This is a genomic window from Curtobacterium sp. NPDC086286 (assembly GCF_044746255.1).
Classification (GTDB): Bacteria; Actinomycetota; Actinomycetes; order Actinomycetales; family Microbacteriaceae; genus Curtobacterium.
Genome location: NZ_JBIVBW010000007.1, coordinates 192,160 through 247,795, shown reverse-complemented (window position 1 = coordinate 247,795; position 55,636 = coordinate 192,160). Strand labels below are relative to the sequence as shown.

The 55,636-nt window shown below is 70.7% G+C and carries 57 protein-coding genes, 1 tRNA gene and 2 pseudogenes (2 of these 60 running past the window's edge); 20 read left to right on the top strand and 40 right to left on the bottom strand.

Features of this window, described 5'->3' with window-relative positions; translation table 11 throughout:
- Positions 1-326: the 3' portion of a tetratricopeptide repeat protein gene (locus ACIPKM_RS14550; RefSeq protein ID WP_070416470.1), read on the top strand. Its footprint begins 160 nt before the window's first position; 326 of the gene's 486 nt are visible here — the last part of the coding sequence; its start codon lies off the left edge, out of view; its stop codon occupies positions 324-326.
- Between the two features lie 13 nt (positions 327-339).
- Here ACIPKM_RS14550 and ACIPKM_RS14545 read toward each other — a convergent pair whose 3' ends face one another.
- Both ACIPKM_RS14545 and ACIPKM_RS14540 read right to left on the bottom strand, forming a co-directional pair.
- Positions 340-1,728 carry a protein kinase gene (locus ACIPKM_RS14545; RefSeq protein WP_402736996.1) on the bottom strand — a complete coding sequence of 463 codons (1,389 nt, stop codon included), beginning with the start codon at positions 1,726-1,728 and terminating at the stop codon, positions 340-342.
- 76 nt (positions 1,729-1,804) lie between these two features.
- Entirely contained in the window at positions 1,805-3,685 is a 1,881-nt protein-coding gene (locus ACIPKM_RS14540; RefSeq protein WP_402736995.1) for a family 43 glycosylhydrolase, read from the bottom strand.
- Between the two features lie 89 nt (positions 3,686-3,774).
- On the opposite strand from ACIPKM_RS14540, the gene ACIPKM_RS14535 reads away from it, so the two are divergent.
- Positions 3,775-4,377 carry a dihydrofolate reductase family protein gene (locus ACIPKM_RS14535; RefSeq protein WP_070416472.1) on the top strand — a complete coding sequence of 201 codons (603 nt, stop codon included), beginning with the start codon at positions 3,775-3,777 and terminating at the stop codon, positions 4,375-4,377.
- Here the strand turns inward: ACIPKM_RS14535 and ACIPKM_RS14530 are convergent, their stop codons facing one another.
- The 3 genes from ACIPKM_RS14530 to ACIPKM_RS14520 all read right to left on the bottom strand — a co-directional run bounded on the left by ACIPKM_RS14530 (position 4,378) and on the right by ACIPKM_RS14520 (position 6,690).
- Complete coding sequence (locus ACIPKM_RS14530) at positions 4,378-4,860, bottom strand: hypothetical protein (RefSeq protein ID WP_402736994.1); 483 nt, start codon at positions 4,858-4,860, stop codon at positions 4,378-4,380.
- Between the two features lie 70 nt (positions 4,861-4,930).
- Positions 4,931-5,776 carry an ABC transporter permease gene (locus ACIPKM_RS14525; protein WP_402736993.1) on the bottom strand — a complete coding sequence of 282 codons (846 nt, stop codon included), beginning with the start codon at positions 5,774-5,776 and terminating at the stop codon, positions 4,931-4,933.
- Positions 5,773-6,690, bottom strand: coding sequence for an ABC transporter ATP-binding protein (locus ACIPKM_RS14520; protein ID WP_402736992.1), 918 nt, complete (start codon positions 6,688-6,690; stop codon positions 5,773-5,775). The genes ACIPKM_RS14525 and ACIPKM_RS14520 overlap by 4 nt, the downstream gene beginning before the upstream one ends.
- 155 nt (positions 6,691-6,845) lie before the next feature.
- On the opposite strand from ACIPKM_RS14520, the gene ACIPKM_RS14515 reads away from it, so the two are divergent.
- From ACIPKM_RS14515 to arr, 3 genes and pseudogenes are all read left to right on the top strand, one after another.
- Positions 6,846-7,382: an ArsR/SmtB family transcription factor gene (locus ACIPKM_RS14515; protein WP_402736991.1), complete on the top strand. Its 537-nt coding sequence runs from the start codon at positions 6,846-6,848 to the stop codon at positions 7,380-7,382.
- Positions 7,379-8,602, top strand: a complete 1,224-nt coding sequence (locus tag ACIPKM_RS14510; protein WP_402736990.1) for an MFS transporter — start codon at positions 7,379-7,381, stop codon at positions 8,600-8,602. Before ACIPKM_RS14515 ends, ACIPKM_RS14510 begins: the two co-directional genes overlap by 4 nt.
- 14 nt (positions 8,603-8,616) lie before the next feature.
- Positions 8,617-9,021: pseudogene (gene arr / locus ACIPKM_RS14505) on the top strand (NAD(+)--rifampin ADP-ribosyltransferase); the annotation flags it as partial.
- A 136-nt stretch (positions 9,022-9,157) separates the two neighbouring features.
- On the opposite strand, the gene ACIPKM_RS14500 reads toward arr, so the two are convergent.
- Complete coding sequence (locus ACIPKM_RS14500) at positions 9,158-9,982, bottom strand: helix-turn-helix domain-containing protein (RefSeq protein WP_139199537.1); 825 nt, start codon at positions 9,980-9,982, stop codon at positions 9,158-9,160.
- Positions 9,983-10,107: 125 nt separating this feature from the next.
- Between ACIPKM_RS14500 and melA the strand changes: the two genes are divergently transcribed.
- The 4 genes from melA to ACIPKM_RS14480 all read left to right on the top strand — a co-directional run bounded on the left by melA (position 10,108) and on the right by ACIPKM_RS14480 (position 14,785).
- Entirely contained in the window at positions 10,108-11,532 is a 1,425-nt protein-coding gene (gene melA, locus ACIPKM_RS14495; RefSeq protein WP_071295461.1) for an alpha-galactosidase, read from the top strand.
- Between the two features lie 127 nt (positions 11,533-11,659).
- The gene (locus tag ACIPKM_RS14490; RefSeq protein ID WP_071295460.1) at positions 11,660-12,964 is read left to right on the top strand and encodes a sugar ABC transporter substrate-binding protein; all 1,305 of its coding nucleotides are present in this window, start codon (positions 11,660-11,662) and stop codon (positions 12,962-12,964) included.
- Positions 12,948-13,907 (top strand): sugar ABC transporter permease, encoded by a 960-nt coding sequence (locus tag ACIPKM_RS14485; protein WP_309779123.1) that lies wholly within the window; start codon positions 12,948-12,950, stop codon positions 13,905-13,907. The genes ACIPKM_RS14490 and ACIPKM_RS14485 overlap by 17 nt, the downstream gene beginning before the upstream one ends.
- Positions 13,907-14,785, top strand: coding sequence for a carbohydrate ABC transporter permease (locus ACIPKM_RS14480; protein WP_254791875.1), 879 nt, complete (start codon positions 13,907-13,909; stop codon positions 14,783-14,785). Before ACIPKM_RS14485 ends, ACIPKM_RS14480 begins: the two co-directional genes overlap by 1 nt.
- Before the next feature lie 140 nt (positions 14,786-14,925).
- Here the strand turns inward: ACIPKM_RS14480 and ACIPKM_RS14475 are convergent, their stop codons facing one another.
- Positions 14,926-15,558 (bottom strand): TetR/AcrR family transcriptional regulator, encoded by a 633-nt coding sequence (locus ACIPKM_RS14475; RefSeq protein ID WP_071303651.1) that lies wholly within the window; start codon positions 15,556-15,558, stop codon positions 14,926-14,928.
- 49 nt (positions 15,559-15,607) lie between these two features.
- Between ACIPKM_RS14475 and ACIPKM_RS14470 the strand changes: the two genes are divergently transcribed.
- Positions 15,608-16,564 carry a zinc-binding dehydrogenase gene (locus ACIPKM_RS14470; protein ID WP_402736989.1) on the top strand — a complete coding sequence of 319 codons (957 nt, stop codon included), beginning with the start codon at positions 15,608-15,610 and terminating at the stop codon, positions 16,562-16,564.
- 70 nt (positions 16,565-16,634) lie between these two features.
- Here ACIPKM_RS14470 and ACIPKM_RS14465 read toward each other — a convergent pair whose 3' ends face one another.
- On the bottom strand, positions 16,635-16,847 hold the full coding sequence (locus ACIPKM_RS14465) for a cold-shock protein (RefSeq protein ID WP_070419121.1): 213 nt from the start codon (positions 16,845-16,847) through the stop codon (positions 16,635-16,637).
- Positions 16,848-16,861: 14 nt separating this feature from the next.
- Positions 16,862-17,971, bottom strand: coding sequence for an acyl-CoA desaturase (locus ACIPKM_RS14460; protein WP_070416482.1), 1,110 nt, complete (start codon positions 17,969-17,971; stop codon positions 16,862-16,864).
- Positions 17,972-18,138: 167 nt separating this feature from the next.
- Between ACIPKM_RS14460 and ACIPKM_RS14455 the strand changes: the two genes are divergently transcribed.
- Positions 18,139-19,173, top strand: coding sequence for an LLM class flavin-dependent oxidoreductase (locus tag ACIPKM_RS14455; RefSeq protein ID WP_402736988.1), 1,035 nt, complete (start codon positions 18,139-18,141; stop codon positions 19,171-19,173).
- A gap of 252 nt (positions 19,174-19,425) precedes the next feature.
- Here ACIPKM_RS14455 and ACIPKM_RS14450 read toward each other — a convergent pair whose 3' ends face one another.
- Positions 19,426-19,968, bottom strand: coding sequence for a hypothetical protein (locus ACIPKM_RS14450; RefSeq protein WP_402737018.1), 543 nt, complete (start codon positions 19,966-19,968; stop codon positions 19,426-19,428).
- Between ACIPKM_RS14450 and ACIPKM_RS14445 the strand changes: the two genes are divergently transcribed.
- Entirely contained in the window at positions 19,922-20,188 is a 267-nt protein-coding gene (locus ACIPKM_RS14445; RefSeq protein WP_402736987.1) for a DUF4411 family protein, read from the top strand. The genes ACIPKM_RS14450 and ACIPKM_RS14445 overlap by 47 nt on opposite strands.
- Before the next feature lie 162 nt (positions 20,189-20,350).
- Here ACIPKM_RS14445 and ACIPKM_RS14440 read toward each other — a convergent pair whose 3' ends face one another.
- The 3 genes from ACIPKM_RS14440 to ACIPKM_RS14430 all read right to left on the bottom strand — a co-directional run bounded on the left by ACIPKM_RS14440 (position 20,351) and on the right by ACIPKM_RS14430 (position 23,791).
- The gene (locus ACIPKM_RS14440; protein ID WP_402736986.1) at positions 20,351-21,460 is read right to left on the bottom strand and encodes a hypothetical protein; all 1,110 of its coding nucleotides are present in this window, start codon (positions 21,458-21,460) and stop codon (positions 20,351-20,353) included.
- 58 nt (positions 21,461-21,518) lie between these two features.
- Positions 21,519-22,451, bottom strand: coding sequence for a hypothetical protein (locus ACIPKM_RS14435; protein WP_402736985.1), 933 nt, complete (start codon positions 22,449-22,451; stop codon positions 21,519-21,521).
- 359 nt (positions 22,452-22,810) lie between these two features.
- Complete coding sequence (locus ACIPKM_RS14430; protein ID WP_402736984.1) at positions 22,811-23,791, bottom strand: hypothetical protein; 981 nt, start codon at positions 23,789-23,791, stop codon at positions 22,811-22,813.
- 281 nt (positions 23,792-24,072) lie between these two features.
- Here ACIPKM_RS14430 and ACIPKM_RS14425 point away from each other — a divergent pair, with 281 nt between their 5' ends.
- Both ACIPKM_RS14425 and ACIPKM_RS14420 read left to right on the top strand, forming a co-directional pair.
- Positions 24,073-24,378, top strand: a complete 306-nt coding sequence (locus ACIPKM_RS14425) for a hypothetical protein (RefSeq protein WP_402736983.1) — start codon at positions 24,073-24,075, stop codon at positions 24,376-24,378.
- Positions 24,379-24,461: 83 nt separating this feature from the next.
- A complete protein-coding gene (locus tag ACIPKM_RS14420; protein WP_402736982.1) occupies positions 24,462-24,968 on the top strand; it encodes a hypothetical protein in 507 nt (168 codons plus the stop codon).
- A gap of 77 nt (positions 24,969-25,045) precedes the next feature.
- Here the strand turns inward: ACIPKM_RS14420 and ACIPKM_RS14415 are convergent.
- From ACIPKM_RS14415 to ACIPKM_RS14385, 7 genes and pseudogenes are all read right to left on the bottom strand, one after another.
- Positions 25,046-25,435, bottom strand: a pseudogene (locus ACIPKM_RS14415) (GIY-YIG nuclease family protein); the annotation flags it as partial.
- Positions 25,436-25,674: 239 nt separating this feature from the next.
- Positions 25,675-26,241: a hypothetical protein gene (locus tag ACIPKM_RS14410; RefSeq protein ID WP_402736981.1), complete on the bottom strand. Its 567-nt coding sequence runs from the start codon at positions 26,239-26,241 to the stop codon at positions 25,675-25,677.
- A gap of 324 nt (positions 26,242-26,565) precedes the next feature.
- Positions 26,566-26,784 (bottom strand): hypothetical protein, encoded by a 219-nt coding sequence (locus ACIPKM_RS14405; protein WP_402736980.1) that lies wholly within the window; start codon positions 26,782-26,784, stop codon positions 26,566-26,568.
- 18 nt (positions 26,785-26,802) lie between these two features.
- Positions 26,803-26,943, bottom strand: coding sequence for a hypothetical protein (locus ACIPKM_RS14400; RefSeq protein WP_402736979.1), 141 nt, complete (start codon positions 26,941-26,943; stop codon positions 26,803-26,805).
- A 70-nt stretch (positions 26,944-27,013) separates the two neighbouring features.
- A complete protein-coding gene (locus tag ACIPKM_RS14395; RefSeq protein ID WP_402736978.1) occupies positions 27,014-28,294 on the bottom strand; it encodes a PIN domain-containing protein in 1,281 nt (426 codons plus the stop codon).
- 46 nt (positions 28,295-28,340) lie between these two features.
- Positions 28,341-29,333 (bottom strand): GIY-YIG nuclease family protein, encoded by a 993-nt coding sequence (locus ACIPKM_RS14390; RefSeq protein WP_402736977.1) that lies wholly within the window; start codon positions 29,331-29,333, stop codon positions 28,341-28,343.
- A 337-nt stretch (positions 29,334-29,670) separates the two neighbouring features.
- Positions 29,671-29,744 (bottom strand) — tRNA-Pro (locus tag ACIPKM_RS14385).
- Positions 29,745-29,932: 188 nt separating this feature from the next.
- Between ACIPKM_RS14385 and ACIPKM_RS14380 the strand changes: the two genes are divergently transcribed.
- The gene (locus tag ACIPKM_RS14380; RefSeq protein WP_402736976.1) at positions 29,933-31,432 is read left to right on the top strand and encodes a hypothetical protein; all 1,500 of its coding nucleotides are present in this window, start codon (positions 29,933-29,935) and stop codon (positions 31,430-31,432) included.
- 77 nt (positions 31,433-31,509) lie between these two features.
- The gene (locus ACIPKM_RS14375) at positions 31,510-33,648 is read left to right on the top strand and encodes a RecQ family ATP-dependent DNA helicase (protein WP_402736975.1); all 2,139 of its coding nucleotides are present in this window, start codon (positions 31,510-31,512) and stop codon (positions 33,646-33,648) included.
- 8 nt (positions 33,649-33,656) lie between these two features.
- Here ACIPKM_RS14375 and ACIPKM_RS14370 read toward each other — a convergent pair whose 3' ends face one another.
- Complete coding sequence (locus ACIPKM_RS14370; RefSeq protein WP_402736974.1) at positions 33,657-34,001, bottom strand: hypothetical protein; 345 nt, start codon at positions 33,999-34,001, stop codon at positions 33,657-33,659.
- A 108-nt stretch (positions 34,002-34,109) separates the two neighbouring features.
- A complete protein-coding gene (locus ACIPKM_RS14365; RefSeq protein WP_402736973.1) occupies positions 34,110-34,979 on the bottom strand; it encodes an oxidoreductase in 870 nt (289 codons plus the stop codon).
- A 102-nt stretch (positions 34,980-35,081) separates the two neighbouring features.
- Here ACIPKM_RS14365 and ACIPKM_RS14360 point away from each other — a divergent pair, with 102 nt between their 5' ends.
- Positions 35,082-36,020, top strand: coding sequence for a helix-turn-helix domain-containing protein (locus tag ACIPKM_RS14360; protein WP_402736972.1), 939 nt, complete (start codon positions 35,082-35,084; stop codon positions 36,018-36,020).
- Positions 36,021-36,147: 127 nt separating this feature from the next.
- On the opposite strand, the gene ACIPKM_RS14355 is transcribed toward ACIPKM_RS14360, so the two are convergent.
- The 6 genes from ACIPKM_RS14355 to ACIPKM_RS14330 all read right to left on the bottom strand — a co-directional run bounded on the left by ACIPKM_RS14355 (position 36,148) and on the right by ACIPKM_RS14330 (position 41,876).
- Complete coding sequence (locus ACIPKM_RS14355; protein ID WP_402736971.1) at positions 36,148-36,687, bottom strand: hypothetical protein; 540 nt, start codon at positions 36,685-36,687, stop codon at positions 36,148-36,150.
- A 175-nt stretch (positions 36,688-36,862) separates the two neighbouring features.
- Positions 36,863-37,516 (bottom strand): hypothetical protein, encoded by a 654-nt coding sequence (locus ACIPKM_RS14350; RefSeq protein WP_402736970.1) that lies wholly within the window; start codon positions 37,514-37,516, stop codon positions 36,863-36,865.
- A gap of 20 nt (positions 37,517-37,536) precedes the next feature.
- Entirely contained in the window at positions 37,537-39,057 is a 1,521-nt protein-coding gene (gene der / locus ACIPKM_RS14345; RefSeq protein ID WP_229086682.1) for a ribosome biogenesis GTPase Der, read from the bottom strand.
- 68 nt (positions 39,058-39,125) lie between these two features.
- Positions 39,126-39,809 carry a (d)CMP kinase gene (gene cmk, locus ACIPKM_RS14340; protein ID WP_402737016.1) on the bottom strand — a complete coding sequence of 228 codons (684 nt, stop codon included), beginning with the start codon at positions 39,807-39,809 and terminating at the stop codon, positions 39,126-39,128.
- Between the two features lie 167 nt (positions 39,810-39,976).
- Positions 39,977-41,101, bottom strand: coding sequence for a prephenate dehydrogenase (locus ACIPKM_RS14335; protein WP_402736969.1), 1,125 nt, complete (start codon positions 41,099-41,101; stop codon positions 39,977-39,979).
- A gap of 19 nt (positions 41,102-41,120) precedes the next feature.
- The gene (locus ACIPKM_RS14330; RefSeq protein WP_070419123.1) at positions 41,121-41,876 is read right to left on the bottom strand and encodes a pseudouridine synthase; all 756 of its coding nucleotides are present in this window, start codon (positions 41,874-41,876) and stop codon (positions 41,121-41,123) included.
- Between the two features lie 234 nt (positions 41,877-42,110).
- Here ACIPKM_RS14330 and ACIPKM_RS14325 point away from each other — a divergent pair, with 234 nt between their 5' ends.
- On the top strand, positions 42,111-43,037 hold the full coding sequence (locus ACIPKM_RS14325) for a hypothetical protein (protein WP_402736968.1): 927 nt from the start codon (positions 42,111-42,113) through the stop codon (positions 43,035-43,037).
- Positions 43,038-43,122: 85 nt separating this feature from the next.
- Here the strand turns inward: ACIPKM_RS14325 and scpB are convergent, their stop codons facing one another.
- The 9 genes from scpB to ACIPKM_RS14280 form a co-directional block, all read right to left on the bottom strand.
- The gene (gene scpB, locus ACIPKM_RS14320; protein ID WP_402737015.1) at positions 43,123-43,758 is read right to left on the bottom strand and encodes an SMC-Scp complex subunit ScpB; all 636 of its coding nucleotides are present in this window, start codon (positions 43,756-43,758) and stop codon (positions 43,123-43,125) included.
- 43 nt (positions 43,759-43,801) lie between these two features.
- Positions 43,802-44,809, bottom strand: a complete 1,008-nt coding sequence (locus tag ACIPKM_RS14315; protein WP_083403321.1) for a ScpA family protein — start codon at positions 44,807-44,809, stop codon at positions 43,802-43,804.
- Positions 44,793-45,671 carry a ParA family protein gene (locus ACIPKM_RS14310; RefSeq protein WP_070416496.1) on the bottom strand — a complete coding sequence of 293 codons (879 nt, stop codon included), beginning with the start codon at positions 45,669-45,671 and terminating at the stop codon, positions 44,793-44,795. The genes ACIPKM_RS14315 and ACIPKM_RS14310 overlap by 17 nt, the downstream gene beginning before the upstream one ends.
- A gap of 89 nt (positions 45,672-45,760) precedes the next feature.
- Positions 45,761-46,597, bottom strand: a complete 837-nt coding sequence (locus ACIPKM_RS14305) for an SseB family protein (protein WP_402736967.1) — start codon at positions 46,595-46,597, stop codon at positions 45,761-45,763.
- 4 nt (positions 46,598-46,601) lie between these two features.
- On the bottom strand, positions 46,602-47,348 hold the full coding sequence (gene priA, locus ACIPKM_RS14300; protein ID WP_309888101.1) for a bifunctional 1-(5-phosphoribosyl)-5-((5-phosphoribosylamino)methylideneamino)imidazole-4-carboxamide isomerase/phosphoribosylanthranilate isomerase PriA: 747 nt from the start codon (positions 47,346-47,348) through the stop codon (positions 46,602-46,604).
- Between the two features lie 63 nt (positions 47,349-47,411).
- A complete protein-coding gene (gene hisH, locus ACIPKM_RS14295; RefSeq protein ID WP_070416498.1) occupies positions 47,412-48,053 on the bottom strand; it encodes an imidazole glycerol phosphate synthase subunit HisH in 642 nt (213 codons plus the stop codon).
- Positions 48,050-48,652: an imidazoleglycerol-phosphate dehydratase HisB gene (gene hisB / locus ACIPKM_RS14290; RefSeq protein WP_336697882.1), complete on the bottom strand. Its 603-nt coding sequence runs from the start codon at positions 48,650-48,652 to the stop codon at positions 48,050-48,052. The genes hisH and hisB overlap by 4 nt, the downstream gene beginning before the upstream one ends.
- Positions 48,649-49,773 carry a histidinol-phosphate transaminase gene (locus ACIPKM_RS14285; RefSeq protein WP_070416500.1) on the bottom strand — a complete coding sequence of 375 codons (1,125 nt, stop codon included), beginning with the start codon at positions 49,771-49,773 and terminating at the stop codon, positions 48,649-48,651. The genes hisB and ACIPKM_RS14285 overlap by 4 nt, the downstream gene beginning before the upstream one ends.
- Before the next feature lie 52 nt (positions 49,774-49,825).
- Positions 49,826-50,191: a LysM peptidoglycan-binding domain-containing protein gene (locus ACIPKM_RS14280; protein ID WP_336697878.1), complete on the bottom strand. Its 366-nt coding sequence runs from the start codon at positions 50,189-50,191 to the stop codon at positions 49,826-49,828.
- A gap of 237 nt (positions 50,192-50,428) precedes the next feature.
- On the opposite strand from ACIPKM_RS14280, the gene lexA reads away from it, so the two are divergent.
- A complete protein-coding gene (gene lexA, locus ACIPKM_RS14275) occupies positions 50,429-51,073 on the top strand; it encodes a transcriptional repressor LexA (RefSeq protein ID WP_070416502.1) in 645 nt (214 codons plus the stop codon).
- A gap of 199 nt (positions 51,074-51,272) precedes the next feature.
- Here lexA and hflX read toward each other — a convergent pair whose 3' ends face one another.
- Positions 51,273-52,811, bottom strand: coding sequence for a GTPase HflX (hflX, locus tag ACIPKM_RS14270; RefSeq protein ID WP_402736966.1), 1,539 nt, complete (start codon positions 52,809-52,811; stop codon positions 51,273-51,275).
- Between the two features lie 61 nt (positions 52,812-52,872).
- Here hflX and ACIPKM_RS14265 point away from each other — a divergent pair, with 61 nt between their 5' ends.
- Positions 52,873-53,487, top strand: a complete 615-nt coding sequence (locus tag ACIPKM_RS14265) for a class I SAM-dependent methyltransferase (protein ID WP_402736965.1) — start codon at positions 52,873-52,875, stop codon at positions 53,485-53,487.
- A 361-nt stretch (positions 53,488-53,848) separates the two neighbouring features.
- On the opposite strand, the gene dapF is transcribed toward ACIPKM_RS14265, so the two are convergent.
- Complete coding sequence (gene dapF / locus ACIPKM_RS14260) at positions 53,849-54,739, bottom strand: diaminopimelate epimerase (RefSeq protein WP_336697874.1); 891 nt, start codon at positions 54,737-54,739, stop codon at positions 53,849-53,851.
- Positions 54,736-55,636: the 3' portion of a tRNA (adenosine(37)-N6)-dimethylallyltransferase MiaA gene (miaA, locus tag ACIPKM_RS14255; protein WP_402736964.1), read on the bottom strand. The gene runs 50 nt beyond the window's last position; the window shows 901 of its 951 coding nt (coding positions 51-951); its start codon lies off the right edge, out of view — the gene reads right to left on this strand; the stop codon is at positions 54,736-54,738. The genes dapF and miaA overlap by 4 nt, the downstream gene beginning before the upstream one ends.

Here is a 55,636-nt window from a genome sequence, read left to right as displayed (position 1 = left end):
ACGAAGCCGAGGCCGACGTCCACTACACGGCCGCGACGGCAGCCGGGCTCGACACCGTGGACCCGACGAGGGCGGCGCAGATGGTCGTCCAGCACGCCTCGACGCTCCGCAACCTCGGCCGGGTCGACGAGGCGATCACGATGCTCCGCGACGCCCCCGAGCACCCGGCGACCGGCGCAGCGCCGAAGGTGTTCCTCGCACTCGCGCTGCACAGTGCCGGCCGCCACGACGAGGCGCTCCGGGTCGCGATCGAGGCGGTGGAGCCGACGCTCCCCCGGTACCACCGGTCGGTCCGGGCCTACGCGGCAGCCCTCACCGACGCCTGATCGCGACCACTCGTCAGGGTGCCAGCGGCAGCGCGTCGCTCGTCGTGCGGAGCGACTCCTGACGGATCTCGAGCTGGGTGACGGCGAGCGCGGCGAGGTCGTGCAGGTTCGCGAGGTCCGCCCCGGACGTCTGGCGCGGCTTCGTGTCGAGCACCGCGAGCGTGCCGATCGGGGTGCCGTCGTGCTTCACCAGCGGGACGCTGACGTAGAACCGGATGCCGAGCGGGCCGGTGACGAGCGGGCTGTGCTGCATCTCGGGGTGCGTCTGGCCGTCCGGGATCACGACGGGCACCGGCACCGGGGCGAACCCGTTGCGGAAGTTGATGTGGCGCGCCGCGTCGTCGACACCGGGAGCGATGTACGACTGCGACCAGGCACGGTCCTCGTCGAGCACCTCGACCAGGGCGATCGGGGCGTCGAACAGCCGCGCGGCCATCGCCGTCGTGCGCTGCAGCGCCTGTTCGGGCAGGCTGTCGAGCGTCGCTGGGCGGGCACGGTCGGCGTGCGCAGCAGCCTCGGCCACGGGCGGCGCCTCGACGACGTGGTCGGCGGCGGTGGTCTCCGCGATGACGACGTCGCGCAGCATGGTCACGAGATCGGCACCGGCCGGGCGCGCTGCCGGGTCCTGCGCGGTCATCGCCCGGAGCAGGACCTTCCAGTGCTCGGGCAGCGGCTCGGGCAGCACCGGGTCGCGGGACAACCGCGCGACCGCGGACTCGACGAGCGACCCCGGGAACTCCCGACGGCGGGTGAAGCACTGCAGCAGCACGAGCCCGAGCGAGTAGACGTCGCTCGGCGGACCGACCTCGCCGCCCCGCGCCTGCTCGGGGCTGAGGTAGGCGGCGGTCCCGGTGGTCACGCCGTCGGCCGTCAGCCGCTCGACACCGGCGGCGAGCGCGATGCCGAAGTCGGTCAGCCGGGCGCGTGCACGGTCGGAGTCGTTGCCGTAGTCGACGAGCAGGATGTTCGACGGCTTGATGTCGCGGTGCACGACACCGTGGCTGTGGATGTAGTGCAGCGCCTCAGCCATGTCGTACCCGATCTCGGCGATGTGGCGGGAGGCGAGCGGGCCGACGGAGAGCCGGTCCTCGAGGTCCTGCCCGGCGACCAGCGCCATCACGAGGTACCGCTGGCGGGTGCCGTCGTGGCCGGTGACGACGCCGGTGTCGAGCAGGCTCACGAGGTTGTGGTGCTCGAGGGACGCCAGGACGCCGAGCTCGGCCTCCTGCCGGGCGACGTCGACGGTGCCGGCGTGGAACACCTTCACGGCGACGGGCCGGTGGAGGCTCTCGTCGACCCCGCGGTACACGACGGACATGCCGCCCTGGCCGATGGCGTGTTCGAGCCGGTACCGCCCGTCGAGCAGTGGGGCCGTGGACGCGGTGTCCTCGGTCGGACTCATCTGACCCTCGTTCTCGGTTCCGGCAGGCAACGATGCATCTTCGCATCCCGGCGGGGATCGTGTTCGGTCGGCGCGCTCAGTGGCCCGTCGCCACCGTGCTCACCCGCAGGTCGTCGAAGGTGCTCGTGAAGCCCGCACCGCCGAGCGAGATCAGCCCGATCCGCGGCTCCGCCCCGAGGTCCGCCGTCCACGTCCCACCGCGCACGAAGTGCCGTCCGTCGACGCTGGTGTACGCGGTGTAGCGGTGCTCCCCGGCCACGAACCGGTGCACGATCCGCAGCGTGGTGGTGTCCCCGACCGGCCCGACGACCATGTTCCCGTAGGTCGGGGCACCGGCCGGTTGCCCGGAGACCTGCTTGCCGAACTCCGTCTGCCGGGTGTCGAAGATCGAGTTCGAGGTCAGGCGCACGTAGTCGCTGTCGCTCCCGTACACGATGAGCCCGCCCTGCACGTAGTTCACGCCGTCGCCGGTCGCCGGGGTGTCGACCGCGACGGTGGTCTCGGCCACCCAGTCGCCCCGGGGAACCGGTTCGGACAGGACCGAGGCGAGCGGTGTCTGCGGCGGGTGGATGTCGGCGTCCTGCGTCCGCCACCGGAAGGCGCCCCCGGCGACCGTCCACGCGGAGGCATCGGGCTCACGGGTCCAGCGGAGCGCCGGCGGCAGGGTCGTCCCGTCGAAGTCGGTGGACAGCGCACGGATCGTCCGACCGGGCACGTCGACCGGTGCGGCGGTGGCGCGGTACGTCGGCCGTTGACCGAGCTGCGCCACCGGCCCCGGTTGCACGCCGTCCGAGGGGCCGGCTCCACCGCGGACCACGGGCCAGCCGTGCACCCAGTCGAGCGGGTCGATGAGCACGGGCCGCTTCGTGTAGGTGCCCTGGCCCGCGTAGTACGGGTCGTCCCGGTCGACGGCGTGGTAGACGATCCAGTCCTGTCCGGCGAGGTCGGTGACGACCGTGTTGTGCCCGGTGCCGACCCAGCGGTTGCCGTTCTGGGCGAGCAGGGGCGTGCCGCCCACCCGGGTGCTCGTGATCCGCACGCCGTCCTGGTCGGTGAACGGGCCGAGCGGGCTGCGCGACCGGGCGACGAACACGCCGTACCCGGTCAGGGCGCCGTTGCAGCAGTTCGTGGCGGACCCCATGAAGTACCACCAGCCGTCGTGCCGCATCAGGTACGTGCCCTCGTAGCGGTTGTCGATCGCGATCTGCCGCTCGGTCGAGGGGATCGACCGCAGGCCGTCGGTGCTCAGCCGGCGGACGTTCACCCCGCCGAAGTAGCTGCCGAAGTACAGGTACGTGCTGCCGTGGTCGGTGATGACCTCGGGGTCGAACTCCCACCGCTGCCCGGTGCCGTTCGGTGCCGCCTGCGGTGCCACCACGGGTCCGCCGGAGTCCGTCCACGGTCCGGTCGGGCCCGCGCTCGTCGCGACACCGACGGCCGATCCGCCGCCGGTCGGCGCCGTGCCGCTGGGGGTGTCCGACGCCGCGTAGTAGAGGTACCAGGTGCCCGGGCGCCCGTGCGTCCCGGCCCGGTACACGACGTCCGGCGCCCAGATGCCGTTCGCGTCGCCCACCCAGGCCGGCTTCGTGGGGAAGGCGTCGTCGACGTACGTCCAGTGCGTCAGGTCGGTGGACCGGTACGTCGGGACCCCGTGCTGCACGAGCGACCCGTCCGGGTTCTGCTCCGTCGCCGTGAGGGCATCAGTCGTGCAGTAGAGGTACCAGTTCCGGTCGCGTCCCACCCCGCGCACGACGGTCGGGTCGGCGCAGCTCGCCGCGGTCTGGCCGTCCGGCAGGGCGAGCGTCATCGGGTTCTGGTGGGTCGGCGCGGCACCGCCCCGTGCGGACGTGGTCTCCGCGGCGACGGCGGGCGCACCACCGGTACCGACCTGGAGGAACGTGGTCGCGAGTCCCGCGACCGTCGCGATCGCGAGGACTGCTCTGAGTGACCGGCGCACGATGGACCTGCTCTCGTCGTCGAGGAGCGTGCGGACGAGCGCGAGCGTACGCTCACGCCCACCGGCCCGTCCGACGAAGGAGTCGCGAGATGCCCGCACGGTTCGTGTACTGGATCAACGCCTCGCTCGACGGCTTCGTCGAGACCGAGGCCGGTGAGCACAGCGGCGTCGAGGGACCGGAGTGGATCCGGATCGACGAGACCGTGCACCGCGAGTTCAACCGCCGCGCGCGGGCGATGACGCTGTCCGTCGAGGGCCGCATCGTCCACGACATGATGGACCCGTTCTGGCCCGACGCCCGCACCGACGAGTCCCTGCCCGCCTACATGCGCGAGTACGGCGAGATCTGGACCGAGCAGCCGAAGGTCCTGGTCTCCCGGTCGCGGACGGCGGCGGACCACAACACGCGGATCATCGGCCGCGACGAGGACGCGATCGACGAGCTCGCCCGCATCCGCGCCGAGTCCGACGGCGACGTCGGTGTCGGCGGTCCGAGCATCGCGACACAGCTGCTCGACGCCGGACTCCTCGACGAGCTGATGGTCTTCACGCACCCCGCCGTCCTCGGCCGTGGGCGTCCGCTGTTCGACCCGCCGCCGTCGGGTGCGCGACCGCCGTTGGTCCTCGACCTGCTCGAGCAGCAGCGGTGGGACAACGGGGTGACGCTGCACCGGTACGACCTCCGGCGCTGATCAGCCGGAGGATGGTGCCGTCCCGACGATGACCAGCCGCCACGCGCTCGACCGGTCGCTGTCGAAGCCGTTGAACGCGACGGAGTCGACGTCCGTGCTCGCGAGCCGCGTCAGACGGATCGGGTTCGGGCTGTCCCGGCAGGCCACGGGGTCGACGGTGAAGTCGCCGGATCCGCCCCGGGACTCGATGCGGACGATCCCCCGCATGTGCCCGTTGCCGAAGCACGAGAACTCGAGGTGGTCGATCGCCTTCGCGGCCGGGAACCGCAGCGTGACGCCGGTCCCGACCTCGGACGGGTCCTCGTCGCCGGGTTGGATGTCCGCGGTCAGCACGCCGAGGACGTCCGGGTCGGTCTCGGTCGCCGCCTCCTGTGCGCTCCGCCAGTCGGCGAGCGCCTCCTCGTCGACCGTCGGCGTCGCCGTGCAGCCGGCCAGCAGGAGCAGGACGGCGAGCGGCGGGACGAGGAGGTGGGGACGGTGCACGGTGCGAGCCTACGGAACTGGAGGCGCGGCGCCAGCTGGCACCGCGCCTCCAGTCCGGGGGATGGTGGCGTCAGACGTCGCGTCGGCGTGCGACCACGAGTGCGAGTGCGCCCACCACGGACACCTCGGCCGCGAGCACGCCGAAGCCGCCCCAGCCGTTCAGGACGATGCCCTCCTGCGGCGCGGCGTCGCCGGCCGAGTAGGTGAACAGCTGCATCCCGGCCTGGTCGGGCAGGAACTTCGTGACGTCGAGGAGCCACTGCGCCTGCAGCACGCTCGCGATGAGCGACAGCACGATCGGGACGACCAGCAGGAGCCCGAGCGTGATCGCGATCCCGCCGGCGCTCGACCGGACGAGGAGTCCGATGCCGTACGCGAGCAGGGCGAGGAGCGTGACGTACACCGAGGCGCCGAGCAGCGGCATGAACACCGACGGGTCGGCGAGGTCGGCGTGCACGCCCTTGCCCGCCTGCAGGGCTGCCGAGGCGAACACCCCGATCCAGATCGACACCGCGCTGACGACGAAGGTGGTGACCGCGAGGACCGAAGCCTTCGCGAGGATCACACCCGTCCGACGGGGGTCGGCGGTGAAGGTCGAGCGGACCTGGCCGGTGCCGTACTCCCCCGTGATGATGAGCACGCCGAGCACCGCGACGACGAGTGCCGTCAGGGAGACGCTCGCGGTGTTGATCGTGACGAGGGTGCCGTTCGCGGAGTCCTGGGCGACGGGCGTGCCGACGTCGAGGGCGTTGCCGATGAGCACGGCCATCGCGATCGTGACCACGACGAGGATCGCCAGGCACCAGATCGTGGAGCGGATGCTGCGGAGCTTGATCCACTCGCTGCGGACGAGCCGGCCGAAGCCGAGCCCGATCGTGGGCGGCAGATTCGTGGGCGGCAGGGTCGTGGCGGTCATCGGGTGCCCTCCGATCGGTACTCGACGTCGTCGCGGGTGAGCGCCATGTAGGCCTCTTCCAGGCTGGCGCCCACCGGAGTGAGCTCGTGCAGCGGGACGCCGACCTGTGCGGCGATGTTCCCGACCGTGGTGGCGTCCGGGCCGACCACCATGAAGGTGCCGTCCTCGCGCGGGGTGACGGACGCGTTCGGGCCGATCGCCTGGAACAGCTGGTCGGGAGCCGGCGTCCGGACGACGACGCGGCTGCCGCCGGTGCCACCGCCCGCGGCGACGAACTCCTGGATGGGGGCGTCGGCGAGGACCCGGCCGCGGCCGAGGACGACGACGCGGTCGGCCGTCTGCGCCATCTCGCTCATGAGGTGGCTGGACAGGAACACGGTGCGACCGTCGGCGGCCATGCGCCGGGCGAGCTGCCGCACCCAGAGCACGCCGTCCGGGTCGAGGCCGTTGACCGGCTCGTCGAGGATGAGGGTCTTCGGGTCGCCGAGCAGTGCCGCGGCGATGCCGAGTCGCTGCCCCATGCCGAGCGAGAACCCGCCGACGCGCTTCTTCGCGACGGAGTCGAGGCCGGTCATGTCGATGACCTCGTGCACGCGGGACTTCGGGATCCCGTGGGTCGCCGCGAGCGAGAGGAGGTGGTTGTAGGCGCTGCGGCCCTGGTGGACGGCCTTGGCCTCGAGCAGCGCCCCGACCTGCCGGAGCGGGTCGCGGAAGGTCGTGTACGGCTGCCCGTTCACGATCGCCCGCCCGGCCGTGGGGCGGTCGAGCCCCATGATCATGCGCATCGTGGTGGACTTCCCGGCGCCGTTCGGCCCGAGGAAGCCGGTCACGCTGCCCGGCCGCACGACGAACGAGACGTCGTCGACGGCGGTCTTCGGACCGTACTGTTTGGTGAGGTGCTCGACTTCGATCACGGCGGCCACGCTACGGGGACCTGGGAGTCGGCCGCGTCCACCCTGAGGGGGAGATGGGGTGGACCGCTCGGGGGACCCCGTCGCGACCTCGGCTCGGCGCCCGACCCCCAAAGACCCGTTTGACGGTCACCTCGTGTCCGACCACGATGGCCCTCGTGTCCACCATCGAGAGCCTCCGCGCGACCGCGCACCCCGTCCGTCTGCGACTGCTGTCGCTCGTCACGGGTGCGGCGATGAGCGCTGCCGAGGCCGGGCGCGAGCTCGGCGTCTCCCAGGCCGCGGCGAGCTACCACCTGCGGGTGCTCGAACGCGCTGGACTCGTGCGGGTCGTCGAGACGGTGCGGCTCCGGGGCGGCGACGCGAAGCGGTACCGGCACGAGTCGTCGGCACGGCGGTTCCGCCTCGACGACGGCGACGAGGGTGCTGCTCCGGAGGTCCTCCCCGCGGACGACCAGCGTGTCTACGTCGAGGCCCTGGTCCAGGAGCTCCTCCGGCGCACTGACGACCGCACGACCGGTCCGTCGACCTCGACCGACGCCGAGCTCTGGGTCGGACCGGAGACGTGGCGCCGCGTGGTGCAGCACGTCGGCGACGCGGCCGCGCTCCTGCACGCCGCGGCCCGACCACCGCGGACCCCGGGAACGGTGCCGGTCTCGATGACGGTCTCGATGTTCCCGCTGCGGCGACCGTGAGGACGCCGAGGGGCACCGGGCCGCTGCGGCACGCCCCGTTCCGGTGGCTCGTCACCGCCCGGACGGCGAGCATCGTCGGGAACGCGGTCGCACCCATCGCCCTCGCCTTCGCGGTCCTCGACCTGACCGGCTCCCCCGTCGACCTCGGCCTCGTGGTGGCGGCGCGATCGGTGGCGAACGTCGCCGTCCTGCTCTTCGGCGGCGTGCTGGCCGACCGACTGCCCCGTGACGTGCTGCTCGTGGTCACGTCGCTCGCGGCCGCAGCCACCCAGGCGACGATCGCCGCGCTCGTCCTGACCGGCAGCGCCACCGTCCCGCTGCTCGTCCTGTTGAGCATCCTGAACGGCGCGGTCGCCGCGGTGAGCCTGCCGACGACCGCGGCCATGGTGCCCGAGACCGTCCCGGCGACGGAACTCCGCCCCGCCAACGCGGTGATCCGGCTCGCGCTGAACGGCGGCACCATCGTCGGGGCGTCGGCGGGTGCGGCGGTCGTCGCCGTCGTCGGTGCCGGCTGGGGGCTGGCGATCGACGCGGCGGGGTTCGCGCTCGCCGCGCTGCTCTTCACACGGATCCGGCTGCCGAGACGCGTGCGGGACGTCGACGCCGAGCCGACGTCCGTGCTCGCCGACCTCCGGGACGGCTGGGCGGAGTTCACCCGGCGCCGGTGGGTCTGGACCGTGGTGGCGCAGTTCACCGTCCTGAACGCCGCTTTCGTCGGTGCGACGACCGTGCTCGGCCCGGTGGTGGCCGACGGGTCCTTCGGTCGGGCTGCCTGGGGGCTCGTGGTGTCCGCGCAGACCGTCGGGCTCGCGCTCGGCGCGGTCGTGGCACTGCGGTGGCGGCCCCGGCGAGCGCTCGGCATCGGCGTCGCGACGATGGCGGTGACCGCGCTGCCCGCAGCGGCGCTCGGACTCGTGCCGACCCTCCCCGTGCTCCTCGTCGCGTTCCTGCTCGGCGGCACCGCCCTCGAACTGTTCTCCATCGCCTGGGACCACGCGCTGCAGACGAACGTGCCGCGGGAGCTGCTCTCGCGGGTGTACTCGTACGACATGGTCGGGTCGTTCGTCGCCGTGCCGCTCGGCGAGGCGCTCGTCGGACCCCTCGCGGGGGTGGTCGGCACCCCGGCGACGCTCGTCGGGTGCGCGGTCGTGATCGTGTTGGCCACCGCCGTCGCCGCGTCGACCCGGAGCGTCCGGCGCGTCGAGGTCGCCACGGCCTGACGTGCCGCCGCAGCCTGCGCCGGCGCTACCCTGACGCCGTGAGCGATGCACTGGCCGACGGGCCCTTCTTCCACGGGACCAGGGCGGACCTGCACGTCGGCGACCTGCTGACCGCCGGGTTCCGCTCGAACTACCGGCCCGAGGTCCTGATGAACCACGTGTACTTCACCGCGCTCCGGGACGGCGCCGGGCTCGCGGCCGAGCTCGCAGCGGGCGACGGACTCCCCCGGGTGTACGAGGTCGAGCCGACCGGCGCCTTCGAGGACGACCCGAACGTGACGGACAAGAAGTTCCCGGGCAACCCGACGCGCTCCTACCGCAGCACGGCGCCGCTCCGGATCACCGGCGAGGTGACGGACTGGCCGCGGTTGACGCCGGAGGCACTGCAGGCGTGGCGCGATCGACTGGCGGCGCTGCGCGCGGACGAGCGGGGCGAGATCATCAACTGGCCGCCGCGCCCTCGGATCGGGATTCCGCGCTGCGCGACAGTTCACGGGAGCGCGACCGCGTGAGGTGTCGGGCAGCGCGAAAACCCGCGCCCGCGCGAGCCCGGCGTCAGCGCGACCGCGCCCGGTACTCCCCCGGGGGCCCGCCGCACGCCCGGGTGAAGTGCGCGTAGAAGCTCGACTGCGACCCGAACCCCGCTGCGTGCGCGATCTCCGACGTCGTCATCGAGGTCGTCGCGAGCAACCGCTGTGCCTCGGCCACCCGGCACCGGGTGAGGTACTCGAGGATGGTCGTCCCGACGTCCTGCCGGAACACCGACATCGCGTAGTGCGGGTGCAGGTGCGCCGCCGCGGCGACGTCGGCCACCTCGATCGGCTCACGGAACCGGTCGACCACGAACCGCACCATGTCGATCACCCGGTGCATGGCGTCCGCGGTGCCGTGCCCGCCGCCCGGGCGGAGGTCGACGGCGTCCCGGTGGTGCCGCAGCAGCCGTCGGACGAGCGCCTGGGCCTCGAGGTTCGCGATGGTCTCGGCGCCCTCGTCCGCGAAGTCCCGCTGCCACGAGCCGAGCATCGACTCGACGTCACGTCCGGCGGCCTCGGTCGGCACGACGACCGGCCGGTTGAGCAGCATCGCGCCGAGGTCGTGGTCGGGCAGCCCCCACGCGAGCACCTCGCCGAGCGGGATGTGCACCCACCGGAACTCCCCCGTCCCCGTCCCGTCGCCGACGAGCTGGTGCGGGGTCCAGCCCCAGAAGAGCGCGATCTCGCCGGCGTGCACGCTGACCGGGGCACCGCCGAAGCGGTAGTCGAGGTGCCCGTCGAGCACGAGGTTGATCTCGAGGTCGTCGTGCCGGTGGGACGACGGCATGAGCGGCGCCGGGCCACGGTGGCTCCAGTACGCCGCTTCCATCGTCTCCACGTCGAGCACACCGCGAGCCTACGACAGCGACACCCGGGCCCGACAGCGACCCGAGCGCGCCCATCCGAGGATCCTGGAACCCCGCCGTCCGAAGCCGGAGGCCCGCACCCGCCCCCGCTTCCTACCGTCGTTGCATGACCAAGATCACCATCATCGGCGCCGGCGGCTTCGTCTTCCCGTTCCGCCTCATCGGCGACCTCGTCTCCTTCCCCGCACTGCAGGGCGCGACGCTGCACCTCATGGACCTCGACGCGGGCAGGGTCGCCCGCACCGCGAGCGCTGCCCGCGAGCTCGTCGCCCACCACGGCCTCGGCACCGAGGTCCTCGAGACCACCGACCGCCGCGAGGCCCTCGCCGGCGCGGACGTCGTCATCATCACGTTCCAGGTCGGCGGCGTGGAGTCGTACAGGTGGGACGTGGAGATCCCCCGGAAGTACGGCATCGACCAGGCCGTCGGCGACACCGTGGGACCCGGCGGCGTGTTCCGCTTCCTGCGCTCCGTGCGCGCCTACGAGGACATCGCCCGCGACGCGCTGGAGCTCTGCCCGGACGCGCAGTTCATCAACTACGCGAACCCGATGGCGATGGCCACGGCGTTCCTCAACGCGAAGGGCCTGCGCACGGTCGGCCTCTGCCACAGCGTGCAGGGCACCACGCGCATGCTCGCCCGGACCCTCGACGTGCCGTACGACGAGGTCGAGTACGTCAGCGCCGGCATCAACCACCAGGCCTGGATCCTCGAGTTCAAACGGCGGAACGGCGAGGACCTGTACCCGCGCCTCCGCGAGGTGATGACCGCGAAGCACCGGCGCGGCGTCGCGGCGGCCGACCTGCACGACGACGACGGCGACCACAGCGAGGCGGCTGCGGCCGCGAGCAACTACGAGGGCGGCAACGAGCAGGTCCGCACGCAGCTGATGCGGTCGTTCGGGTACTTCGAGACCGAGTCGAGCCACCACGCGAGCGAGTACGTGCCGTACTTCCGCAAGGACCCGGAGACGGTGCTCGAGTACATCCCGGAGCGCTGGGACTACTACGAGATCTGCCTCGCCCACGACGAGCAGGGCGACGTCGACCAGCAGCTCGAGAAGCTCAAGGCCGACCTCTCCCCGTCGGTCGAGTACGGCGCGAGCATCGTCAACGCGATCGTCACCGGCGTCCCCGCGGTGGTCTACGGCAACGTCCCGAACCGCACCGGCGTGATCGCCAACCTGCCGTCGGACGCCTGCGTCGAGGTCGCCTGCCTGGCCGACGGCAACGGGGTCACCCCGATCTCGTTCGGCGAACTCCCCCCGCAGCTCGCGGCGATCAACCGGACGAACACGAACGTGCAGACGCTGGCCGTCCGCGCGGCGCTGACCGGCAGCGTCGAGCACGTCCACCACGCGGTCGCGCTCGACCCCCTCACCGCGGCGCACCTCACGCTCGACCGGATCGCCGAGATGACCGACGAGCTGCTGCACGCGCACGCCGCGCTGCTCCCGGAGTCGCTGCGTCCGGCGACCGCGGCACCGGCCGAGCAGGGTGCCGTCCAGGAGGCGCGACCCGCCCTCGTCTGACCGCCCCGTCCGCCGACGAGGCCGGGTCCACCGCGCGACCCGGCCCCGTCACGGACGCACCCGGACCCCGGGACGTGCACCGCGCCTCCTGGACCACCACGGCACCACGACCTCGAAGGAGAGGACCATGCCGACCCGACCACCCACCCAGCTGGCCCGACGCGGGTTCCTCGCGTTGGCCGGCATCTCGATGGCCGGCGCACTCGCCGCCTGCGCCGGCCAGGGCACCGCTGCCCACGGCGGCACGAAGCACATCCGCCTCTCGACCTGGAACATCCCGACCGACATCACGAGCTACCAGCAGATCGCCGACGAGTTCGTCGCGGCGCACCCCGGCACCAGCGTCGCCGTCGAGGTCACCACTGGCCAGTTCCACCAGTGGTTCATCACCCGGCTCGCCGCGGACCTCGCGCCCGACGTCATCCGGATCACCCCGCAGCAGATCGGCCGGTACGCCGCGAACGGCAGCCTCGTCGACATCTCCGGCTCGATCCCGAAGGACTACCAGCAGGACTACAGCACGCCGTTCTGGGCGATCGGTGCCCGGGACGACGGTGTGTACGGCGTCTTCCAGCACACCGACAACTTCATCACCTACTACAACCGCGAGGTCATGGACCGGATCGGGGTCACCCCGCCGGAGAGCCTCGCGGACGCGTGGACGTGGGACGAGTTCCTCGACGTCGCGAAGGAGGTCAAGCAGGTCACCGGCAAGTACGCGTTCGGGTACGGCTGGTCCGCGCCGGAGACCGCCTACCGGTGGCTGCCGTTCGTCTACCAGAACGGGGGTGCGTTCCTCGGCGAGGACGGTGCCACCCCCTCGATGGACACCCCCGAGGCGATCGACGCCCTGGCGTTCGGACGCAAGTGGTACGCCGACGGCCTCGCCACCACCGGCAACCTGTCGAAGAGCGGCGGCGGGGACGTCTCCCGCAACCTGTTCCTGACCGGGCAGATCGGCATGATGCTCAACAACCCGGAGTCGATCGTGCAGCTCGACACCGACATGCGGGACAACTGGGGCACGGCGCCGATGATCCGGAACGTCGGTGAGGCGAGTGACCTCGGCGGCAACGCCCTCGCCGTCACGAAGTCGAGCAAGCACCCCGAGCTCGCGGCCGAGCTCGTCGCGATGATCACCTCGCGGCCGAAGATGCAGCAGTTCTGCCACGACGGCAACTGGCTGCCGGCCCGCGAGTCCCTCGACGCGGCGGACATCGGGTACGCCGCGAACTCGGACACCATGCAGCGGTTCATCGACCAGGGGTCGACCATCCCGCTGTCGATGGTGAAGGCCGAGAGCGGGCAGTACTTCTCGTCGCTCAACGCGGTGTTCGCCGACTACCTCGACCTGTGCCTGCTCGGGCAGCTCAGCCCGAAGGAGGCCTCGAGCCAGATGATGGAGGCGATGCGCAGTGTCACTGCGAACTGAGACCGCGCCGGTCCGGACCACGGCGTCGACCGCCCCGCCGACCGGTGGGCTCCCCGCCGGTGGTGCCGCACGACGACGCCAGGGCCGGTTCGTCCCCTGGGTGTTCGTCGGCCCCGCGGCACTGCTGTTCCTCGGCTTCTCGCTCATCCCGATCGTGACCGCGATCGCCCTGAGCTTCCAGGACTCGAGCACCTCGCTCGGCGACGGCACCTGGGTCGGCGGGAAGAACTTCGTCGACATGGGCTCCGACCCGCTCATCGGGACGGCGCTGCGGAACACGCTCGTCTTCACGATCGGGACCGTCCCGACCGCGATGGCGATCGGCCTCGCCCTGGCGGTGGCGCTCAACCGACCGCTGCCCGGGCGTTCGGTGTTCCGTGCGCTCTTCTTCGTGCCGATGGTCGCCGCCGGCGTCGTGGTCGGCGTCATCATGTCGTGGATCTTCAACGGCGACTACGGCGTCGTGAACAACCTGCTCGAGGCGCTCGGTCTCGGCCGCGTGCCCTGGCTGACCGCGCCGGGCTGGGCGATGGCGACCCTCGTGATCGTCGTCGTGTGGACCCGGATCGGGTTCTGCATGGTGATCTACCTCGGCGCGCTGCAGTCCGTGCCCGCCGAGCTCAAGGAGGCAGCCGCGATCGACGGCGCCTCGCGGTGGGTGCGGTTCCGGACGATCACGTGGCCGCTCCTGCGACCGACGACGTCGATCCTGCTCATCCTCAACGTGGTGTTCTCGCTGCAGGCGTTCGACGTCATCTACGTTATGACCGGCGGCGGCCCCGGCTTCTCCACCACGGTGCTCATCCAGTACGTGTTCCGGTCGGCGTTCATCGATGCCCGGATGGGCTACGCCGCGGCGCTCGGACTGGTGCTCGTCGCGATCCTGCTCGTGTTCACGCTGCTCCGGCAGCGGGCCAACAAGAAGGCAGAGGAGGCCATCTGATGGCACTGTCCGTTGCGGGCTCGACCCGCGCCTCCCGTCCGACCGCCGCGCGGCGGAAGCCGCGCCCGGGCCGCTGGGTGCTCGTCGCCGCACTCACCGCGTTGGCGATCCTGATGGTCTTCCCGCTGTACTGGATGGTCGTCTCCGCTCTCACCCCTGGCGGCCAGTCGCAGAGCGGCACGTTCTCGCTCTTCCCGACCCGGCCCACCTTCGAGAACTACACTCAGGTGTTCAGCACGCAGCCGGTCTGGCGGTGGCTCGGGAACTCCGCGCTCATCACCAGTGTCGGCACCGCGCTGAGCGTCGTCGTCTCGCTGATGGCCGGGTACGCCCTGGCGAAGTTCCGGTTCGTCGGGCGGGGGCTGCTCTACTCGGCGTTCCTCGTCACGATCATGATCCCGATCCAGGTCACCCTCGTGCCGAGCTTCCTCGTCGTCGCGAAGATCGGGCTCGTCGACTCCCCCTGGGCGGTCATCCTGCCGACGGTGTTCGACGTGGTCGGGATCTTCATCGCCCGGCAGTTCATGCTCGGGGTGCCGGACGCCCTGATGGAGGCCGCGCGGCTCGACGGCGCCGGCGAGTTCCAGACCTTCTTCCGGGTCGTGCTGCCGACCTGCGGTCCTCTCGTCGGGGTGCTCGTGATCCTCGGCTTCATGACGCGGTGGAACGACTTCCTCTGGCCGCTCGTCGTGCTGCAGGGCAACGAGAACCTCACCGTGCCGGTCGCGCTGTCGACGCTGACGAACAACCCGGCGTTCAGTTCGCCGTGGGGTGCCGTGATGGCGATCGCGACGGTGACGGTGCTGCCGCTGCTCGTGGTGTTCCTGGCGTTCCAGCGGCAGTTCGTGCAGGGCATCGCCTCGACGGGGATCAAGTAGGCCGCGGGCGCGCGAGCGTACCTGGTCGGGACGGGCGTACCTGGTCAGGGCGGGCGTACCTGGTCGATCCTTTCGACCAGGAACGCCCGTTTCGACGGACCAGCGCACCCGCAATGGGAAGGAACGACCGGGCAGCACGGTCAGACTGCGGCGCGGAGCACGGCCCCCACGACGCGCGCGGGCTCCGGCAGCCGCTCGTTCGTGGCCGACGCCCGGAAGGAGTCGAGTGCGAGCGCGGCGAACCGCCGCGCGGCACCGAGTCGCTCGGCCGGGTCGTCCCCGCCCAGCCCCCGCGCCGCGAGCAGCACGAGGAGCAGGTCGTCGACGACGAAGTCCGGCCGCAACCGTCCCGCCGCCTTGGCTCGCAACGCCAGGCCCGCCATCGCGTGCAGGAGCTCGGCGCGGTGCCGGGCGAGCCGGTCGGACACCTGGCCCGCGGCGACGAGCGCATCGACGAAGCCCTGGTTGCGGGCGTTCAACTCGACGGTCCGTTCGACGACGGAACGCAGGCCCAGCCAGGGGTCCGGGAGCGCGGCACCCTCGAGGACGATGCTCCGGCAGAGCTCGAGCTCGTCCTCGAACGCGGCGTCGACGAGGTCCTGCCGGGTCGGGAACCGCCGGTAGAGCGTCGCCGGCCCGACCCCCGCGTGCCGGGCGATGTCCCGCATCGTCACGTCGAGGCCGCGCGCGCCGAACAGCTCGCGCGCGGCCTGCAGCACGCGGTCGCGGTTCTCGCGTGCGTCGGATCGGAGGTGAGACGTCTCGTCGGTCATCGCTCCCACTTTAGTCAAGTGGACGTGGGCGTCCGTTAGCGTCGCGAGCATGCACGCAGTCACCATCCAGTCCTTCGGTCCGCCGGACGGCCTCGTCCCCACCGAGCTCCCCGAACCCGTCGCCGCACCCGGCCAGGTCCTCGTCGACGTCGAGGCGATCGGCGTCGGCGGCGTGGACGCCGTCATCCGGCGCGGGACGATCGCGCGCCCCGGACTCGAGCCCGGGTACGTCCCGGGCAGCGAGGTCGCCGGGCGCGTCGTCGCCGTCGGGGACCAGCGGGACGTCGACTGGCTCGGCCGCCGGGTCTGGGCGTTCACGGGCGTCGGTGGCGCGTACGCCGAGCGTGTCGTCGCCGGGACCGGGGACCTCACACCGCTCGAGGACGGGTTCGACGCCGTGGACGCCGTCGCCCTGGGGTCGGCCGCCCCGGTCGCCCGGTTCGCGCTGGCGCACGCGCACCTCGCCCCGGGCGAACGGGTGTTGGTACGCGGAGCCGCCGGCAGCATCGGGATCGCCGCCGTCGAGCTCGCCGCACAGGCCGGTGCCGCGGCGGTCGCGGTGACGACGGGTTCGGCCGAGCGAGGCGACCGGCTGCGCGGGTTCGGCGCCACCCACGTGCTCGACCGGCAGGGCGCGGGCGACGGGCCGGACTCCTACGACGTGGTCATCGACGTCGTCGGCGGCCCCGCGATGCCCGCGTTCATCGACCGTCTGGCACCGAACGGTCGGCTCGTCCTCGTCGGCGCCGTGGCCGGCATGCCGCCGGCGGACTTCGGCGCGCACCTGCTCCGCGGCTTCCAGCAGTCGCGGTCGGTCGCGACGTTCAGTCTCGACTCCGTGCCGCGCGACGCCCTGGCGTCGGAGCGGATGGAGCTGTTCCGCGCGTCCGCCGCGGGGACCCTGTCCCCGGTCGTCGACGCGGTGCTGCCGCTCGCAGACGCTGCGGAAGCGCACCGCCGCATGGACGACGGCGAGGTCTTCGGACGGATCGTCCTGACGCCCTGATCCCGGTCATGGACAGACGGGAGGCGCGGTGCCAGCTGGCACCGCGCCTCCCGTCCGTCACCTGGTGACGTCAGCCGCGGATCACGGAGATCTCGTCGGCCTGCGGACCCTTCTTGCCGGGGCCGACCACGTAGCGGACGTGGTCGGTGTCCTCGAGCGAGCGCAGGCCCGTCGACGCGACGATGCTGGAGAAGTGGGCGAACAGGTCGTCCGACCCGTCGTCCGGGGTGATGAAGCCGAACCCCTTGTTGTTGTCGAACCACTTGACGGTTCCGGTGGGCATCAGAGCCACCCCTCTCAGTGGATGCGCAGTTGCGCGACCATCGGGCAGGCGAACGGGTCACGAGCGGCGAGCCCGACCCGGTTGAGGTACCGGACGACGATGCCGTACGAGCGCAGCAAGGTGGTCTCGGTGTAGGGCACGTCGAGCGTGTCGCAGTGGTCGCGGACGAGCAGGCGGGCCTGCTTCAGCGCCGGACGCGGCATCGACGGGAACAGGTGGTGCTCCACCTGGTAGTTCAGGCCACCCATGAGGAACGAGACCCACCAGCCACCGCGGATGTTGCGGGAGGTGCGGACCTGGCGCGAGAAGAAGTCGACCTTGGCGTCGTGCGCGATGGTCGGCATGCCCTTGTGGTTCGGGGCGAACGAGGCGCCCATCATCACACCGAAGACGGCGAGCTGGACCCCGAGGAACGCGCAGGCCATGCCGAAGGGCAGGAACCAGAACACGATCGTCAGGTAGATGCCGAAGCGGGCGACGAGCAGGCCGGCCTCGAGCCAGCGGTGCTTCACGTCGGCCTTCGTGCCGTTGCCCGTGACGATGCTCATCACGGCGTAGCGGTGCAGGTTCAGGCCCTCGAGCGTGAGGAGGGGGAAGAACAGCCAGCCCTGGAAGCGCATGAACGTCGTCATGAGCGGGCCCTTCACCGACGCGGCGTCCTCTGGCAGGAAGCGGATGCCGTCCGGCGCGATGTCCGGGTCCTTGCCGACGGTGTTCGGGTTGCCGTGGTGGCGGGTGTGCTTGTTCATCCACCACGAGTAGCTGAGGCCGACCATGAACGTGCCGAGCCAGCGGCCGGCGTGGTCGTTCCACTTCTGCGAGGCGAAGACCTGGCGGTGCGCGGCCTCGTGCGAGAGGAACGCGAACTGCGTGAAGAGGACGCCGAGGGCTCCGGCGACGATGAGCTGGAACCACGAGTCGCCGAGGAACGCGAACGCGACCCAGGCGAGGGCGAGGGTGCCGATGAGGGTTCCGAACAGGGACCAGTAGAAACCGGTGCGGCGGCGCAGGAGGCCGTTGTCCTTCACCTGCGCCAGCAGCGCGGAGTAGGTCGAGGTGCCCTTGCGGGGACCTGTTGCGGGACGGGTGCGGGTGTAACCCGGTGCGAGCGGAGTGGTGGTCATGAGGACCGCCTTCCGGTACGGATCGGTCCTTCAACCAATGCGAGTGAGTTCACGCGTTTGCGCTTGGCGCGACACTAGGGGCGGAACATGCGTGTTCGCCTGGGAGTCCGGTTTGCGTCGGTCCGTCTGCCACGATCTTCCGTCGGTCCGTCTGCCACGATCGACGCATGCCTCTCGACGGACGCCCCCTCGAACGCCTCGGCTTCCTCACCATCGGGTCGTTCGACCCGGCACGGCCCCGACTCGGTCACGAGGAGACGCTCCGGGTCATCGAGCGCGCCGAGGCCCTGGGCTTCGACAGCGCGTGGCTGCGGCACCGGCACGTGCAGCACGGCATCTCCTCCCCCGTCGCGCTGATGGCAGCCGCCTCGCAGCGGACCTCCCGGATCGCGCTCGGGACCGCCGTCACACCGATCGGCGCCGAGAACCCGTTCCGGCTCGCCGAGGACCTGGCGACGGTCGACGTGCTCCTCGGCGGCCGTCTCAACCCCGGTTTCTCCTCCGGCACCCCGATGCACTACGACCTCTACCGGGACGCGCTGTACCCGGACACCGCCGAGCAGGAGGACTTCGGCGACGCCCGACTCCTGCGCTTCCGTGACCTCGTCCGGGGCGACCCGGTCGTCGAGGTCGCCGAGCAGCGCGGCATCGAGGAGTTCGCCACGACCGTGCAGCCGCAGAGCCCGGGCCTCGCCGACCGCCTCTGGTACGGCACGGGCAGTACGCGGTCAGCGGTGTGGGCGGCGCAGAACGGCTTCCACCTGCTCACCTCGAGCGTGACGCGGAGCGAGATCGGCACGGACTTCGCGACGAACCAGCGCGCGCAGATCGAGGCGTACCTGGAGGCGCACCCGTCGCCGGCGACCGCCCGTGTCTCGCAGGGTCTCGTCGCGATCCCCACCGACACCGCGACACCGGAACAGGAGGCCCGGTACCGCGCCTACGTCGAGGGTCGGGCGGGTCGCGTCGGGGTGCCGATGGGGCCGGGGAAGCTGCTCTTCGCCGCCGACCTGGTCGGGACGTCGGCCGAGATCGCTGATCGGCTGCGTGCGGACGCCGGGTACCAGGTGGCCACGGAGGTCGCCTTCGCTCTGCCGTTCTCGTTCGAGGCGGAGGACTACGCGCAGATCATCACGGACATGGCGGAGCGGCTCGGGCCGGCGCTCGGGTGGGCGCCGGGGGCGGCCGCCGCGGGACGCTGACGCCAGCGAGTGCGGGCGAAGCTTGTTCCGCTCGGAGAACACGAGGGCCCCGGCGGAACGAGCGTTCCGTCGGGGCTTTCCGGTCGGGCTGACAGGATTTGAACCTGCGACCCCTTGAAACGCGGGGGCTAGTCCGATTTACCAGTCTCGATCTGAGATTCCCCTGATCAGAGAACCATACCGACGCGACTACGTTCCCGCGTGAACCTGCCACGTCCTTCGTGATCCGGGAGCTTGCGGTTACTTCTGCGGTTACTTACCTGCTGCCGGGAGGACGCGGGAGCTGGCGCGCAAGACGCTCGCGGCGGCAACTACGCGCGAGGTGTCCGATACCGCCGTGGATAACTGACGGTTGATCTCGCGGGTGTGCCCGAGCAGTCGAATGCGTACGTCCTCGTCCATCACGTCCGCGAGAAGCGAGTTCAGCGTCGCGCGCCAGATGTGACCGCGCTCGACGGCGAGCACCGGAACGCGGCACATGATCGCGATCTCCTCGTACAGAGCGGCGAGCTTCCGGTCACGACCTCGCGGCTCCCACTGCTTGCTCGCATCGCTCGGCGACGGAAAGAGTGGAGCATCAGGGCTTCTTGAAGCGAGAATCCGCACAGCGACTCGGTCACTGACGCGAGGGTCGAGAACCGGCACCGGGCGCCCTTTACGCGTCTTGACGTCTTCCGCCGGCAATTCGAAGACGACACTCTTGCCCTCGATCTTGCAGTCGCCGATCGGGCGCAGGCAGAGTTCGCTGGTGAAGCTCGGAGAGCTCGCGGCATGGGCCAATGGTGGCCAGTTCACACAAGCTGCGGTCGTCGAGTTCCTGGACGTGGCTGACTACTATCTGGTCGCCCATGCCGCTGCTCATGGCCACACCGTTGTCACGCACGAGACTTACCAGGCGAACGCGCGCAGGCGGGTCTTGATCCCGAACGCATGCCAGGCTCTCGGCGTGCCCGACTGCACGACCTTCGAGATACTGCGTTCCCGATCAGTTCGGTTGGGGCTCGACGCCGCGTAGCGGCTCGCCACGTAGCGGCTCGCCACGTCTCGACAGTCGATCGGTTATCGAGACGCTTGCCCGAGCACGACCGTCTGGCGGTTCCTCCGATTTTCCCGAGGGTCGAACCTATCGTCCGGGCGCGTCCTGCCGTGTCGTCGTTGGGGCCGGGGCGGTATACCTTCACCCCGTTGAGGGCGTCATTGGAAGCTCCTCGAGCACCTTGATGAGATCCGCAACCCCGCGGGGGATGACTGTCCCCAACCATTCGTCGATGTGTCGAAGCCGGAGGGCGTTGCGTGCAGCTGCATCCGTGAAGACCACATCGCAGAACGGGACGGCGAGGGCGAGCGACCCGATGTCGTAGATGTCATTCTCGCTCCAACGCTTCTGCGGGTCGTGGTGGTAATGCGCCAGCATCGACACCGTCACAGCGCTGCTCGGCATGCTCATCACGAAGCGACGTATCGTCTCGGGCGAACCTGCTATCGCTTCGATCGTCAGACCGCGGACGCTGAGCTCGCTAAGCAGCACGGCGATCAGCTCAAGCTGTAGATGTCGGAAAATTAGGAAGTCGCGGATGCGGCCCTGACTGCGGAACGGAGCAAGCCGCTCGGACCAAGCCGCTTCGAACTCCGCGTTGTCCCGAACCATCTGCCGTGGCACCTCGGGTCTATACCCGTTTGCGCGCAGAGCTTCGACCTCGTGGTCGGCTGGCCCGGCGAGGAACATCCGTTCCGCTTCTCTCTCCGCTGCCGCCAGGGCAGCGGCCTGGGAAGGAACGGCAACGAACTCGTTGGTGACATCCTCCCCGTCAGCATCGGTGATCCTGAGCCCTCCGACGGCCCCCACGATGTTCAGGGCACTTCCGCCGACTATGTCGGTCGGTTCGAACTGTGTCCCGCTCGAGCCCGTCGTCACGTCCAGAGCTGCGACGATCTCCGCGCGGAGGACATCCACCGGTCCTGGGAGGTACGACGGCCCGCTGAGCTCCTGCATGAGCGCGGCGAGGTCATTTCGTTGGCGAGGATGGGCGATCTTGCTTACTTCGCGGTACAACGCTCCGGTTAACACCACCTTGACACGTCCGTCTGCAAGGGCTTCCCCCAGCACAGTCAGGAGCTCGACGTACGGCGGATCTCCGCGACCCGATTTTGCTCGGGCGAGCAGAATCCAGTGGTTGAGGTCGAGGAAGAGAAGCGCCGGAGGACGCTGCCAGTCACGGAACCCTGCCGGCTTCACGGGCGTGGGTAGCCCGTACTCCCGGTCCGTTTCGTCTTGCCAGTGCCGCACGATGTGGTCCTCCTCGGATTCACGTTGTGTCTGGTCGCCTACCGCGCTCCGGGAGTGGTCAGTTGAAGGCGCCTTGAATTACGAGATCGGTGAGGGTCTTGATCAGCGTCCCAGCGGCGGACTTCACCCCTTCGACACCGAGCGTTTCGGCAACTTGTCGCAGGCGGCTGGCCCGCTTGACCACCTCGCCGGTGTCTGCCTGGGGGTCGGCGACCACGTCCTGCACCTCTTCTACGGCTGTCTGCAGCGCCATTTTCTCGTCGTCTCGAAGCGCCGACGCTGCCTCCAGCACGGCCGAGAGCAGCGGGGTGATCTCTTCGAGGTTCACGCCCGCGGAGGCCTCCGCACCGGCCCCGACAGCGGTCGGACCGGCCGGGGCAACGATCGTTGTGTTATAGATGTCGCCGATCCGGTCGTGGACCGCAGCGTCGACGGTGGACTTGCTGGGCAGTTCGGTCAAGGGCGTCGAAGCAGTCAGGTCGGCGACCATGTCGACGAGAGTGTTACGGACTTGCGCGACGACCCCGCTGAGCGCAGCTCCCGGCACGATGTACTTCAGATCGACGATCTGTTGAAAGACGTGCAACTCCTTGTTCCAAAGAGATTTCGCGAACGCGAGCCGGGGGTGTGTCAGAGGCAGGCTCGTCCGCGACGACATCTGCTGCAGTTCTTCGATGGGTTGCACGAAGGAGATGAACTCCGGCACGTACTCGCGTGCGGACGCAGGGACCTCGAATCGACTAACCGTCTGTCCAGTTGCCCATGTGTTGCCGCTCATGGAGTCCATCACCAACGGCGGGCTGAAGAGCTTGCGATACGCAGGCACATCGTCGTCGGAAGAGTAGCCGTTCAGCTCAGCGCGAGCCCACTCGCGCAGTCGCTGCGATCCGGTCTCTGCGCCAAGGACGAGGCACTTGCGCAGGAGCCCGGCGACGGGCTCGCTCTCGTCGAGCATACGGTCGCGAAGAGAATGCAGGAGCGAGTCAGCCACGAGCCGATCCTATGGTGAAGGACCGACAGTCCCGGCGAATCTCATCAGCGGGAGCTACTACGTCGCTACGTCGCTCGCAACCTCTCGTGCGGCACGAAGGCGCGTGCACAGGGTCACGTTCGGCAGCGGCCCCGAGGTTGCAAGCACTATTGGCTATCGTAGTGCTTTTCCTCATCAGCGCCCTCGAACTCACGTCGGTCACACGATGATTGGCGGCGGCTGCCCGTTCAAAGCGTACGGGGAAGCAAACGCCCCGAAGTGGCAGTTTTGAGCGTGGGGCGTCTCGTGAGTACCCTAATCGCCAGAACCCAAACAAAGGGTTGTCTCACTCTGTCGCAGAGTGCCACAGGAGACGCGTGTTACCCATCGCGCGCGGCCTCCCGCCTAATCTCGGCCTGTCGCGCCAGGCCGTTCCGGCGGTCGAGTCGCCGCCTCTCGGCTCGCTCCTCGCGTCTTGCTTCCTGTCTCCGCGCCTTCTCCGCCGCACGGTGCTCCCTAGCCTCTTTTTGCGCTTTGCGCTCCGCCTCCTCCTGCACCCAGAAGCGCACGAACTTGCTCGTCGCCTCATCCAACGGGTTCTTGAGGCCCCACGACGCCGCTAGCAGCGCGGCTTCGACGCGCTCTTCGATCAGGAGCAGAAGCCTCCGGGCTGCGACCGGGCTGAGTTCGGCGACAACCGGCACGAAGACGTCCTGCTTGAAGCCTGATGCGGGGCTGTAGTCGGAGTAGCGACCGAACGCGTATGGCGCTTCTGTGAAGCCAAGAGCGTCTTCCTCGGGAGTGAGCTCGGCGGGTCCGAGGTGGGGGTGCAGGGCCGCAGCAAGTTTCTCAGCCTCTTCCTTCCGGTGAGGCCGTCCGTAGCCGTGAGCATAGAGATCGCGCAGCTGCGTGATGGGCGCCATCGCGCCGTCTGCGATGCTCACCGGTCTGGCGAGGCAAGTCTGGTAGAAGAGATTCGCCATCTTGCGAGACCAGGAGTGATTGCCTCTGTAGACCAGCGGCTCAGCGTCAACGAAGAGCGCCATGGGTATCGACGCGAAAACTATCTCAGACAGAGCCACACCCCGGCTCACAAGCATCAAGCCCGTATGCGCATGGATCTCGAGCGGGTTGGCCCCGAAGGCCTTCTCAGCCTCCCAGTAGACATCACCCATGTCGTGAAACTCCGGATCTAAGCGCGCTTCGACGTCCTCAATCACCGCATCGAAGCGCTTGTCTATCTCCGGACCGACAACCTGCAAGTACTGCTGAATCGAGGCAAAGTCTCGTCTCGCGTCGTGAGCGATTAGTCGCAGGCTCGAGAACCACGGTCCGGCATTTGGGTCATCTTGCTCAGTCACCGCGCACCTCGTCCGGCCGCTTCTGCCGAGGTACTGGTCCGAGCCCTTCCCTACGAGCACTGCGACCGTCGGCGTTCGTCTCTCGCACGAGAAGACGTTAGAGCACATTGCTCTCGTCGCGAACCGAGCGCCTCGTCGGACCCGGCACCTGTAGCCGATCCCAGGCAAGAGACGAGACGGGGTCGTCCCCGGGACGGCGTCGCCGGCCGACGCTTCGCGGGAAGTGCGCCTGGGGGCGGAGGGCTCTGCCAGGATCGACGCGACGACCACGGAGGGCTGACATGGCAGGTAAGACGAGCGTGCGGTGCTACATCGACGCGTACGAGGGCAACGGCGGTCGCCAAGGCCTTCGACTCAGGGAGAAGTCGACAGGCCGCAAGGTCTCCTTTGGCGAGGTCGAGCCGGACCAGGCGGATGCGTTCGTCCAGTTCCTCGCCGCAGGGTTCCAGAACGCCTCGGCGATGCCCGACGTGCTAGAGAAGGACGGGGACCGGGACGCCGTAGAGGTCGCGGGCAACGTGGACTTCGACAGCCCCGAGGAGCTGCGCTTCCACTACGACGTGCAGCTGTCGTACCTGTTCATCTGAACATGCCTACTTCGACACCCACGCCGTCGCCGCTGCCCTCGTCGGTTCCTACACCTTCCCCGTCCCCCTCGGTCCTTCACGTCGTGATGGACGGGACCGCACCGGTGTGGCAGGGTCCGCTGCTCACCGGCTTGTTCGTGCTCGCCGCGGCAGGGCTCACCGCTGGTGTTGCCTTCTTCTCGCTCTGGCTCAGCGACCGTAGGAAGCTCCGGCGGGAGGATCAGCGCCAGTGGGACAGCGAGCTCAAGCAGTCCTACGTGACGATCGTGGACCAGACACGAGAGGTGTACACAGCGCTCGTGGTCCTTGAGGCGGCTTCACCTTCCGAACTCGGCGATGTGACTGTGAACGCGCTCGAGGCCGTGCAGAAAGAAGCGCTGCTCCTCGAGCTGATCGCACCGAAGGCTGTGCACGAAGTGGCGTTCGCCTTGTCGAACGTCCTGAGCGAGATCTACCAGGGAGCGTTCGAGGGGGAACGACAGGAGCCTCGGCCGGAGGAGTGGCGCGAACGCACGCTTCAGAAGATGAACGGGCTCGAGGCGCGACTTCGGGTGGAGATTCGACGCGCGCTCCGGATGCCTCCGAACTAGCAATCGGAGAAGCCCCGCAGCCCTACGGGCTGCGGGGCTTCTAGCGACGGTGAGTCAGACCAGCAATGTCGGCCTATTCAGTCGCTGACTGGCTGCCAGGCTCGTGCTTCTGCACTCATCGCCTTCCGTGCCGCCTTCAGCTGCGCGAGCTTCTTCGGGTTCTTGTCGAGGTTGACCACGGGCGTGAAGTACCGGATCAACTCAGTCTCAACGTCGGCGACTGGGGTGCGCATGCCCTCCGCTGCCGGCCAGACTGCGAGCGTGAGCCGGGAGTGCATCCACGCTGTGAGCTTCGCGTCGCCGTCGCCGTCGCCAGCGACCGAATACATGCTGAAATAGCCCGGATTCTCGAGGTTCCGTGGCACGCCGTGCAAATCGAGTTCGTCGCGCAACAGCGCCGAGAACGACCTCCGAACAGTGGACCAGCCGGTGCGCGGAGTGCTGTCTGGCTGTGCGGCGAAGTGGTCGCGCGCGAGACGAAACTCTTCTCGGCCTTACCGATGTACAGCGGGAGGTCCGGCGATGCAGACGGGTGCGCAACAGCGACGAGATCCAGGTCCTGGTGCGCCTGCTCGTCGCCGAAGATCGCGTAGAGGCCCGGTCGCGCTGCCACGTGCTTCGGCGCATCGGCGATCGCCCAGCGGGTAATGGTGCTGGTCAGCGCTGCAGCGGCATCCGCGGCGGGGCCGGAGAGCGTCACAACAGATCAGGACTCGTCGTCGTCGCTTGGCTCGCCTGGATTGCGGCGCCGGATCTTGTCTCGGAGACGCCCCGCGGCCGGTCTAACCTTCTCGTTCCACACCGGGCGGCCGTACTTGATCGCCACTACGACGCCGCCGACGACGAGCCCGACGAGGACGAGCGCGCCTGCGATCTCCCTCGACGCGCGATCGTCGCTCCGTTCGTGCTCCTGCTTCTCGTCCGCGAAGTCGTGGGGATACTCGGGCGCTTCGGCGTTCGGATCGACGTCGTCGATCGGTTCGTCCACGTCGACGCGATCCGATTCCGACTCAGCACGCTCGATTTGGCGCGTCGGGTCCACTCCGTTCCAATCGAGCACATCGCGATAGTTCGCGAGGAACCGATGCGTTTGTTCGGGATCAGCGACGTACGAGTTGTCGAATCGACTGTCTGCCCAGGAGGTCTTACCGGTCTGACGGACATGCAGCGAGCCGTCCTGGATCGTGTAGTGGCGCGTCTCGCGGAAGTTCTTGCCGTCGTAGTGCGTCGTCCGCTCGAAGCCGTCGTTCAGCTCCAACAGCTGCTGGCGCACGGTCTCCGTCAGTCTTTGGGTCACTGTGTCAGGCTCCGAAACTTCGTCTCTTGGCGGTCGATCCGATGAAAGCTCATCGTGCCATGCAAGCTGCGGCTCGGGAAGAGAGGGGGCGGCGCTTTGCCTCGAGGTCGTGACCTACGCCGCGCGACGCGGACGCTTGATCCGCTACCCGTAGGCGAGGACTGCCCCTGCAACGGCGAAGGCAACGACCCCGAGCCACCACACCTGCCAGACCGGCCACCCCGCGGTGCCGAAGTACATCAGCGATGCTCAGATGATCCCGATCCCGATCCCGATCCCGATCCCGACGCCAGCTCATGCCTAGACGGTCGTGCCGTAGGAGAGCTTGAACACCGCCGGGTGGCGCAGCATCCAGACGGTCATCGCAACGGCCAGCCCGAGGAGAACAAACGCGATCTCCCATGGAAGGGTGAAGTCCGGCCAGCCCGGACCAACCTGCTGGTAGCGATACTTGCTCAGGTCCGGCAGATCAGGCGCGGTGATCCAGCCTCGGAACGAGGCGAAGACAGCAAGGCTCATCGGCCAGAAGAGCCCGAGTCAGCCGAGCATGTTCGAGCCGTTCGTGAGCCGGCTGCACACGGAACGGTCGGCCGGCGCGAGCTTCCGGATGTACGCAGCACCCGACCTGATGTGAGCAGAGGTGCGTCGCTGACTAGCGCTCTTGCGTGACTTCCCCATGGATCCATCCTCGCAGACCCCTTCGTCTTCGTGGACGACCGACAGAGCGTTACTGATGCGGGTGGGAGTCTCAGCTCGTATTGGGGTCCAAATCCGAGCTGCCAGGGTCGGGGACGAGCTCGGTGCTTGCGGGCTCCGAGTCGATATCGAAGTCGAGCGTCACGCTCGTCGAATCGGTCGAGCGCGGCGGATTCGGGTTGTTCTCAAGCACGACAGTGACGTCGTCGTAGTGCCCGGAACCCTGTTCCGTGTCGATCGTGACCACAGCGCGAGCCCGGACCCACGTCATGGTCTCGAAGTAGTAGTCGTTCAGCACGTCGAGGATCTGTATGTCTTCGTCCGCGACGTAGTAGTCGGCCTTGAGCGTGTTGCCTTCGAGTCCGACGGACAACTCGACGCGAACGACAACGAGATCGCCGTTGACGTCGTCGATCTGAAAGTCAGAGTCGGGCTCGAACGCCACGATTCTGGCGCTCTCCATCTCCTGTGGGAAGTCGAACTGCACGAACGCCGGTGGCGAGTATCCGCCGCTCGCGTCCATCTCGTCTTCGATCGAGTTGCCGATGAGTGCCTGAATCGCATCGAACGCGACGCTCACCAGCTCCGCGCGGCGGGAGGCATCGAGGGCGTACCCGCGAAGCACCGTGGCGAGCCCCGCCTTCGAAGGGTCGTGTGCCGCTCTCGCTTCGGCCGCCTTGGCCTCGGCCTCGCTCACGGCGGCCTTCACCGCCTCGACGACGTTCTCGAGGGTGTCGACGACCTTGATGCGATCCCGCGGGATGCCGTGCTGGTCGAGATCCTCGAGAAGATGCAGATGGAGGCGGTCGCTGACGTTCTTCGGGAAGTACCCCGTGTCACGAGTGACGAAGAAGATCGTGTCGCCCGAGTCATCCGCCCCGGCGACGTCGAGCAGCGTCTCCCAGATGACCGCGTCGCGGAACCCGAACGACTTCTTCTTCCCGCCGTCCATCTCCATGAACGGCCGTCGTCGCGCCAGGTCGCGGCGCACCAGGTCCCGAGTGATGTCCTCCGGGACAGGGGCTGCGTCGATGCCCGTCTGCGCCAACAAGGCGTCGCGAACGGCGGCTACCTTGCCGAGCAGGTCGTCGAACTTCGCGACGATCTCGTCAAGGTCTACGAGGGACCTGAGCTCGCTGAGCGCACCTCTCGCCTCGTCGCGCTGCTTCGTCAGCGCCTCGCGGTGCTGACGTTCGAGCTCGTCGATGACGACCTCAGGAATCGCTACCTGACAGGAGCCGTCCCGAGCGAGATCGACCAGGCGCTGGCCCGCAGCGGACGACAACCACCGTGCCCCATGGAACGGATTCGTATCCAGGACGACGGTGAGCATGAGGCCATCATGCCGGACCAAACGCATCGATTGCCCTCGTCACGCGCTAACGCCGCGAAGGGTCCGGCCAGACCACGTTCTCGCCCATCAATCCGAGAAACGCCTCGAACTCGGCCGCCGAGATCAGACCATCGAAGGCGAAGGCATCAGCGACGAGATCGCGGAGCGACCAGAAGCGAGTCGAGCCATCATCTCGACGCCGCGCCCGTACATCCTTGTCGAGAGCGGCAAGAAGCGGCACCGGGTCCGCGCCGGAGCTGCGGGACTCGGCTACGAGGCTCTCGACCCTCCCCCATGCGGCGACGAGATCCGCCTGGGTCGACGATGTTGCGCCGGGATGATGGGCACGTGACCGAGGCACACCCAGGAGCATGAGTTCCAGCGGCCCCGCACGCCCGCCGGCCATCCGGTTCAGAGTGAACCGCTGGTCAGCGACGCGCTCCAGACGCTCCTCAATCCCGAACGGGTTTCGGCTCCTTGCCGCGAACATGCGGGTGGTGTCAAGCTGGCGGAGCTCGTCGACCGGCAGGACGGAACCATACGGATCGCCGAACACGAGTCGATCGAAGGGTTTCCTACCCGACCAATGCTGACGGATGCGCGCGCTGATGTCGTTGGCCTTGCCGACGTAGAATTGCTTATACCCGTCGAAGACCGTCACGTAGACGCCTTCGACGCCCTTCCACACCGAGAGGTCTTCGACCGACTTCAGGCTCTTCGCCTTCGCGCGCACCGCGTCGAGCGCGTGCTCGAACTCCTCGACGTCGAGCGTCTGGAAATGCGCCAGCGACAGGTCGAGGTTGCGGAGTGCGCGATCCCGATTCCAGAGGAGGAAGGCATCTGAAAGCTCCCGGTGCTCCTCATCACGATACGACCACGCGGTGCTCTCCCAGAGCGATTCCGACATTCGGTCGCGCCGCCACCGTTGCTTCGGGCTCCGACTCGGGTAGCCGTACAGCGCCCGCGTCAGGCGTGTGCCGAGGCGGCTCCGGATCAACGGCTCACCGAAGTGCGAGTCGGTCGCATGCGTCGGAGACATGAGCCCGACGCTATCGAACGCCTCGGTCCGATCGTTTGAGCCATGACCATGGGTACACGAGCTCGTCTGACTGTGTCGAGCTCGCACTCCAGATCAGATCAGGGAGCAAGAACGTGCCAACAAAGGTAGGTCCGCTTACCGACCCCCAGCCCGATGTACTCGTGCCATGCGTGCACCTGTTGTGAGTCGGCGCGGTTCGGGTCGGTCGACCGAGCCACTCGCAGTGGCGCTGCGGATACTCCTCTGGAACCCAAAAGCTTGCGGTTACTCTTGCGGTTACTTCGCCACCAGGAACGACGATGCCCTGGTAAGAAAATGCTTCTCACCAGGGCATTTGTCGGGCTGACAGGATTTGAACCTGCGACCCCTTGACCCCCAGTCAAGTGCGCTACCAAGCTGCGCCACAGCCCGCGAGCCCCGAGGGACCCACGTCGCCCGCGTCCGACCGGAGCGCGGAGCAACCCGACCAGCATAGCGGACGCCGGACCCCTCCCGCGCCACGCGGTGTCGTCCCGCGCGAGTCGTCCAGCGCGTCGCGGCTCCACACGACACCCGTCGGATTCCCAGGGTCTCCGCCGCCCGGCTCGTAGGGTGGCCCGATGCGTTCCGGTCCCACCTCCCGTGTCCTCCTCGCACTCGCAGCCGCCGGCCTGCTGCTCGGAGCCGCCGGGTGCACGGGCTCGCAGGAAGGCCCGACCCGGGCAACCCTGGCGAAGGCGACCGGGAAGACCGTGTCGGTCGCGGCCGAGTCCGACGCTGCGGAGCGCTCCGTCCGGACGAGCCGCGCACTGTTCGCGTCCGCCCCCGGCGCCGTCGTCGCGCCCGCTGACGACGCCGACGCCGTGCGGTCCGCGGCGAGCGCCGCCGAGGCGGCCCACGTCCCGGTCCTCCTCGTCGGGAAGGACGAGTCGACGGGGAAGGACGAGTCGACGGCGAAGCCGGCGGCGCACGAACTCGAGCGCCTCGGCGCCCGGTGGTACCAGGCCGAGGGCGACGTCGCGATCGACACCGACGTCCCCGAGCAGGACGCGCCGGACGGCGGGGACGCGCCGGAGCCGAGCCGCGCCTCCAGGCAGGCCACCGTCGTCGTGGCGGACGCGACCGCCGACGCCGCAGCCGTGGCGACCGCGAAGGCGGCGGGTGCCCGCGTCGTGACGATGCCGGACGGTGTGACGGACCCCGCGGCCGCGCCGGACGTCGTGACCGCACTGCACGAGCGGAGCGACCACCCGACGGTGCTGGTGGGGGCGGCGTTCGCCGACCTGCCGGACCCGGAGTGGACCGTCCGCGCCGCCGAGAACGGGTGGCAGCTGCCCGACGGCGGTCAGCGGCCGTTCGACGGCCACCGGTACGTGGCGCTCTACGGCGCGCCGGGAGCGCCCGCGCTCGGTGTCCTCGGCGAGCAGGACCCGACGGCGACGGTGCAGCGCGCGAAGTCCGTCGCGGCGTCCTACAAGGGGCTCGGCGACGTGCCGATCACGCCCGCGATGGAGGTCATCGCGACCGTCGCCGCCGGGGACGCCGGCGCGGACGGGGACTACTCGACCGAGCTGCCCGTGTCGACGCTCGAGCCCTACGTCGATGCTGCGCACGACGCCGGGATGCCCGTGATCCTCGACCTCCAGCCGGGGCGCGCGGACTTCCTGTCGCAGGCGAAGCGGTACGAGTCGCTGCTGTCGAAGCCGGGCGTGTGGCTGGCGCTCGACCCCGAGTGGCGGCTCGGGCACGACCAGGTCCCGCTGAAACAGATCGGCAGTGTGAAGGCGTCCGAGGTGAACGAGGTGTCCTCGTGGCTCGCGGACCTCGTGAAGGCGAAGGGTCTGCCGCCGAAGGCGTTCGTGCTCCACCAGTTCCGGCTGTCGATGATCCAGGACCGCGCGTCGCTCGAGCAGCACCCGGAGCTCGACATGCTCGTGCACGTCGACGGGCAGGGGTCGCAGCCGGACAAGCAGGCGACGTGGAAGGCGCTGCACGTCGGGGCGCCCGAGGGCATCCACTGGGGATGGAAGAACTTCTACGACGAGGACCAGCCGATGCTGACGCCGCAGCAGACCATGGCGGACGTGGCGCCGACACCGTCGCTGATCACGTACCAGTAGCGGATCGCCTCGGCCAGTTCTCCACAGACGGGAGGCGCGGGTCGGGTTTCGTCGGTCGGTGCTGACAGCATGGGGTCATGTCTGTTGCCCCACCACCCGCTCCGCCGTCCGCTGCGATCGCCGCGGAGGCGCAGGAGGCGCTGCACGCCCTGACCGGCCGGCCCGACGCGGTGTTCCACCCCGGGCAGCTCGAGGCGATCTCGGCGCTGGTGGAGCACCGGCAGCGCGCCCTCGTGGTGCAGCGCACCGGGTGGGGGAAGTCCGCCGTGTACTTCCTCGCGACCCTGCTGCTCCGGCGACGCGGGGGCGGCCCGACCGTGCTCGTGTCGCCGCTGCTCGCACTCATGCGCGACCAGGTCGCCGCGGCTGCCCGGGCCGGGGTGCGTGCGGTGTCGATCAACTCGGCGAACGCGCACGAGTGGGGTGAGACGCAGGCGGCGCTCGCCCGTGACGAGGTGGACGTCCTGCTCGTCTCCCCCGAGCGGCTCAACAACCCGAGGTTCCGCGACGAACAGCTGCCGACGCTCATCGCCCGCATGGGCATGCTCGTCGTCGACGAGGCGCACTGCATCTCCGACTGGGGGCACGACTTCCGGCCGGACTACCGCCGGCTGGCCGAGCTCATCCGGTCGCTCCCCCACGGCGTGCCCGTCCTCGCCACCACCGCGACGGCGAACGAGCGCGTGGTCGAGGACGTCGCCGAGCAGCTGACCGCCGGCCCCGACGACCCCGTGTTCACCATCCGCGGGTCCCTCGCGCGGGCCTCGCTGCGGCTCGGCGTGCTGTCGCTCCCCGACGCCCGACAGCGGCTCGGCTGGTTGCTCGCGCACCTCGGCGACCTGCCGGGCAGCGGCATCATCTACACGCTCACCGTCTCGGCGGCCGAGGACATCGCCCGGCTCCTGCGCGACAACGGGTACGCGGTCCGCGCCTACACCGGGCGCACCGACACCGACGAGCGCGAGCAGCTCGAGCAGCAGCTCAAGGGCAACGAGCTGAAGGCCCTCGTCGCGACGAGTGCGCTCGGCATGGGGTTCGACAAGCCGGACCTGGGCTTCGTCGTCCACGTCGGGGCGCCGTCCTCCCCCGTGGCGTACTACCAGCAGATCGGTCGTGCCGGTCGCGCCACCGACAACGCCGACGTGCTCCTGTTGCCCGGGCGCGAAGACCAAGAGATCTGGCAGTACTTCGCGAGCGCCTCGATGCCGACCGAGTCCCGGGCGTCCGCGGTGCTGAACGCCCTGTCCCGTGACTCCGCGATGTCGACCGTCGCCCTCGAGGGACTGGTCGACATCAAGCGCTCCACCCTCGAACTCCTGCTCAAGGTGCTCGACGTCGACGGTGCCGTCGAGCGCGTCGCCGGCGGGTGGGTCGCCACGGGGCAGCCGTGGGAGTACGACGCGCCCCGCTACGAGCGGGTCGCCGCTGCCCGCGCTACCGAGGCCGCGTCGATGCTCGACTACGAGTCCACGTCGCAGTGCCGCATGCAGCTCCTGCAGCAGGACCTCGACGACCCGTCCGCCGAACCGTGCGGTCGCTGCGACAACTGCACCGACGCCTGGTACCCGACGTCGGTGTCGTCGTCGGATGCCTCGGGTGCCGCCGCGGCGCTCGACAAGGTCGGGGTCGAGATCGCCCCGCGCGCCCAGTGGCCGTCGGGCATGTCGTCGCTCGGCGTCCCCGTGCGCGGCAAGATCAGCGCCGACGAGCTCGTCCAGCCCGGACGCGCCGTCGCCCGGCTCACCGACCTCGGGTGGGGTGGGCCGCTCCGTGCCCTCTTCGCACCGGGGGTCCCCGATGCCCCGATCTCGCGGGAGCTCGTCGACGGGTGCGTCCGTGCGCTCAAGGACTGGCCGTGGGAGACCCGTCCGACCGGGGTCGTCGCGATGTCGTCGCGGTCACGGCCCGAACTCGTCGGGTCGCTCGCGCAGGCACTGTCCTCGATCGGGCGGTTGCAGTTCCTCGGCACGCTCGGCCGGAACGGTGGGACGCCGCGCGGGGACGGTGCGACGAACAGCGCCTACCGCTTGTCGGGGGTGTGGGACACGTTCGTGGTCGATCCTGCGCTCGGGGCCGCGCTGCAGTCGCACGAGGGGCCGGTGCTGCTCGTGGACGACCTCGTCGACAGTCGGTGGACGATGACCGTGGCGGGCCGCGAACTGCGGCGGGCGGGGGCGTCTGCCGTGCTCCCGTTCGCGTTGGCCACGGTCGCCTGACCCCGGCGTCAGCCGCTCGGGTTGCTCAGGCCGTCGGCAACCCACTGCAGGAAGACGACGACGGCCACGTCGACCAGCAGCGTCCCGCCGGCCACGAACAACCCGGCCGCTGCGACGCCGACCGCTGCCGGACGCGGCCCGGGCACCCGGAACAGGGCCACCACCGTGGCGAGGAGCGCGGCAAGCGAGACGATCCCCGTCACCACCCACCACGGTGGGAACCCCTCGGTGAACACGCGCGCCAGGCCGACCGCGTGTGCGACGCCGGCGATCAGTGCGACGGCCCCGGGCGCAGCCAGCCACCAGCTGCTCGCGCCGCCGATCGTGCGGTCGCCGGACGAACGTGCTGTCATGTCGGACCTCCCCCGGACGCCCCGATGGGCGCCGCCCCGGCGGTCATCGTCGCACACCGGAGGCGCGGTGCGGGCCGGCACCGCGCCTCCAGTCAGCCGGAGCGCGGCTCAGGCGCCGATCGCGTCCAGCTCGGCGAGCGCGTCGGACGGCAGGGCGAAGCCCGCCGACGCGACGTTGTCGCGCAGGTGCGCGACCGACGAGGTCCCCGGGATGAGGAGCATGTTCGGCGAGCGCTGGAGCAGCCACGACAGCGCCACGGTCAGCCGCGACACTCCGAGCCGCTCCGCGACGGCGTCGAGCGCACCGGACTGCAGCGGCGAGAAGCCGCCGAGCGGGAAGTACGGCACGTAGGCGATGCCCTGCGCGGCCGTGCTGTCGACCATCGCGTCGTCCTCGCGGCGGGCGACGTTGTAGAAGTTCTGCACGCAGACGACGGGGGCGATCGACTGCGCCTCGGCGAGTTGCTCGGCGTTCACGGTCGACAGCCCGAGGTGCTTGATGAGCCCCTGCTGCCGGAGTTCGGCGAGCGCTTCGAACTGCGGCGCGAGGCTGCCCGGCTCCGGGGCGTCGAACCCGCCGACGCGGAGGTTCACCACGTCGAGCTGCTCGAGCCCGAGGTGCCGCAGGTTGTCGTGCACCTGTTCGACGAGCTCGTGCGGCTCGCGGGCGTGCGGCCACCCGCCGTCCGCATCGCGACGGGCGCCGACCTTCGTCACGATGTGCAGGCCGTCGGCGTACGGGTGGAGGGCCTCGCGGATGACCTCGTTCGTGACGTGTGGGCCGTAGAAGTCGGCCGTGTCGATGTGGGTGATCCCGAGCTCGACGACGGTGCGGAGGACGCGGATCGCCTCGTCACGGTCGGTGGGCGGCCCGAAGACGCCGGGGCCCGCGAGCTGCATGGCGCCGTACCCGACGCGGGTGAGGTCGAGGTCGTCGGCGAGGCGGAAGGAACCGCCGGGGAGTGTGGTGTCGGTCATGTCCACCACGATGCTCCCGGTCCGCCGGGACGGACAGGTCCCCGTCGACCCTGGGACCACGGGGACCAGGATCGGACCGCGCCGGGTCCGTAGCATCGAGGGGTGAGCGACAACACCCTCGGCGAGTACCTCCGGGCGAGGCGTGCGCTCGTGCGCCCGGAGGACGCCGGGCTGCGCGTCACCGGCGTCCGACGCACGCCGGGGCTGCGCCGCGAGGAGGTGGCGACGCTCGCCGGGATCAGCGCGGACTACTACCTCCGTCTCGAGCAGGGGCGTGACCGGAACCCGTCGGGGCAGGTGCTCGACGCGATCGCACGGGTGTTCGGCCTCGACGCCACGGCGACCGCGTACCTGCGGGGTCTGGCCAGCGCGTCCGGATCGAGTGCGGCTGCGCCCGACCGCGCCAGGGGATCCCGCGGAGGCCGGAGTGACCGGGTCCCGACCGGGACGCTGCAGTTGCTCGACGTCGTCGGGTTGCCCGCCTTCGTCGAGAACCGCGCGTTCGACGTGCTCGCCGCGAACCGGCTCGCGTCCGCGTTGGCGCCGGGGATGCGTGCCGGCGAGAACCGGCTGCGCACGATGTTCCTCGGCCACACCGAGCAGGGGCGCTACCCGGACTGGGAGCAGCAGATGGGCGGCATGGTGGCCGCGTTCCGGTCCTCGATCGGGACCCGTGTGGATGATCCGGCGATCACCTCGCTCGTCGGCGAACTGTCGCTCGGCAGCGACGACTTCCGTCGGCTGTGGGCGCGACACGACGTCCGGCCGCTCGCCGGGGGCACCGTGCGGATGTGGCACCCGGAGGTGGGCGAGCTCGAGCTCCGGCGGGAGAAGCTCGGCATCGGCGGGACGGACGGGCAGCTGCTCGTGCTGCACCACGCCGAACCGGGGTCGCCCTCGGCGGGGGCGTTGGCGCTGCTCGGGAGCCTGGCCGCGGGGGCTGCGGGCGGCGCGGGCGGTGCGGCGGGCGGCGCGGGCGGCGCGGGCGGCCCGGCGGGCCGACTCGGAACGACATCGTCGACGTCGTACGACCCCGACTGAGTCGCTCCCCCGCGCGTGCAACGGTGCGCGTCCGCAACGAGCGACAAGACCGGTGTCGAACGACGTCGACGATGTCGCACCGGCTCGGTACCACCCAGCGCTCTCACCGCGCGCCGCCACCGCCCCCTCAGCCCGCAGCAGGCCCCGAGCGTCGCGCCGGCTTGGGGAACGCGGCCCGCATGTGGTCGGTCGTCAGCACGTCCCCGATGCCGATCATCAGCAGCGAGAACACGATCTGCTCGATGACCATCCAGAACGGGTAGAGCCCTGGGATCGCCGCGACCACGAGCGTCACGACCGGGAAGATCCGGCTGAACAACCGCAGCCGCTGGTACGCCCAGTAGTAGCCGAGCTGCGCCCGCCACGCGAACACGTAGAGCGTCAGCGTGATGAGCAGGACGACGGTCGCACGGAACCACACCGCCCACGGGACCGTGTGCCCGGCGTGCGTCAGGAGGATCGCCACGACGATCGCCGTCAGGCCGACGACGGTCTCGGCGACGAGCAGCCACCGGATCCACCGGAAGGAGCGGACGGTCTCGGGGTGGTCGAGCATGTCCTCGCGGATGACGTAGTCCGCCTGCCGTCCGCCGGCCAGTCGGTCGAGGTGCAGACGGCACCACAGGCGGTCGGCGAGGGCACCGAGCCCGGCGTTCTGCTGCGTCACCCTCCCATGGTGCCGTATCCGGCGGCGCGAACCGGCACCGCACCACCCAGCCGTGTCCCGCGGCGCGAACCGGCACCGCACCACCCAGCCGTGTCCCGCGGCGCGAACCGGCACCGCACCACCCAGCCGTGTCCCGCGGCGGGCACCGGCACCGCGCCTCCAGACCGGCGACGCCTCAGTCGGTCGGCAGGAGCGCGGCTCCCCCGAGGACCGCACCGGAGTCGGGGTCCAGCAGGACGAGCGAGCGGACCGGGTCCGGGATGCCGCGGGGTGCCTCGAGGTCGAAGGTGATCGTCCGCACGTCGGACGGGATCGTGCCGAGGTCGTCGTCGTCCTCGTGCCCCGTCCAGAGCCCGGGCCGCGCGCCGACGACCGTGCCCTCGGAGAGCACCACCCGAACATCAGTCAGTTCCGTAGCGGAGGACGCCACCCGGAGGTCCATGATCCTGACGAGCAGGTGCTCCCCGGCGCGTGCGATCCGGACGTGTCCCGAGGCAGACCGGTCGTGTCCCGAGGCGATCCCGTCGATCGGGGCGATCGGGACGAGGTCGCCGGCCACCGGCGGGACGCGCCGCCACCACGGGTCGATGGGCGACCCGTCGACATGGTCATCCGTGGCGGGCTCGGGGACCGGGGCGCCGAGCGTGTTCGACGGGGACACGAGCGTGCCGCCCTGCAGACCCTGTTCGGCGAGCGGGGTCGTCGTCGCGACCGGATCCGCAGTGTCGATGCCACGCTCGGTCTGGATGGCGCGCCAAGCGACCAGGACCGCGACGAGGGCGAGCAGAGCGACCGCTGCGAACAGCCATCGTCGACTCGCCCTCGTCATGTCGGATCCCCTGATCGACCTCAGCGCTTGCGGCGCTCGCGCACCCGCATGTTGACGTTGATCGGCGTGCCCGAGAAGCCCCACACCTCGCGCAGTCGACGCGTGATGAAGCGTCGGTATTGCGGGTCGAGGAAGCCCGTCGTGAACAGCACGAACGTCGGCGGCTGGCTCGACGCCTGGGTCCCGAACAGGATGCGGGGCTGCTTGCCACCGCGGACCGGGTGCGGGTGCTCCTGCACGAGCTCGGCGATGAAGGCGTTGACCTTGCCCGTCGGGATGCGGGTGTCCCACGAGTCGAGCGCGGTCTCGAGGGCCGGCACGAGCTTCTCGAGGTGGCGACCGGTGCGTGCGGAGATGTTGACGCGCGGGGCCCACGCCACGTGCGCGAGGTCCTGCTCGATCTCGCGCTCGAGGTAGCGGCGGCGGTCGTCGTCGAGCAGGTCCCACTTGTTGTATGCCAGCACCAGCGCACGGCCGGACTCGAGGACGAGGTCGATGATGCGGAGGTCCTGCACGGAGATCGGCTCGGTGACGTCGAGGACGACCACGGCGACCTCGGCCTTCTCGAGCGCTGCCGTCGTGCGGAGCGAGGCGTAGAAGTCGGCCCCCTGCTGCAGGTGCACGCGCTTGCGGATGCCGGCGGTGTCGACGAAGCGCCAGACACGGCCGCCGAGCTCGATCTGCTCGTCCACCGGGTCGCGGGTCGTCCCCGACAGCTCGTTGACGACGACGCGCTCTTCGCCGGCGGCCTTGTTCAGGAGCGAGCTCTTGCCGACGTTCGGACGGCCGAGGATCGCGACGCGACGGGGTCCGCCGACCTCCTGCTTGGCGACGGCCGAGGTGTCGGGGAGCGTCGTGATGATGAGGTCGAGGAGGTCGGCGACGCCACGACCGTGCAGCGCCGACACCGGGTACGGCTGCCCCAGACCGAGGTTCCAGAGCTCGTAGGCGTCGAGGTCGCGCCGGTCGTCGTCCGACTTGTTCGCGACGACGATGACCGGACGGTCGGTGCCGCGGAGCATCTTCACGACGTGCTCGTCGGTGGCGGTGATGCCGACCGTGACGTCCACGACGAAGAGCACCGCGTCGGCGAGGTCGATCGCGACCTCGGCCTGGGCGGCGACGGAGGCGTTGATGCCCTTGGCGTCGGGCTCCCACCCGCCGGTGTCGACGAGGGTGAAGCGCTTGTCGTTCCACTCCGCCTTGTAGGCGACGCGGTCACGCGTGACACCCGGGGTGTCCTGCACGACGGCTTCGCGGCGACCGAGGATGCGGTTCACCAGCTGCGACTTGCCGACGTTCGGTCGCCCGACGATCGCGAGGACCGGGTAGGCCGGCAGGTACGTGATGCCGTCCTCGCCGAGCTGCCCGGCTTCGAGCAGGGCGACGTCCTCTTCGTCGAGCTCGTAGTCTTCGAGCCCGGCGCGGAGCGCGTTCGCCCGCTGCTCGGCCTCGGCTTCGTCGAGCCCGGCGATCCGCTCGCCGAGGGCGTCGTCGTACTCGGGGAAGTCGTCGTGTTCTGGGTTGTCCAGCTGCGCCATGTGGGTGTCCTTGCCGGCGACCCTTCGGCCGCGTGTTGTCAGTGCGTGGCCGCGCGTGGCCCTGGTGGTCAGTGCCCGGTCGCGCGGGCCAGGTCGACGACCGCTTGCACGGTCTGGTCGAAGTCGAGGTCGGTGGAGTCGAGCGTCGTGACGCCGTCGGCGGCGTTCATGAAGTCGACGACCTTCGCGTCCGCCGCGTCGCGACGAGCGAGTGCGGCGGAGGTCTCGGCGGCCGACTGGGTGGTGACCTCAGCCGAGCGCCGAGCCATTCTAACGGACTCGTCGGCCGTGAGGAGGATCCGGACTTCGGCGTCGGGCGCGACGACCGTGGTGATGTCACGCCCCTCGGTGATGATGCCCCGGCCCTCGGCCTTGCGCATCACGTTCCGGAAGAGCTGCACGAGCCGCTGCCGGACCTCGGGCAGCTTCGCGATGTGGGCGACCGCGGCGGTGACCTCGGGCGTGCGGATCGCGTCGGTGACGTCGGTGCCGTTCACCTGGACGAAGTAGGCGTCCGGGTCGGTGCCGATCTCGTAGTCGAAGGTGTCCCAGCTCGCCAGGACCCCGGCGGCGTCGTCGAGGTCGACCTGCTGCTGCAGTGCGTGCCAGGCGAGCGCGCGGTAGGCGGCACCGGTGTCCTGGTAGCCGAAGCCGAGCGCGCGCGCCGCGGCACGGGACACGCTCGACTTGCCGCTGCCCGCGGGACCGTCGACCGCGATCACGAACTTCGCGACGAAGGCGCCGTCCGGCAGTCCGGCCGGCAGGGGGTCGCGCGTCGAACCGGGCTCGCCGCCGCCCTGCCCGTCGAGACCGCCACCCGCACCGCCGGCGCCGCCGATCGGGCCGGGCTGGTCGCCGGGCGTGGGCAGCCCCGTGTCGGGTCCGTCGGGTCCACCGGTCACGCCGGAGTCGTCGTTGTTCAGGCCCATGCTGCTGCGATCCTCCATCCGCGACCCTCGAGTTCGTCGACGAGTCGCTGTTCCTGCTCGGGCACGACCGACACCTCGACGATGCCGATCTGCGCGCCCGGTGAGTGTTCGAGGCGCATGTCCTCGAGGTTGATGCCGATCTCCCCGATGAACGTGAGGAGGGCGGCGATCTGGCCCGGGGTGTCGTCGACGAGGACGACCACCTGGGCGAAGCGCTTGGTGGTGCCGTGCTTGCCCGGCAGCCGTTCGACGCCGCGGTTGCCCGCAGCGATGGTCTCGGCGAGGGCGCGGGGCGAACCGGGCGCGGTCGGGTCGTCGAGTGCGGCGAGCACCCGGTCGAGGTCGTCGCGGAGGTCCGCGAGCACCGGCCGGATGCGCGACGCGTTCGCACCGATGATCTGCACCCACAACCCCGGGTCGCTCGCGGCGATGCGGGTCACGTCGCGGACGCCGCCGCCCGCGAGGCCGAGCGAGCCGTCGGGGGCGTCCCGCAGCCGGGAGGCCATCAGCGTGGACACCAGCTGCGGTGCGTGCGAGACGTAGGCCACCGCGAGGTCGTGCGACTCCGGTTCCATCGGGACCACGGTCGCGCCGACGTCGAGCGCCAGGTCTTCCACCACGGCGGCACGCTGGTACGTGATGTCGTCGTGCCCGGCGATCACCCACGGTTGCCCGAGGAAGAGATCGGCGCGCGCGGCGGTCGGCCCGCTGCGTTCGCGGCCCGCCATGGGGTGCGAGCCGATGTAGCGCGAGATGTCGGCGCCGGCTGCCCGGAGCGAGGCGAGCGGCCCCGACTTCACGCTCGCCACGTCGGTGACGACGGCACCGGGGAAGGCAGCGAGCTCGCGCTCGACCACCGTCGCGACGACGTCCGGCGGGACGGCCACCACGACGAGTTGCGGACGGTCACCGGGAGCCGGTCGACGCCCGGCGCCGTAGTCGACGGCGAGCGCCAGGGCTGCGGGCGAGACGTCGTCGAGGACGACCTCGACACCCTTCTCACGCAGCGCCAGGCCGATGGACGCACCGAGCAGGCCCGCGCCGACGATCCGCACGGGTCCCCGGAGCCGCCGGTCGATGGCCGGTTCGGCGAGCGGGGTGGTGGCGTCGGTCACCCCGCAAGCCTACCGATCGTCAGTCCGAGGACTCTTCGCCGTCCGAGGCCTGGGGAGAACCCTTCGCCTCACGGGCGATGCGGAGGAGCGAACCGAGCTCGACCGTCGACAGCTCCCGGGTCTTGCCGATCGGCAGGGACCCGAGGTGCAGCGGCCCGAACGACCGCCGGACCAGTTCGAGGACGGGGTGGTCGACCTCGTCGAGCATGCGGCGCACGATCCGGTTGCGACCGGAGTGCAGCGTGATCTCGACGAGCGACTCCCCACGCGAGGACTCGAGCAGGCGGACCTTGTCGGCCGCGATCGGACCGTCCTCGAGCTCCACACCGTCGAGGAGCCGCTGCACCGTCGCGGGGTTCACGTTGCCGCGCACCTTCGCGATGTACGTCTTCGTCACCCCGAACGACGGGTGCGCCAGGACGTGCGCGAGGTCCCCGTCGTTCGTCAGCACGAGCAGCCCGGACGTCTCGGTGTCGAGCCGCCCGACGTTGAACAGGCGCTCCTCGTACCGGTCGACGTACTCGGACAGGTCACGCCGTCCACGCTCGTCCTGCAGGCTGGACACCATGCCGGTCGGCTTGTTGAGCAGCACGTAGCGGCGCGAGCTGTCGATCTGCACCGGGACGCCGTCCACCGCGATCTGGTCGGTCTCGGGATCGACACGCCGGCCGAGCGCGTCGACGACCTCGCCGTTGACCGTCACGCGGCCCTCGACGATCAGGTTCTCCGCGACGCGGCGAGATGCCACGCCCGCAGCGGCGATCACCTTCTGCAGGCGCTCCCCCTCTGCCTGGAGGCGCGGCGCGGCCCCGGCGGTCGCCGTCCCGTCCGCCGCGTCCCAGTCCGGGATGATCGGGCGCTCGGGCGTGCCCTCGAGCGGCTGGCCCTGCTGGTCGCGGGCACCCTCGGGCTGCGGGGTGGTGCGGCGGTCGGTGCCGCGCGGGCCGGTGTTCCGGGGCCGGTCGCCGTTGCGCGCCGTGGTGGTGCCGCCGACGTAGCGTCGGCCGTTGTGCCACACCGTGCTGGGTCGGCCGTCCGGGGCACGGCGGTCCTCGCGGGCCGGGTCGCGGCGGCGGTCGTCGTCGCGTCGGGGAGCGTCACGACGGTCGTCACGCCGATCGTCACGGCCACGGTACCCACCGGACGCGGGGCGCTCGTCACGACCCCGGTACCCGCCGCGGTCGTCGTCACGGCGGTTGAACCCGCCGCGGTCGCTACCACGGCGGTCGTCCTCGCGGCCGACGAACCGACCCCGGTCTCCCCCGCGGTCGTCGCGACCCCGGTACCCGCCGCCGGACGCCGGACGCTCGTCGCGCCCGCGGTACCCGCCGCGGTCATCGTCACGGCGCGGAGCATCACGGCGGTCGTCACGGCCCCGGTACCCACCGCCGGACGCCGGACGCTCGTCGCGCCCGCGGTAGCCACCGCGGTCATCGTCACGGCGCGGAGCATCACGGCGGTCGTCACGGCCCCGGTACCCACCGCCGGACGCCGGACGCTCGTCGCGCCCGCGGTACCCGCCGCCGCTCGACGGACGCTCGTCACGGCCGCGGTAGCCCCCGCGGTCGTCGTCACGCCGGCCGGACCCCGCACGGTCGTCACGACCCCGGTACCCGCCACCGGACGCCGGACGCTCGTCACGGCCGCGGTACCCGCCGCCAGTCGACGGACGGTCGTCACGGCCGCGGTAGCCCCCGCGGTCGTCGTCACGCCGGCCGGACCCCGCACGGTCGTCACGACCCCGGTACCCACCGCCGGAGGACGGACCGTCGTCACGACCCCGGTACCCTCCGCCAGAGGACGGACGCTCGTCACGGCCCCGGTACCCACCGGAAGCAGGACGCTCGTCACGCCCGCGGTACCCTCCGCGGTCGTCGCGACCAGCGCCCTCGGACCGGCCACCCGCACGGCCGGAGCCTGCGGTGCGGTCGCGTGACGCGCCTCCAGGACGACCCGCGCCGTCCCGACGACCCGCGCCGTCCCGGCCCGCGCCACCCCGTGGGCCGCCTCGTCGTTCTTCCTCATACGCGGCCATCGGGGATCCCTTCGTTCTGCTCGAAGCCGCCGGCACCGTCGTCCAGGAGGGGCGAGATGAGCGGCAGCTCGTCGAGCGAGTTGATGCCGAGCTGCTGCAGGAGCAGGTCGGACGTGACGTAGTTGATGGCGCCGGTCTCGGCGTCGGTGAACGACTCCTCGATGAGGCCGCGCGCGACGAGCGTGCGGACGACGCCGTCGACGTTGACGGCGCGGATCGAGGCGATCTGCGACCGGGTGATCGGCTGCTTGTACGCGACGACCGCGAGGGTCTCGAGCGCGGCCTGCGACAGGCGGGAGGGGCGTTCGGCCTCGACGAACTGCTCGACGACGTCGTCGAGGTCCTGCCGGACGTAGAAGCGCCAGCCGCCGCCGACCTCGCGGAGTTCGAACCCGCGTCGGATCGTGCCGTCGACCCCGTCGAAGTCCGCCACGAGACGCTCGATGGCCTGCCGGACGACCGGGACGGGAGCCCCCACGGCCGCGCCGAGGGACACGAGCGACTGGGGTTCGTCGGCGATCATGAGGATCGCCTCGAGCTGTCGGTCGACGGGGATCTCCGGCCGGGCGCCACGCTCGTGCGCCTCGTGGATCTCGCGCTCGATCGCGCGGGCGTCGGCCATCTCGTCGGCGCCGCCGGGTTCGGCACTGGACGTGTCGTGCACGTCATCCGTCATAGTCGGCTCCCAAGTTGGCGAGGCTCTCGTCGGACCAGTCGTCGGCGGTCCAGCGCAGCGTCAGCTCCCCGAGCGGTTCGAACTGTTCGAACGAGATGGATGCGTTCCGGTACAGCTCCAGGATCGCGAGGAAGCGAGCCACCACGATACCCGTCTCCGAGACGCCGGCGACCAGTTCGCGGAACGAGACGTCCTCGTCGGCACGCGTGCGGAGGATCGAGACGACGATCGCGGCCTGCTCCCGGATGCTGACGAGCGGGGCGTGCAGGTGGTCGAGTCCGACCGTCGGGAGCTCCCGCGGCGCGAACGCCAGGGTCGCCAGCGCGGCGAAGTCCTGCACCGACAGGGTCCAGACGAGCTCGGGGGTCCGGGCGCGGAACCGCTCCTCGAGCCGGACGCTCCGCACGTGGCGTCGGGACTCGGTCAGCCAGCGGGAGCCGAACCAGTCGGCGGCCTGCTTGAACGCCCGGTACTGCAGCAGTCGTGCGAACAGGAGGTCGCGGGCCTCGAGCAGGGCGACGTCCTCGGCGTCGACGAGCTCGCCCTGCGGCAGGAGTCCGGCGATCTTGAGGTCGAGCAGCGTGGCGGCGACGACGAGGAACTCGCTGGCCTCGTCGAGTTCGTCCTGGGACTCGGCCTGGCGCACGTACTCGATGAACTCGCCCGTCACGGCGCCGAGCGAGACCTCGGTGATGTCGAGCTCGTGCTTCGTGATGAGCGAGAGGAGCAGGTCGAACGGGCCGTCGAAGTTGCGGAGCCGGACCCGGAAGCCGGCCGCGGTCTGCGTGCCGGCGGGGGCCGGCTGTCCGGCCGGTCCGGGTGCCGGCTGTCCGGCAGGTCCGGGCGCCGGCTGCCCGGCTGGTCCGGGAGCCGGCTGCCCGGCCGGTCCGGGAGCCGGCTGCCCGGCCGGTCCGGGGGCCGGCTGTCCGGGTGCCGGCTGTCCGGCCGGTCCGGGGGCCGGCTGTCCGGCAGGTCCGGGGTCAGGCGACGGCGCCACGCTCGACGAGCTCCCTGGCGAGCTGCCGGTACGCGTGTGCGGCCGCGTGGTCCGGCGCGGTCTGCGTGATCGGCCGCGCCGAGACCGTGGCGTCCGGGAACTTCACGGTCCGGCCGATGACGGTGTCGAGCACGCGGTCGTCGAAGGTGTCCACGACGCGCTCCATGACCTCGCGCGAGTGCAGCGTCCGCGAGTCGTACATCGTCGCGAGGATCCCGTCGAGCTGCAGCGCCGGGTTGAGGCGGTCGCGCACCTTGTCGATCGTCTCGATGAGCAGCGCCACACCACGCAGGGCGAAGAACTCGCACTCGAGCGGGATGAGGACGCCGTGCGCCGCCGTCAGGGCGTTCACGGTCAGCAGCCCGAGCGACGGCTGGCAGTCGACGAGGATCACGTCGTAGTCGTTCGCGACCTTCCGGAGCACGCTCGCGAGGATCTGCTCGCGCGCCACCTCGTTCACGAGGTGCACCTCGGCCGCGGAGAGGTCGATGTTCGCGGGGATCACGTCGAGGTAGGGCGTGTTCGTCGGCTGGATGACCTGGTTCGGGTCCTTGATCGACCCCATCAGCAGGTCGTAGACGGTGGGGATGTCGTGGGTCCGCACGCCGAGGCCGGCCGACAGGGCGCCCTGCGGGTCGAAGTCCACCGCGAGGACCTTGCGCCCGTACTCCGCCAGCGCCGCGCCGAGGTTGATCGACGTCGTGGTCTTGCCGACGCCGCCCTTCTGGTTGCACAGCGCGATGATGCGAGCGGGTCCGTGGCCGTCGAGCTCCTCGGGCACCGCGAACTGCCGGACGGGCCGTCCGGTCGGACCGTAGGTGGTCTCGCCGGTTCCGGGGGTGGTCGTCGGGTTCGTGCTCACCCCGTCATCGTACCGGCGACCGGCCGCCGGGCCGGGCCGCACCGCCGGGCGGGGCCGCACCGCCGCAGGTCGGGGCCAGGAGGCGCGACTCACGCTGGGCGCAGCGCCACCCGCATGCTGTCCACGCGTTCCGCGATGACGGCGTCCGCCGTCCAGCGCTGCTGCAGGCGCCCCACGAGCTCCTGCACCTGCGTCTGGTCGAGTCCGGGGTGGAGCGCCAGCCCCACCGTCAGTTCCGCACCGGCGAACCGTCCGAGCGGGTCCCCCGGGGCCAGCTCGACCCGCGCCACCGCACGCTCCCCCACGACGGAGTCGGCGAAGGCCCGGGCCACTTCCGGGTCCTCGAAGCAGGGCGTCCACGGCAGGTCCTGCCCGATCGCCCACACCGCGGGGCGACGGAGCACGAACTCGGTCGGCGCCGTCGGGTCGAGGACCACGAGCTGGGTCGCCTCGCTCGCCGCGGCCATCGCCACGCGGCGGGAGTCCGCGGGAACCGGTCGGGCGTCCGGATCCCAGGAGCGCATCGCCTCGACGGAGGTGAAGGCGGGCATGACGCTGCGACCGTCCGGGCCGGCGACCGTCACGATGGAGAGCTCCTGCGTCTTGTCGACGAGCTTGCCGGCGTCGGTGTGCCCGATGTCTCCGGCCTCGGCGATGAGCGGGATGAGCAGCCGTGCGGTGCGGAGCGCGTCGACGACCGCCCGCTGCGACCCACCGTCCGGCAGCGCCGTGATCGCGGCGACGACGGCCGGGTCGGCCAGACCGTCGTCGTCGTCGAACGTCGTGTCGTGCTGGTCGAACGTGCGACCGGCCCAGGCGAAGCCCGCGGAGTCCGCAGCCCCACCGGGGGTGTGCGCGTCGTCCGGGTGCCCGTCGCCCGCGGGCCCGTCGGGTCCGGTGCCGCGACCGTTCGAGATGCCCGCCACGCGCCTACTCCGAGGCGATGTCGAGCGCGGCCGGGAGCGTGAACGCCCCCGAGTAGAGCGCCTTGCCGATGATCGCGCCCTCGAGTCCGTGCGGCACGAGCTCGCGCAGTGCACGGAGGTCGTCGAGCGTCGAGATCCCGCCGGAGGCCACGACGGGCTGGTCGGTACGGTCGCAGACCTCGCGGAGGAGGTCGACGTTCGGGCCCTGCAGGGTGCCGTCCTTCGTCACGTCGGTCACGACGTACCGGGCGCAGCCGGCTTCCTCGAGGCGGTCGAGGACCTCCCACAGGTCGCCGGCGTCCTCCGTCCAACCCCGGCTGGCGAGCGTCGTGCCGCGCACGTCGAGCCCGACGGCGATCTGCTCGCCGTACGTCCGGATCACGCGGGCCGCCCACTCCGGGTCCTCGAGCGCGGCGGTGCCGAGGTTCACGCGTGCGGCGCCGGTCGCGAGGGCTGCCTCGAGCGAGGCGTCGTCGCGGATGCCGCCCGAGAGCTCGACGGCGACGCCCTCGACCTCGCGGATGGCGTGCGCGATGACCTTGCGGTTGTCACCGCGGCCGAACGCTGCGTCGAGGTCGACGAGGTGGATCCACTCGGCGCCCTGGTCACGCCAGGTCCGGGCTGCCGACACCGGGTCGCCGTAGGAGGTCTCGCTGCCGGCCTCGCCCTGGGTGAGGCGCACCGCCTGGCCGTCGACGACGTCCACGGCGGGCAGCAGGACGAGGGGCGGGGTGGTGGAGAGCTCGGTCATGGTCCTGTCTTCGTTGCGGGGGTCGTCGGGCGCGTCGTCGTTCGCGACGTGTCGCCGCGGGTCTCAGAGCGACTGCACCCAGTTGCGGAGCAGCCGGATGCCCGGCTCGCCGGACTTCTCGGGGTGGAACTGGGTGGCGGTGAGCGGACCGTTCTCGACCGCGGCGACGAACCGCTGCCCGTGCTCGGCCCAGGTCAGGCGCGGTGCGCGGAACGGCCCGTACGCCTCGAGCGGAAAGTCGGTCACGCCGTACGAGTGCACGAAGTAGAAGCGCTCGTCGTGCAGGCCCTCGAACAACACCGAGTCCGCAGGAGCGTCGACCGTGTTCCACCCCATGTGGGGCAGGACGTCGGCCTGGATCTGCTCGACGGTGCCCGGCCACTGGCCGAGCCCCTCGACGTCGGCACCGCGCTCGATGCCGCGCGAGAAGAGCACCTGCATGCCGACGCAGATCCCGAGGACCGGACGGCCGCCGGCGAGACGGTGGTCGACGATCTCGCCGCCCCGGACGCCCTCGAGCTGCTCGACCACGGCTCCGAACGCCCCGACGCCGGGGACCAGCAGCCCGTCGGCCCGGAGCGCCGCCTGCTTGTCCGACGTCAGGGTGACGTCGGCGCCGGCGCGTTCGAGGGCCTTGGCGGCGGAGTGGACGTTGCCCGACCCGTAGTCGAGGACGACGACGTTCGGCTTCGCCCCGGCGGTCACAGCGTGCCCTTGGTGGACGGGATGCCGTCCACGCGAGGGTCGAGTTCGACCGCCGTGCGCATCGCCCGGGCGAACGCCTTGAACTCGGCTTCGGCGATGTGGTGCGGGTCGCGGCCCTCGAGCACGCGGACGTGCACCGTGATGCCGGCGTTGAAGGTGATCGCCTCGAACACGTGGCGGACCATCGAGCCGGTGAAGTGGCCGCCGATCCGGTGGAACTCGAAGCCCGCGGGCTCGCCGGAATGCACGAGGAACGGCCGGCCGGAGACGTCGACCACGGCCTGGGCGAGCGCTTCGTCGAGCGGCACGAGGGCGTCCCCGTACCGACCGATGCCGGCACGGTCGCCGAGGGCCTGCTTGAGCGCCTGGCCGAGGACGATGCCGGTGTCCTCGACGGTGTGGTGGACGTCGATGTGGGTGTCGCCGGTCGACCGCACGCGGAGGTCGATGAGCGAGTGCTTGCTGAACGCCGTCAGCATGTGGTCGAAGAACGGCACGCTCGTCGAGATGTCGGACGTGCCGGTGCCGTCGAGGTCGAGGTCGAGTTCGATGCTCGACTCGCTCGTGCTCCGGCTGATCGTGGCGGTGCGCGCGGTCATGCTGCAACCCTAACCGGCGGCTGATCAGCGGCGACGCGGCGCATGGCGTCGAGGAACACGGTGGTCTCCTCTTCCGTGCCGGCGCTCACCCGCAGGTGGTTCGGGATGCCGAGGTCGCGCACGATCACGTCCTGCTCGAGCAGCGCTTCGAACGCGGCGTGCGGGTCGGCGACGCCGCCGAACAGGACGAAGTTCGACCACGTCTCGTACGTGCGGTAGCCCATCGCCCGGAGTTCGGTCACCATGCGATCGCGCTGCTGCGTGATGTCGTCGACCATCGCGAGCATCGCGGGGGCGTGCCGGAGCGCCGCCACCGCTGCCGCCTGGGTCAGCGCGGAGAGGTGGTACGGCAGCCGGACGAGTCGGATCGCGTCGATGACGGCCGGGTGGGCGGCCATGTAGCCCACGCGGGCACCGGCGAACGCGAACGCCTTGCTCATCGTGCGGGACACGATGAGACGCTCCCGCCCGGGCAACAGGGTGAGTGCGCTCGGGGCGTCGGCAGGCATGAACTCGGCGTAGGCCTCGTCGACCATCACGATGCCGTCGGTCGCGGCGTAGGCGGCCTCGATCGTCTCGATCGGGAGCGGCGTACCCGTGGGGTTGTTCGGCCCGCAGAGGAACACGATGTCCGGCTGGTGCTCACGGATGGCGGCCACCACCGTCTCGGGCGCGATGCGGAACTCGTCGTCGCGCTGCGCCGGGATCCAGGTCGTGCCGGTGCCCGACGCGAGGATCGAGTGCATCGAGTAGGTCGGAGGGAACCCGAGCACGGTGCGTCCCGGCCCACCGAAGGCCTGGAGCAGCTGCTGGAGCACCTCGTTCGAGCCGTTGGCCGCCCAGATCTGCTCCGGACCGAGCGCCTGCCCCGGCGCGAGGTCGCGCTGGAGGTAGTCCGCGAGGGACTGCCGCAGCTCGGTGAACTCACGGTCGGGGTAGCGGTTCACGGTCGTCAGCGCCTGGCGGATCGACGACACGATGTCCTCGGCGACGTCGGCCGGCACCGGATGCGTGTTCTCGTTGACGTTGAGCTGCACGCGCACGTGCTTCTGCGGGGCGCCGTACGGGCTCTGCCCGCGCAGGTCGTCTCGGATCGGGAGGTCTTCGAGCGTGAATGCCACCGATCCATCGTAGGCCGCCCGAACGGCATGGTGACCGGCCGTCCGGACGGTGCTAGTGCGCGGCGGTGTACTGCGCCGGGATCGAGATCTCCTGCCCGGCCTGCAGCCCGGAGCCGTCGAGCGCGTTCAGGCTGACGACGTCCTGCACGAAGTCGCGCGGGTCGGCGTTCGGGGCGGTCTCTTCCGCCAGCTGCCAGAGCGTCTCGCCTGGCTGGATGGTCACGGTCTCGAAGTGGGCGTGCGACTCGGTGTTGCCGGCCGATGCCTGTCCGCCGTTCAGCATGGCGAGTGCCACACCGATCAGCAGCGGGATCGCGGCGAGCGTCGTCAGGACGACCCGGCCGCGACGCGTGAGGCGCAGGCGCGTACGCACGGCGGGCGCGGTGCGCTGGATGTCAGCGATGGCGATGGTGCTCATGTCGTTCTTGCCTTCCCGTTCGGGTGAACCGAAGTCCTGTACCGAACATAGTTTCGAATGACGAGCCGCACAAGTCCTGCGCGGAGATTTCTGGGGGGTTTTCTGCCGACGCGCTCGAACAGGTGTTTGTCCGGCGATGACCGGTCGGATACTGTTTCGATCGACTGGGACAAGTCAAGCGGGCACCACCGACATTCCCGCGGGCACGGCCCCGGCACCGACGAAGGGCGAGACGACGTGGCGGACGAACTGCGGGGCCAGAAGCCGCTGACGGCGAAGCAGCAGGCGATCCTCGACGCGATCCGTGCGTCGATCGCCAGCCGGGGCTACCCGCCGAGCATGCGCGAGATCGGTGACGCCGCGGGCTTGTCCTCGCTGTCGAGCGTCTCGCACCAGCTCGGCCAGCTCGAGCTCGGCGGGTGGATCCGCCGCGACCCGAACCGCCCCCGCGCGCTCGAGGTGCTCGTCGACGAGCCGACCCCCGACGTCGAGGGCCCGGACGTCGACGCGACGACGCTCGTCCCGCTCGTCGGTCGGATCGCCGCCGGTGTGCCGATCACGGCCGAGCAGCACGTCGACGAGATCGTGCCGCTCCCCCGGCAGCTCGTCGGCACTGGTGACCTCTTCATGCTCAAGGTGGTGGGCGAGTCGATGATCGACGCCGCGATCTGCGACGGCGACTGGGTGGTCGTCCGGTCGCAGCAGACGGCCGAGAACGGTGACATCGTCGCCGCCATGCTCGACGAGGAAGCGACCGTGAAGGTCTTCCGCCAGCGGGACGGCCACACGTGGCTGCTCCCCCGCAACACCGCGTTCGAGCCGATCCTCGGCGACGCGGCCACCGTGCTCGGCAAGGTCGTGGCGGTCCTCCGCTCGATCTGACGGCGCAGTCGCCGCGTGCCTCTGCGCCGGGCACAACCAAAGCCGGTTCGAACCACGCGATCACGTGGTTCGAACCGGCTTTCGTTGTGCGGCGCCGAACGGAACCGCGCAGCCGCGGTCGGTGCGGGGCGGGCGTGCGCCGCGCCTCCTGGACCGCACGCCGCGCGACCGCACGCCGCGCGTCAGCGCAGGGTGCGCCTCAGGACGCGACGGGCGCGACCACGAACGGGTCGAGCTCGGCGACCTGCCGCTGGAACACGCGCACCCGCAGGCGCGTGCCGTCCTCGACGTAGTCGACGGTCTCGACCGCGCCTGCGTCGTGCAGCGACGACACCAGGTCACCGCGGTCGTACGGGACCACCACGGTGAGCTCGACGTCGGGTTCGGGGAGACGGGCCTCGATCACGTCGAGGAGGTCCTGGATGCCCTCGCCCGTGCGCGCCGAGACGAACACCGCGTCCGGCACGAGGCCGACCAGGACGAGCCGCTGCGACTCGTCGATGAGGTCGGCCTTGTTGAAGGCGACGATTTCCGGGATCTCGCGGGCGCCGACGTCGCCGATGACCTCGCGCACGGTCGCCAGCTGGGCGGCCGGGTCGGGGTGCGAGCCGTCGACGACGTGCACGATGACGTCGGCCTCGCCGACCTCTTCGAGGGTGGAGCGGAACGCCTCGACGAGCTGGTGCGGCAGGTTGCGCACGAAGCCGACGGTGTCGACGAAGGTGAACTCGCGGCCCTTCGCGCTCTCGGTCCGGCGGACCGTGGCGTCCAGCGTCGCGAAGAGCTGGTTCTGGACGAGCACGCCGGCGCTCGTCAGTCGGTTCAGCAGCGAGGACTTGCCCGCGTTGGTGTAGCCGGCGATCGCGACGCTCGGGACGTCGTTGCGGTGTCGGTCGGCCCGCTTCGCCTCGCGCGCGGGGCGGAACCCGGCGATCTGGCGACGGAGCTTCGACATCCGGGTGTGGATGCGACGACGGTCGAGCTCGATCTTCGTCTCACCGGGACCACGCGAACCCATGCCCGCACCGCCGGACACCTGGCCACCGGCCTGGCGGGACATCGACTCACCCCACCCGCGGAGTCGCGGCAGGAGGTACTCGAGCTGGGCGAGTTCGACCTGCGCCTTGCCCTCGCGGCTCTTGGCGTGCTGGCTGAAGATGTCGAGGATCACGGCCGTCCGGTCGATCACCTTGACCTTCACCACGTCCTCGAGCGCGCGGCGCTGGGACGGGGCGAGTTCGGTGTCGGCGATGACCGTGTCGGCGCCGGTGGCCTTGACGACCATCGCGAGCTCTTCGGCCTTGCCCTTGCCGAGGTACGTGGAGGGGTCGGGGTTCGGCCGGCGCTGCAGGAGCCCGTCGAGCACCACGGCACCCGCGGTCTCGGCGAGGGCGGCGAGCTCACGCAGGGAGTTCTCGGCGTCCGAGGCGTCGCCGTGCGGGTACACGCCGATCAGGACGACCTGCTCGAGCCGGAGCTGCCGGTACTCGACCTCGGTGACGTCCTCGAGCTCGGTGGAGAGGCCGCCGACGCGGCGGAGGGCAGCCCGGTCTTCGCGGTCGTACTGGTCGCCGTCGCCCGTCCAGGCGTGGTCCTCGACCGATCGGGTCTGGATCGCCTGCGCGGGGGCGAAGATCGAGGAGCTCGCGCGGGAGTCGGCGTTGCGCAGGACCCGCTCGACGACACCAGCAGCGCTGTCGTCGGTGGTCTCTGCGTCTCGGTTCGTGGTGTCCGTCATCTTCTCCACAGGGTACCGCTCGGGGCCTCGGGACACACGGGGTTGCCGGTACGGTTCATCCATGGCGAACGATCACTACTTCTCCGCGAACCCGTCGTCGGACACCCGCGAACGCCAGATCCACGTCATCCTCGCCGGTCGCCCGCTCACGCTGACCACCGCCGCGGGGGTCTTCAGCCCGGACGGGCTCGACCGTGGCACACGGGTGCTGCTCGGCTCGGTGCCGCCGCCCGCACACGAGGGGGCGCTGCTCGACGTCGGCTGCGGCTGGGGTCCGATCGCCATCACCATGGCCCTCGACTCCCCCGCCGCCCAGGTGTGGGGCGTCGACGTGAACGAGCGGGTGCTCGGTCTCGCCCGGGCGAACGCTGCTGCTGCGGGGGCCGACAACGTCACCGTCGCACTGCCGGACGAGGTACCGGCCGACCTGCGGTTCCGGACGATCTGGTCGAACCCGCCGATCCGGGTGGGCAAGGACGAGCTGCACCAGATCCTGCTGACGTGGCTGCCCCGGCTCGAGGTCGGTGGGGACGCGTGGTTGGTCGTGTCGAAGGACCTCGGGGGCGATTCGCTGCAGCGGTGGCTGCGGGAGTCGCTCGACGCGGGGTTCCACGTGTCGCGGGCGTCGACGGACAAGGGGTTCCGGGTGCTGCGGGTGCACCGCGCGGCCGATTAGGCGGCGCGTGCGCGCGTGCCGCGTGCCGTCGCCGCGCGGGGCGCGCGGCTGCCGCCGTCGCGCGAAGCGCGCGGTCCGAGTGGAACCACGATTCCGACATCGAACCAGCGCAAACGGGCAGTTCGATGTCGGGAACGTGGTTCGACACGTCACGCGACCGTGAAGCGCGGTCAGCGCCGCGACCGGCAGCGCGGCCAGCGCGCCGCGACCGGCCAGCGCGCAGCGCGGCCAGCGCCGCGATCGGCAGCCGGCCAGCGCGACCGCCCCGCCCGTCCGCACCGCGGCAGTGGCCAGGAGGCGCGACCCACGTGACGAGCGTCGGCCCGCCGAGCCGCGCCTCCTGGCCGGAGCCCCGCCCGGGTCAGACCGTCAGGTCACCCGAGAACACGAGTTCCGCCGGCCCGGACAACGCGACGTGCTCGCCGTCCTCCGCCGCGAAGATGCGCACCGTGACGACCCCACCCGGCACGCGCACGCGCCACGTGTCCGGCGCCCCGTTGCCCGCCCAGTACCGCGTCGCGAGGGCCGCGGCGACGGCCCCGGTGCCGCACGACAGGGTCTCGCCACTGCCGCGCTCGTGGACGCGCATCGTGATCTGACCGACGCCGTCCTGCACGAGCGGGTCGCCCGGCAGCACGAACTCGACGTTCGCGCCGGCCGCGGGCACCGGATCGAGCACCGGCACGTACGTGAGGTCGACCTCGGCGAGTTCGTCCTCGGTCGCGACGGCGACCACCACGTGGGGGTTGCCGACGTCGATGCCGAGCCCGGGGCGTGCTCCGTCGAGGTTCTTCGCCCGCACGAGCACGTCGTCCGCGCCGCCGCCCTCGATCCCGAGCCCCCAGCGCCCGAGGTCGGCGGAGAAGCCGTTGGTCGTTCGCTGGATGTCGACGAGTCCCTTGCGGCTGCCGACCGTCAGGGTCTCGCCGGGGGTCAGGTCGACGAGCCCGGACTCCGTGAGGTAGCGCGCGAACACGCGGATGCCGTTCCCGCACATCTCGGCGACCGTGCCGTCGGCGTTGTGGTAGTCCATGAACCAGGTCGCCGCGGGGTCCTCGGCGACGAGCGCCTGCCCTTCCGGCAGCGCATCGGACCGGACCGCCCGGATGACGCCGTCGCCGCCGACACCGAACCGGCGGTCGGCTATGGCGCGGATCCGCTCGGGGGTCAGGTCGACCGACGCGTCGGGGTCGGCGAACAGGACGAAGTCGTTGCCGGTCCCCTGGCCCTTGGTGAAGTGCAGCTCGGTCACGGGACGATCCTACGGGCAGCCGCTGTCAGCGCAGCCCGGTCCGCGCCGGTGACGTCGAGGAGCTCCGCGTCGGCGTACCGCCGGAACCACGACACCTGCCGGCGGGCGTACTTGCGCGTCGCGATGCCCGTCGCCTCCACCGCCTGGTCGACGGTCGCGTCCCCGCGGAGCACCTCGAGCGCCTGCGAGTACCCGATCGCCGCCCGCGCGGTCCGCCCCGACTCGAGGCCCTGCTCGCGCAGCCCACGGACCTCCTCCACGAGCCCGGCGTCGAACATGCGCGCCGCGCGCTCGTGCAGCGCGGCGACGAGCTGCGCTCGTTCGCGGTGCAGGTGCAGGATCCGAGCGGGTCGCCAGGCGCGGGGCGCGGACGGGAGGCTCGGCGTGACCACCTCGGATCGGCTCGCGATCTCGAGTGCCCGGATCAACCTCCGCGGGTTGCGTGCGTCGATGGTCGCCGCGGCCGCCGGGTCCAGACCGCGGAGTCGTTCCAGCAGGATGCCCGGCCCGAGTTCCTCGTGCTCGCGCTCGAGGTGGGCACGGAGCTCGGGATCGGTGCCGGGGAACGCGAGGTCGAAGAGCACGGCCGAGACGTACAGCCCGCTGCCGCCGACGAGCAGGGCGACGTTCCCGCGGCCGTGGATGGCCTCGACCTCCGCCCGCGCATCACGCTGGTAGGCGGCGACACTGGCCTCGTCCGTGACGTCGAGCACGTCGAGCTGGTGGTGCGGGATGCCCCGGCGCTCCTCGACGCTGAGCTTCGCGGTGCCGATGTCCATGCCGCGGTAGAGCTGCATGGCGTCGGCGTTGACGATCTCGGCGGGGCGGCCTGCGGCGCGGAGGCGTTCGGCGATCGCGATGCCGAGGTCGGACTTGCCGGTGCCGGTCGCCCCGACG

What these genes read in the sequence shown, in the direction of transcription:
- ACIPKM_RS14545 (WP_402736996.1), bottom strand. Translation starts at nt 1,728, where the DNA reads ATGAGTCCGACCGAGGACACCGCGTCCACGGCCCCACTGCTCGACGGG.
- ACIPKM_RS14535 (WP_070416472.1), top strand. Translation starts at nt 3,775, where the DNA reads ATGCCCGCACGGTTCGTGTACTGGATCAACGCCTCGCTCGACGGCTTC.
- ACIPKM_RS14525 (WP_402736993.1), bottom strand. Translation starts at nt 5,776, where the DNA reads ATGACCGCCACGACCCTGCCGCCCACGAATCTGCCGCCCACGATCGGG.
- melA (WP_071295461.1), top strand. Translation starts at nt 10,108, where the DNA reads ATGACCAAGATCACCATCATCGGCGCCGGCGGCTTCGTCTTCCCGTTC.
- ACIPKM_RS14490 (WP_071295460.1), top strand. Translation starts at nt 11,660, where the DNA reads ATGCCGACCCGACCACCCACCCAGCTGGCCCGACGCGGGTTCCTCGCG.
- ACIPKM_RS14480 (WP_254791875.1), top strand. Translation starts at nt 13,907, where the DNA reads ATGGCACTGTCCGTTGCGGGCTCGACCCGCGCCTCCCGTCCGACCGCC.
- ACIPKM_RS14475 (WP_071303651.1), bottom strand. Translation starts at nt 15,558, where the DNA reads ATGACCGACGAGACGTCTCACCTCCGATCCGACGCACGCGAGAACCGC.
- ACIPKM_RS14470 (WP_402736989.1), top strand. Translation starts at nt 15,608, where the DNA reads ATGCACGCAGTCACCATCCAGTCCTTCGGTCCGCCGGACGGCCTCGTC.
- ACIPKM_RS14465 (WP_070419121.1), bottom strand. Translation starts at nt 16,847, where the DNA reads ATGCCCACCGGAACCGTCAAGTGGTTCGACAACAACAAGGGGTTCGGC.
- ACIPKM_RS14460 (WP_070416482.1), bottom strand. Translation starts at nt 17,971, where the DNA reads ATGACCACCACTCCGCTCGCACCGGGTTACACCCGCACCCGTCCCGCA.
- ACIPKM_RS14455 (WP_402736988.1), top strand. Translation starts at nt 18,139, where the DNA reads ATGCCTCTCGACGGACGCCCCCTCGAACGCCTCGGCTTCCTCACCATC.
- ACIPKM_RS14425 (WP_402736983.1), top strand. Translation starts at nt 24,073, where the DNA reads ATGGCAGGTAAGACGAGCGTGCGGTGCTACATCGACGCGTACGAGGGC.
- ACIPKM_RS14405 (WP_402736980.1), bottom strand. Translation starts at nt 26,784, where the DNA reads ATGAGCCTTGCTGTCTTCGCCTCGTTCCGAGGCTGGATCACCGCGCCT.
- ACIPKM_RS14400 (WP_402736979.1), bottom strand. Translation starts at nt 26,943, where the DNA reads ATGGGGAAGTCACGCAAGAGCGCTAGTCAGCGACGCACCTCTGCTCAC.
- ACIPKM_RS14395 (WP_402736978.1), bottom strand. Translation starts at nt 28,294, where the DNA reads ATGCTCACCGTCGTCCTGGATACGAATCCGTTCCATGGGGCACGGTGG.
- ACIPKM_RS14390 (WP_402736977.1), bottom strand. Translation starts at nt 29,333, where the DNA reads ATGTCTCCGACGCATGCGACCGACTCGCACTTCGGTGAGCCGTTGATC.
- ACIPKM_RS14380 (WP_402736976.1), top strand. Translation starts at nt 29,933, where the DNA reads ATGCGTTCCGGTCCCACCTCCCGTGTCCTCCTCGCACTCGCAGCCGCC.
- ACIPKM_RS14375 (WP_402736975.1), top strand. Translation starts at nt 31,510, where the DNA reads ATGTCTGTTGCCCCACCACCCGCTCCGCCGTCCGCTGCGATCGCCGCG.
- ACIPKM_RS14370 (WP_402736974.1), bottom strand. Translation starts at nt 34,001, where the DNA reads ATGACAGCACGTTCGTCCGGCGACCGCACGATCGGCGGCGCGAGCAGC.
- ACIPKM_RS14365 (WP_402736973.1), bottom strand. Translation starts at nt 34,979, where the DNA reads ATGACCGACACCACACTCCCCGGCGGTTCCTTCCGCCTCGCCGACGAC.
- ACIPKM_RS14350 (WP_402736970.1), bottom strand. Translation starts at nt 37,516, where the DNA reads ATGACGAGGGCGAGTCGACGATGGCTGTTCGCAGCGGTCGCTCTGCTC.
- der (WP_229086682.1), bottom strand. Translation starts at nt 39,057, where the DNA reads ATGGCGCAGCTGGACAACCCAGAACACGACGACTTCCCCGAGTACGAC.
- scpB (WP_402737015.1), bottom strand. Translation starts at nt 43,758, where the DNA reads ATGGCCGACGCCCGCGCGATCGAGCGCGAGATCCACGAGGCGCACGAG.
- priA (WP_309888101.1), bottom strand. Translation starts at nt 47,348, where the DNA reads ATGACCGAGCTCTCCACCACCCCGCCCCTCGTCCTGCTGCCCGCCGTG.
- hisB (WP_336697882.1), bottom strand. Translation starts at nt 48,652, where the DNA reads ATGACCGCGCGCACCGCCACGATCAGCCGGAGCACGAGCGAGTCGAGC.
- ACIPKM_RS14280 (WP_336697878.1), bottom strand. Translation starts at nt 50,191, where the DNA reads ATGAGCACCATCGCCATCGCTGACATCCAGCGCACCGCGCCCGCCGTG.
- hflX (WP_402736966.1), bottom strand. Translation starts at nt 52,811, where the DNA reads ATGACGGACACCACGAACCGAGACGCAGAGACCACCGACGACAGCGCT.
- ACIPKM_RS14265 (WP_402736965.1), top strand. Translation starts at nt 52,873, where the DNA reads ATGGCGAACGATCACTACTTCTCCGCGAACCCGTCGTCGGACACCCGC.